The 57671-nt window shown below is 38.6% G+C and carries 47 protein-coding genes, 1 tRNA gene and 2 pseudogenes (1 of these 50 running past the window's edge); 34 read left to right on the top strand and 16 right to left on the bottom strand.

The window, feature by feature from the left end; translation table 11 throughout:
• Both ACFIJS_RS06455 and ACFIJS_RS06460 read right to left on the bottom strand, forming a co-directional pair.
• Nucleotides 1–224 (bottom strand): hypothetical protein (locus tag ACFIJS_RS06455; RefSeq protein WP_375650734.1); only part of this gene is annotated, 224 nt, incomplete at its 3' end.
• A tRNA-Gly gene (locus tag ACFIJS_RS06460) sits at nt 197–271 on the bottom strand. The genes ACFIJS_RS06455 and ACFIJS_RS06460, both read right to left, overlap by 28 nt.
• 185 nt (nt 272–456) lie before the next feature.
• On the opposite strand from ACFIJS_RS06460, the gene ACFIJS_RS06465 reads away from it, so the two are divergent.
• The 7 genes from ACFIJS_RS06465 to ACFIJS_RS06495 all read left to right on the top strand — a co-directional run bounded on the left by ACFIJS_RS06465 (nt 457) and on the right by ACFIJS_RS06495 (nt 8834).
• Complete coding sequence (locus ACFIJS_RS06465) at nt 457–1434, top strand: ABC transporter substrate-binding protein (RefSeq protein WP_375650736.1); 978 nt, start codon at nt 457–459, stop codon at nt 1432–1434.
• A gap of 62 nt (nt 1435–1496) precedes the next feature.
• Nucleotides 1497–2393, top strand: a complete 897-nt coding sequence (locus ACFIJS_RS06470; RefSeq protein ID WP_375650737.1) for an ABC transporter permease — start codon at nt 1497–1499, stop codon at nt 2391–2393.
• Entirely contained in the window at nt 2386–3180 is a 795-nt protein-coding gene (locus ACFIJS_RS06475) for an ABC transporter ATP-binding protein (protein ID WP_375650739.1), read from the top strand. Before ACFIJS_RS06470 ends, ACFIJS_RS06475 begins: the two co-directional genes overlap by 8 nt.
• A gap of 4 nt (nt 3181–3184) precedes the next feature.
• A complete protein-coding gene (gene holA, locus ACFIJS_RS06480) occupies nt 3185–4225 on the top strand; it encodes a DNA polymerase III subunit delta (RefSeq protein WP_375650740.1) in 1041 nt (346 codons plus the stop codon).
• Between the two features lie 1908 nt (nt 4226–6133).
• Nucleotides 6134–7063, top strand: a complete 930-nt coding sequence (locus ACFIJS_RS06485; protein WP_375650742.1) for a prephenate/arogenate dehydrogenase family protein — start codon at nt 6134–6136, stop codon at nt 7061–7063.
• Between the two features lie 409 nt (nt 7064–7472).
• Nucleotides 7473–8327, top strand: coding sequence for a YihY/virulence factor BrkB family protein (locus ACFIJS_RS06490; RefSeq protein WP_375650743.1), 855 nt, complete (start codon nt 7473–7475; stop codon nt 8325–8327).
• Between the two features lie 30 nt (nt 8328–8357).
• Nucleotides 8358–8834, top strand: a complete 477-nt coding sequence (locus ACFIJS_RS06495) for a YaiI/YqxD family protein (protein WP_375650792.1) — start codon at nt 8358–8360, stop codon at nt 8832–8834.
• 2 nt (nt 8835–8836) lie between these two features.
• Here the strand turns inward: ACFIJS_RS06495 and ACFIJS_RS06500 are convergent, their stop codons facing one another.
• A complete protein-coding gene (locus tag ACFIJS_RS06500; protein ID WP_375650744.1) occupies nt 8837–9532 on the bottom strand; it encodes a TlpA disulfide reductase family protein in 696 nt (231 codons plus the stop codon).
• A gap of 32 nt (nt 9533–9564) precedes the next feature.
• On the opposite strand from ACFIJS_RS06500, the pseudogene argH reads away from it, so the two are divergent.
• The 5 genes and pseudogenes from argH to ACFIJS_RS06525 all read left to right on the top strand — a co-directional run bounded on the left by argH (nt 9565) and on the right by ACFIJS_RS06525 (nt 16020).
• Nucleotides 9565–10965: pseudogene (gene argH, locus ACFIJS_RS06505) on the top strand (argininosuccinate lyase).
• A gap of 51 nt (nt 10966–11016) precedes the next feature.
• Complete coding sequence (locus tag ACFIJS_RS06510) at nt 11017–11196, top strand: lipoprotein (RefSeq protein WP_375650746.1); 180 nt, start codon at nt 11017–11019, stop codon at nt 11194–11196.
• Nucleotides 11197–11205: 9 nt separating this feature from the next.
• Nucleotides 11206–12480 (top strand): diaminopimelate decarboxylase, encoded by a 1275-nt coding sequence (gene lysA, locus ACFIJS_RS06515; RefSeq protein WP_375650747.1) that lies wholly within the window; start codon nt 11206–11208, stop codon nt 12478–12480.
• A 116-nt stretch (nt 12481–12596) separates the two neighbouring features.
• A complete protein-coding gene (locus ACFIJS_RS06520) occupies nt 12597–15026 on the top strand; it encodes a TIGR02302 family protein (protein WP_375650748.1) in 2430 nt (809 codons plus the stop codon).
• Between the two features lie 223 nt (nt 15027–15249).
• Complete coding sequence (locus tag ACFIJS_RS06525; protein ID WP_375650750.1) at nt 15250–16020, top strand: class I SAM-dependent methyltransferase; 771 nt, start codon at nt 15250–15252, stop codon at nt 16018–16020.
• Nucleotides 16021–16900: 880 nt separating this feature from the next.
• Here the strand turns inward: ACFIJS_RS06525 and ACFIJS_RS06530 are convergent.
• The 3 genes from ACFIJS_RS06530 to tsaD all read right to left on the bottom strand — a co-directional run bounded on the left by ACFIJS_RS06530 (nt 16901) and on the right by tsaD (nt 20630).
• A complete protein-coding gene (locus ACFIJS_RS06530; protein ID WP_375650751.1) occupies nt 16901–17581 on the bottom strand; it encodes a response regulator transcription factor in 681 nt (226 codons plus the stop codon).
• A gap of 908 nt (nt 17582–18489) precedes the next feature.
• Nucleotides 18490–18924: an EVE domain-containing protein gene (locus tag ACFIJS_RS06535; protein WP_375650752.1), complete on the bottom strand. Its 435-nt coding sequence runs from the start codon at nt 18922–18924 to the stop codon at nt 18490–18492.
• 611 nt (nt 18925–19535) lie between these two features.
• On the bottom strand, nt 19536–20630 hold the full coding sequence (gene tsaD, locus ACFIJS_RS06540) for a tRNA (adenosine(37)-N6)-threonylcarbamoyltransferase complex transferase subunit TsaD (protein WP_375650753.1): 1095 nt from the start codon (nt 20628–20630) through the stop codon (nt 19536–19538).
• 386 nt (nt 20631–21016) lie between these two features.
• On the opposite strand from tsaD, the gene ACFIJS_RS06545 reads away from it, so the two are divergent.
• From ACFIJS_RS06545 to ACFIJS_RS06565, 5 genes are all read left to right on the top strand, one after another.
• Nucleotides 21017–22201, top strand: a complete 1185-nt coding sequence (locus ACFIJS_RS06545; RefSeq protein ID WP_375650755.1) for a COG4223 family protein — start codon at nt 21017–21019, stop codon at nt 22199–22201.
• A gap of 11 nt (nt 22202–22212) precedes the next feature.
• On the top strand, nt 22213–23772 hold the full coding sequence (locus ACFIJS_RS06550; RefSeq protein ID WP_375650756.1) for a heme biosynthesis protein HemY: 1560 nt from the start codon (nt 22213–22215) through the stop codon (nt 23770–23772).
• Between the two features lie 146 nt (nt 23773–23918).
• The gene (locus tag ACFIJS_RS06555) at nt 23919–24665 is read left to right on the top strand and encodes a glutamine amidotransferase (protein ID WP_375650757.1); all 747 of its coding nucleotides are present in this window, start codon (nt 23919–23921) and stop codon (nt 24663–24665) included.
• Nucleotides 24666–25087: 422 nt separating this feature from the next.
• Nucleotides 25088–26143: a DUF2125 domain-containing protein gene (locus tag ACFIJS_RS06560; RefSeq protein WP_375650793.1), complete on the top strand. Its 1056-nt coding sequence runs from the start codon at nt 25088–25090 to the stop codon at nt 26141–26143.
• A gap of 876 nt (nt 26144–27019) precedes the next feature.
• The gene (locus ACFIJS_RS06565; protein ID WP_375650759.1) at nt 27020–27307 is read left to right on the top strand and encodes a hypothetical protein; all 288 of its coding nucleotides are present in this window, start codon (nt 27020–27022) and stop codon (nt 27305–27307) included.
• Here ACFIJS_RS06565 and ACFIJS_RS06570 read toward each other — a convergent pair.
• Nucleotides 27304–32013 carry an NAD-glutamate dehydrogenase gene (locus ACFIJS_RS06570; RefSeq protein WP_375650760.1) on the bottom strand — a complete coding sequence of 1570 codons (4710 nt, stop codon included), beginning with the start codon at nt 32011–32013 and terminating at the stop codon, nt 27304–27306. The genes ACFIJS_RS06565 and ACFIJS_RS06570 overlap by 4 nt on opposite strands.
• 276 nt (nt 32014–32289) lie before the next feature.
• Here ACFIJS_RS06570 and ACFIJS_RS06575 point away from each other — a divergent pair, with 276 nt between their 5' ends.
• The 4 genes from ACFIJS_RS06575 to rpsP all read left to right on the top strand — a co-directional run bounded on the left by ACFIJS_RS06575 (nt 32290) and on the right by rpsP (nt 35490).
• Nucleotides 32290–32946, top strand: a complete 657-nt coding sequence (locus ACFIJS_RS06575) for a carbonic anhydrase (protein ID WP_375650794.1) — start codon at nt 32290–32292, stop codon at nt 32944–32946.
• Nucleotides 32947–33176: 230 nt separating this feature from the next.
• Nucleotides 33177–34745, top strand: coding sequence for a signal recognition particle protein (ffh, locus tag ACFIJS_RS06580; RefSeq protein ID WP_375650796.1), 1569 nt, complete (start codon nt 33177–33179; stop codon nt 34743–34745).
• Nucleotides 34746–34769: 24 nt separating this feature from the next.
• Nucleotides 34770–35099 carry a chorismate mutase gene (locus ACFIJS_RS06585; RefSeq protein ID WP_375650797.1) on the top strand — a complete coding sequence of 110 codons (330 nt, stop codon included), beginning with the start codon at nt 34770–34772 and terminating at the stop codon, nt 35097–35099.
• Nucleotides 35100–35115: 16 nt separating this feature from the next.
• Complete coding sequence (rpsP, locus tag ACFIJS_RS06590; RefSeq protein WP_375650762.1) at nt 35116–35490, top strand: 30S ribosomal protein S16; 375 nt, start codon at nt 35116–35118, stop codon at nt 35488–35490.
• A 135-nt stretch (nt 35491–35625) separates the two neighbouring features.
• Here rpsP and ACFIJS_RS06595 read toward each other — a convergent pair whose 3' ends face one another.
• Nucleotides 35626–35841, bottom strand: coding sequence for a DUF1674 domain-containing protein (locus ACFIJS_RS06595; RefSeq protein WP_375650763.1), 216 nt, complete (start codon nt 35839–35841; stop codon nt 35626–35628).
• 83 nt (nt 35842–35924) lie between these two features.
• Between ACFIJS_RS06595 and htpX the strand changes: the two genes are divergently transcribed.
• From htpX to ACFIJS_RS06610, 3 genes are all read left to right on the top strand, one after another.
• Nucleotides 35925–36971 carry a zinc metalloprotease HtpX gene (htpX, locus tag ACFIJS_RS06600; protein WP_375650764.1) on the top strand — a complete coding sequence of 349 codons (1047 nt, stop codon included), beginning with the start codon at nt 35925–35927 and terminating at the stop codon, nt 36969–36971.
• 47 nt (nt 36972–37018) lie between these two features.
• Nucleotides 37019–38383 carry an RsmB/NOP family class I SAM-dependent RNA methyltransferase gene (locus tag ACFIJS_RS06605; RefSeq protein WP_375650765.1) on the top strand — a complete coding sequence of 455 codons (1365 nt, stop codon included), beginning with the start codon at nt 37019–37021 and terminating at the stop codon, nt 38381–38383.
• A 64-nt stretch (nt 38384–38447) separates the two neighbouring features.
• Nucleotides 38448–40193, top strand: coding sequence for a heparinase II/III family protein (locus ACFIJS_RS06610; RefSeq protein WP_375650767.1), 1746 nt, complete (start codon nt 38448–38450; stop codon nt 40191–40193).
• An 844-nt stretch (nt 40194–41037) separates the two neighbouring features.
• Here the strand turns inward: ACFIJS_RS06610 and ACFIJS_RS06615 are convergent.
• The 3 genes and pseudogenes from ACFIJS_RS06615 to ACFIJS_RS06625 all read right to left on the bottom strand — a co-directional run bounded on the left by ACFIJS_RS06615 (nt 41038) and on the right by ACFIJS_RS06625 (nt 44658).
• Nucleotides 41038–41190 (bottom strand): DUF1127 domain-containing protein, encoded by a 153-nt coding sequence (locus ACFIJS_RS06615; protein WP_375650768.1) that lies wholly within the window; start codon nt 41188–41190, stop codon nt 41038–41040.
• A gap of 348 nt (nt 41191–41538) precedes the next feature.
• The gene (gene purH / locus ACFIJS_RS06620) at nt 41539–43158 is read right to left on the bottom strand and encodes a bifunctional phosphoribosylaminoimidazolecarboxamide formyltransferase/IMP cyclohydrolase (protein WP_375650770.1); all 1620 of its coding nucleotides are present in this window, start codon (nt 43156–43158) and stop codon (nt 41539–41541) included.
• 715 nt (nt 43159–43873) lie between these two features.
• Nucleotides 43874–44658: pseudogene (locus tag ACFIJS_RS06625) on the bottom strand (SURF1 family protein).
• 297 nt (nt 44659–44955) lie between these two features.
• On the opposite strand from ACFIJS_RS06625, the gene rpmB reads away from it, so the two are divergent.
• Together rpmB and ACFIJS_RS06635 are read left to right on the top strand one after the other, a co-directional pair.
• Nucleotides 44956–45273: a 50S ribosomal protein L28 gene (rpmB, locus tag ACFIJS_RS06630; RefSeq protein ID WP_375650771.1), complete on the top strand. Its 318-nt coding sequence runs from the start codon at nt 44956–44958 to the stop codon at nt 45271–45273.
• Nucleotides 45274–45392: 119 nt separating this feature from the next.
• Nucleotides 45393–46076 carry a VUT family protein gene (locus tag ACFIJS_RS06635; RefSeq protein WP_375650772.1) on the top strand — a complete coding sequence of 228 codons (684 nt, stop codon included), beginning with the start codon at nt 45393–45395 and terminating at the stop codon, nt 46074–46076.
• Between the two features lie 187 nt (nt 46077–46263).
• Here the strand turns inward: ACFIJS_RS06635 and cobT are convergent, their stop codons facing one another.
• The 3 genes from cobT to ACFIJS_RS06650 all read right to left on the bottom strand — a co-directional run bounded on the left by cobT (nt 46264) and on the right by ACFIJS_RS06650 (nt 49976).
• On the bottom strand, nt 46264–48159 hold the full coding sequence (gene cobT / locus ACFIJS_RS06640) for a cobaltochelatase subunit CobT (RefSeq protein ID WP_375650774.1): 1896 nt from the start codon (nt 48157–48159) through the stop codon (nt 46264–46266).
• 14 nt (nt 48160–48173) lie between these two features.
• On the bottom strand, nt 48174–49154 hold the full coding sequence (cobS, locus tag ACFIJS_RS06645) for a cobaltochelatase subunit CobS (protein ID WP_375650775.1): 981 nt from the start codon (nt 49152–49154) through the stop codon (nt 48174–48176).
• 201 nt (nt 49155–49355) lie between these two features.
• Nucleotides 49356–49976 (bottom strand): J domain-containing protein, encoded by a 621-nt coding sequence (locus ACFIJS_RS06650; protein ID WP_375650776.1) that lies wholly within the window; start codon nt 49974–49976, stop codon nt 49356–49358.
• Between the two features lie 124 nt (nt 49977–50100).
• Here ACFIJS_RS06650 and ACFIJS_RS06655 point away from each other — a divergent pair, with 124 nt between their 5' ends.
• On the top strand, nt 50101–50373 hold the full coding sequence (locus ACFIJS_RS06655; RefSeq protein ID WP_375650778.1) for a BolA family protein: 273 nt from the start codon (nt 50101–50103) through the stop codon (nt 50371–50373).
• A 19-nt stretch (nt 50374–50392) separates the two neighbouring features.
• Here the strand turns inward: ACFIJS_RS06655 and ACFIJS_RS06660 are convergent, their stop codons facing one another.
• Together ACFIJS_RS06660 and ACFIJS_RS06665 are read right to left on the bottom strand one after the other, a co-directional pair.
• Nucleotides 50393–51361 (bottom strand): tyrosine recombinase XerC, encoded by a 969-nt coding sequence (locus ACFIJS_RS06660; RefSeq protein WP_375650779.1) that lies wholly within the window; start codon nt 51359–51361, stop codon nt 50393–50395.
• A gap of 3 nt (nt 51362–51364) precedes the next feature.
• Nucleotides 51365–52186 carry a SapC family protein gene (locus ACFIJS_RS06665; protein WP_375650781.1) on the bottom strand — a complete coding sequence of 274 codons (822 nt, stop codon included), beginning with the start codon at nt 52184–52186 and terminating at the stop codon, nt 51365–51367.
• A gap of 131 nt (nt 52187–52317) precedes the next feature.
• Between ACFIJS_RS06665 and rimM the strand changes: the two genes are divergently transcribed.
• The 7 genes from rimM to ACFIJS_RS06700 all read left to right on the top strand — a co-directional run.
• The gene (rimM, locus tag ACFIJS_RS06670; RefSeq protein ID WP_375650782.1) at nt 52318–52875 is read left to right on the top strand and encodes a ribosome maturation factor RimM; all 558 of its coding nucleotides are present in this window, start codon (nt 52318–52320) and stop codon (nt 52873–52875) included.
• Nucleotides 52876–53163: 288 nt separating this feature from the next.
• Complete coding sequence (gene trmD / locus ACFIJS_RS06675; RefSeq protein WP_375650783.1) at nt 53164–53862, top strand: tRNA (guanosine(37)-N1)-methyltransferase TrmD; 699 nt, start codon at nt 53164–53166, stop codon at nt 53860–53862.
• A gap of 209 nt (nt 53863–54071) precedes the next feature.
• On the top strand, nt 54072–54512 hold the full coding sequence (gene rplS / locus ACFIJS_RS06680; protein WP_375635295.1) for a 50S ribosomal protein L19: 441 nt from the start codon (nt 54072–54074) through the stop codon (nt 54510–54512).
• A 472-nt stretch (nt 54513–54984) separates the two neighbouring features.
• Nucleotides 54985–55386, top strand: coding sequence for a succinate dehydrogenase, cytochrome b556 subunit (gene sdhC, locus ACFIJS_RS06685; protein ID WP_375650785.1), 402 nt, complete (start codon nt 54985–54987; stop codon nt 55384–55386).
• 17 nt (nt 55387–55403) lie between these two features.
• Nucleotides 55404–55790 carry a succinate dehydrogenase, hydrophobic membrane anchor protein gene (gene sdhD / locus ACFIJS_RS06690; RefSeq protein WP_375624899.1) on the top strand — a complete coding sequence of 129 codons (387 nt, stop codon included), beginning with the start codon at nt 55404–55406 and terminating at the stop codon, nt 55788–55790.
• A gap of 6 nt (nt 55791–55796) precedes the next feature.
• On the top strand, nt 55797–57641 hold the full coding sequence (gene sdhA / locus ACFIJS_RS06695; RefSeq protein WP_375650787.1) for a succinate dehydrogenase flavoprotein subunit: 1845 nt from the start codon (nt 55797–55799) through the stop codon (nt 57639–57641).
• 15 nt (nt 57642–57656) lie between these two features.
• On the top strand, nt 57657–57671 hold the 5' end (the start) of the coding sequence (locus ACFIJS_RS06700) for a succinate dehydrogenase iron-sulfur subunit (protein ID WP_375650788.1). It continues 765 nt past the right edge of the window; the window shows 15 of its 780 coding nt (coding positions 1–15); the start codon lies at nt 57657–57659; the stop codon falls past the right edge of the window.

Genomic DNA, 57671 nt, shown 5'->3' on the forward strand with positions numbered 1-57671 from the left:
CGCGTTAAAGGGAGCTTTAAATACCCTTTAGATAAGGTCTTTAAAGACCCTTTGAGAACACCTTTAAAACTCTTTGAAAAAAAATGAATTGGTACAAAACCTAGTGGCAAAATATACAAAACCTGCTGGCAAGCTACAACAAAACCCGCTGGCAAGCTACAAGCTCCACGCAAGAACGAATAAATACAAAATCCAATGGAGCGGGCGATGGGATTCGAACCCACGACCCCAACCTTGGCAAGGTTGTGCTCTACCCCTGAGCTACACCCGCTTACCGATTCGATATATATCTTGCCTGTATGGCGTAGGCTTTTACGAATTGCAACAAAAAAATATCATTTTAGTTTGATTTATTTTATCCATGTTTTAATAAAATGAAATAAAGATTGATTTTATAAAATTCTTCAGTAATAGATTATTCCTTTTTTAATTTTGCATAGAGAGGGGTGGAGTATAATGTTGAAGAGAATAAATATATTAGGGATTATCATTGCAACTGTTTTTATGATGAACAGTGTTGCAAAAGCGGATGACCAAGTTAAACACGTTAAAGTTGCGCTAACACAAATTATGGTCCATCCTGCTGCGGATGCCGTTCGTAAAGGTGTGGAAGATGTTCTTGCAGAAAATGGTTATAAGAAAGGTAAAAATTTTCAACTCACCTTTTTATCAGCGCAAGGCAATATTTCAACAGCAACGCAAATTGCACGTAAATTTGTTGGTGATAAACCTGATGTTATTGTAGCGATTACCACGCCTTCAGCACAAACAATGCTTGCGGTAACAAAAACAATTCCTATCGTCTTTGCGGCGATTTCTGATCCTATCGGAGCTAAAATTGTTTCTTCGCTTACCAGACCTGGCGGTAATATGACGGGGAGTTCTGATCGTATAGATGTTGCAGAAAGTGTTAAACTTTTACAAGAAGTAAAACCAGATTTGAAAAAAATTGGTTATCTTTATAATGCTTCTGAAGCAAATTCTGTTTCAACACTTAAGGTGTTAAAGGATGTGGCAAAAAAAGTTGGAATTGAAATCATTCCTTCATCAGCACCAAAACCTTCAGATGTTCAGGCAGCAACACGGGCTTTAATCGGTAAGGTAGATATCATTTTTATTCCTGCTGATAATACGGTTCTTTCTGTTTTAGAGGGTGCAGTAAAGGTCACACAGGAAGCAAATGTTCCTGTATTTACTGTTGATGCTAATTCTATTGGACGCGGTCCTTTTATGACACAAGGTGTGAATTTCTATGATGTAGGGGTTGATGCTGGGAAGTTGGTTGTGCGTATTCTAAAGGGTGAAAAGCCTGGTGATATTGATGTTGTGCAGGCGGCTAGTAATGACATTCGAATTGATATGAAAGCAGCAGAAAAAGCGGGGATTGTTATTCCGCAGGCAGTTATTGATCGTGCGACAAAAGTGATTCAATGACTTTTATTGATAGGATGTTGATACAATAAAATACGTTAAGTTTTCATGGGGATTGTCTTTACATGAATATATTTGCGTTTTCTGGCGCTGTGGAATTAGGTCTTATTTATGCGTTTGTGGCTATAGGGGTTTATCTCTCTTTTCGCGTTTTGGACTTTCCTGATTTAACAGTTGATGGTTCATTTCTTCTTGGGTCTTGTGTCTGTGGAGTCTTGATTCTTTTAGGTTTTAATGCGTGGACAGCTATGGTGTGTGCTTTTTGTGCAGGTATGGTAGCTGGTTTATTAACAGCTATGTTGAATTTGCGTTTTGGTATTTTGAATCTTTTGGCTTCCATTTTAACAATGTCAGCGCTCTATACGGTTAATCTTCGTATTATGGGAATTATGGGAGGATCTAATGTTAATTTAGCGCTTGCTGATACAGCGTTAACGCCCTTTTATAATTTGTTTGGTTTGTCTGATATTTTTGTGCGTCCTCTTTTCATTGGTATTGTATTGCTAGTTGTGGCGTTTTTGATTTGGCGTTTTTTGGAAAGTGAAATAGGTCTTGCTATGCGTGCAATGGGAGCTAATCCACGGATGGCTACAGCTCAAGGGGTTCATACGTCAGCGTTAATTTATTTTGGTATGGGGCTTTCAAATGCGTGTGTTGCACTTGGTGGTTCTCTTTATATTCAAACTGCGATCGCAACGGATATTACCGGTGGAATTGGAACAATTATTTTTGGGTTGGCAGCTGTGATTATCGGTGAAACTTTATTTCCTACGCGTAAGATTTTTTGGATTATAATCAGCTGTATTATGGGGTCTGTACTTTATCGTGTGGCGGTGCAATTTGCATTTGAGGCAAATGGAATTGGTATTGATACGTCGACAGATCTTCAGTTGATTACTTCACTGTTGGTTATTTTAACCCTTATTGTGCCACGCTATTGGAGGAGGCGTAAACGTGATTGAGTTTTTTCATGTTGGGGTTACATTTAAACCGCAAACACCTTTGGAAAAACAGGCTTTAATTGATATTAACCTTAAAATTAATCAGGGTAGTTTTGTTACGGTTATCGGTTCAAATGGTGCTGGTAAATCAACTTTGCTTAGTGTTTTAGCAGGTGCAACGCTTCCCTCAACAGGAAAAGTGGTTATCAATGGGCAAAATGTTTCTAGGCAATCAATCAGTGAACGCGCTGGAAAGGTTGCTTGTGTTTTTCAAGATTCTTTAATAGGCAGTTGTGGTTCTTTAACAATTGAAGAAAATTTGGCTCTTGCTGCTCTTCGAGGAAATCGTCGTGGTTTGCGTTCGGCTTTAAATCATGAGAAACGGCAATTTTTTCGAGAGAAAATTGCTCAATTAGGCATTGGTCTTGAAGCATATATTCATAATCCTATGGACAGTTTATCAGGTGGGCAACGCCAAGCTGTTTGCCTTGTGATGGCAACATTAGCCCATGCGGATGTTTTATTGCTTGATGAACATACCTCAGCGCTTGATCCTGGAATGGCTGATTTTGTGATGCAGTTGACTGAAAAAATCGTTGAAGAGAAAAAGTTAACGACTATTATGGTGACTCATTCTATGCGTCAGGCTCTTGATTATGGCGATCGCACCTTGATGTTGCATGGTGGAAAAGTGATTTTGGATGTCTGTCATGAAGAGCGTAAGGGATTGAATGTCAATGATTTAATTGGCATGTTTCAGAAAGTTCGCGGGGAAGTTCTTGATGATGATGAACTGTTAATGGATTAATAATGTGGCTCAGAAAAAAGCACATGAAGTTGATCAGTTTTTAACGCGTTTTTCACGTGATTTTCCTATTGTTCTCATTTATGGGCCAGATCGTGGTCTTATTTGTGAGCGTGCACAATGTTTTGCAAAACTTACACAGGTAGCAATAGAAGATCCATTTTCGACAATTCGTTTGGATGCTGCTGAAATTGATAAAGATCCTGCACGTTTGGAAAATGAAGCGCGTACGTTATCGCTTTTTGGGGGAGATCGTTTGATATGGATCTCTAATGCTGCTAACCAAAAAGGTTTTCTGGCTGCCTTGAAACTTTTAATTGAAAAGCCACCAGAAGCCTGTTTTATTCTCATTGAATCAGGGGATTTGAAAAAAGGAACAGGGTTGCGCAATGCTGTTGAAACGGCATCAAAAGCAATTGCTTTGCCCTGTTTTGCGGATGATATGCGTTCTCTTGACGGTTTGATTGATGAGGTTTTAGGACAGTTTAAGAAGACTCTTTCTTTGGATGCACGTAGATGGTTGCATGAAAGTTTAGGGGTGGATCGCCTTGTATCACGAGGTGAATTAGAAAAGCTTTGTCTTTATGCTGCAAATGTTCATATTACTCTTGAAGATGTGAAAGCTGTTGTAAGCGATGTCAGTGCTCTTTCTCATGATGAAGTCATTGATGCTCTTTTATTGGGCGATATATCAGGGTTTGAAGTACATTTTAACCGACATGCAGCATTGCATGGAGCACTTTTTTTTATTTTGAGTACAGCACAAAGGCATTTTCAGCAATTACAGTTATTGCGTTATCAGGTAGAGGTTGAAGGAAAATCGCCTTTTACGGTAGTTTCTCAAGCACGGCCTCCCATTTTTTTTCAACGGAAAAAGACAGTTGAACAAGCTTTAAAATATTGGAAGTTAGAACAGATTTCCTATGCAATGGAAAGAATTCAGAGTGCTGTTCTAGACAGTCGTAAAAATCCACTTTTGGGTGAAGCTATCATTCGTCAAGTTTTGTTAGGGCTTACAATTATTGCACGACGCCAGATAGTAGCTTAACAGTTTAGAATTATGATGATTTTTTATTTTTACTACGGCAAAGAGGAATTTTCAGCAATTAAAACTGCTGTGTTATCGAGTAGAGGTTAGTTGTAGTTTTGAGGATGCGTTTGAAGAGCTTGAAAGTGTTATAGAAACTTTTCTTCAGAAAAATTATTTATCTTCGAAAAGCAGTTTTTACAGGGTTTTTATTATCTTGTTGTACCGTAAAACACTGTTGGTTCGTGATCTAGGGCTCAGGTAAGATTCTACGCATTCTGTATTTTTTGTGTGAGTATGTGTGAATATTGGGCTGACTCATAGAGTCTTAATGGGGTAACATCCCTTATGCTAAACAGAGCATTTCAAACAACAGAAGACACTTGTATGGTAAATTCATACGCTTTCTTAGAAAGATTTTTCAATGCGTGTCATATCTATTTCACGACGGAGTTTGTGAATGGTATAACGGTAAAGTTCTTCGTGAAGAATATAAAATCCATAGAGCATCTCTATCTTTATGCTTAACAAAAGTGCAAGCCAGAGCACCATCATATATTTGTTTAGTCTCTAATTTGCTACAGTTTTCATTATTTTTTGCTCACATGTCTTTTTGTGACGTGCAGACAAGAGATTTCAATTGATAAGAGGGTTTGTAATAGAAGAATTTTACAGTATTCGAAGTTATGATTCAAATTGAAAAACAATTATTATATATTAATTGAATCACCTAAAATAGTGAGCCAATGGAATCTTTTAGATAAAAAAATGAATTGTTTGCAGATCTGTATGAATTAAAAATCTTCGTGGGATGAGGAGAAAGTCAAAATAGATTATGATGAAAACGACAGCACCTATGAGGAAACTTTTATGTTTGATACAGAGATGATTATCTTAGCAATGAATGTATCTCATAAACAGAGCAAGCCATTGTTTATTATTAATAATTCATTATTTTTCATATTAAATCAATCAAAACGATGTCTATGGCACGTCATAAGGGGGGGTATGTGGATAAAAACTGTACAGGAAAGCACTAAAAATGCCTCTTATAAATGCTCTCAAATTCCACAGGTTTTCGCAACATTGTGGCGGTAGGCAAATATAATGATAGTGTTTTATTAAGTGTAAAGAGGGTCGTGCTTAATAGATTTATAGTTATAACATTTATGAACACTGTTGTGAGATAGGCTGGGGAGCGAGATGTCTTTTAAAAACAAACGCATGAATTTGTAATCCAAATCTATTTTGTTTAGGGCGTTCTATTTTACGTGAGGGTTATGACTCCATTAAAGGGATGTTTGGCGTTTTTGTTATCAAACTTTTTCTTTATTGAGAGGGCGTGTTTTTCTCATATTTGTTTGATTTATAGTATTAGGAATCGGGAGAGAAAAATGTTTTTAATAGTATCTTTTTGGATGGGTTGTTTTGCGTTGTTTTCAATATTCGCAAAACGTGTGCTGATGTTGTAGGTGGAGGCGAAATACGTTTTTATATAGGTCTAATGTACAAATTAATAAACATATCGGGATAATTGGGAAGAGTTGGTGTCTACTTACGCTTTTGAGGTGTTTTTTGTGAGTGAATTAGTGAGATAAAGTAAACTGATGAGATTTTATGTAGAGTCGTTATTATCTTAATTGAAAGTGCATTTATTATTTTGTTTTAGTGATGCGCTTTGATCAGTAATTAAGTAGGAGTTTTAGAGCATGATGTTAGATTTCTCGTCATTTATTTTTTATGTGTTTTCTAGGTAAAATGATCTGTTTTCAGCTTGCGCAGGTGATGATTGGTAAACTGCGTTATTCTTTATTCCCTAGTTGTCGTTTTTTAATGTTTTACGCATAACTCTTGAACAAAATGGACAGGAAAATTATGATTTTACAATTATCTTTATTGCCATTTGTAAAGAATCTTTGAAGGTGAAAGATGCCCCATATTCAGTTTGAAAAAATAGCACTCATTGGAATTGGTCTGATTGGGTCTTCTTTAGCGAGAGTGATTAAAAAGAAAAATCTTGCGGCTCAGATTTCTATTGCAACACGTCGTTCAGAAACCCTGAAAAGAGCGCGTGAATTGGAGCTTGGGGACTTTTATACGACAGATAATGCAAAAGCTGTTGAAGGCGCAGATTTGGTTATTCTTTCTGTTCCTGTTGGGGCTAGTGCAAAAGTAGCAAAAACCATTCGTGATCATTTAAAACCTGGAGCGATTGTGAGTGATGTTGGTTCTACGAAAGCGTTGGTTATTGCGGAAATGACACCTTTATTGCCAAAAACGGTTCATTTTATTCCAGGGCATCCAATTGCCGGAACGGAATATTCAGGACCGGATGCTGGTTTTGCTAATTTATTTATGAATCGTTGGTGTATTTTAACGCCTTTTGCTGAGAGTGATGCTGCTGCTGTCGCACAATTAACAGCGTTTTGGAAAGCTTGTGGTGCGCGTGTCGAAAAGATGGATCCTAAACATCATGATCTTGTTTTGGCTATTGTTTCTCATTTGCCGCATTTGATTGCGTATAATACTGTTGGGACAGCGAGTGATTTAGAAAAAGTAACAAATTCGGAAGTGATCGCTTATTCTGCTTCAGGTTTTCGTGATTTTACTCGTTTGGCATCTTCTGATCCCGTTATGTGGCGCGATATTTGTTTGCATAATAAGGATGCTATTTTAGAAATGTTGAGCTATTTTAGTGAGGGGCTTGCTTTTTTAGAACGGGCAATTCATTTAGGAGATGGTGAGACATTGTTTAACTTTTTTACACGTACGCGTGCTGTACGTCGCAATATTATTGATGCTGGACAGGAAATTGATGCTCCTGATTTTGGACGTCAGAGTGTTTCTAAAAAAGAGTGAGTGAAAGCAAGGGGGGTGTGTTGAATTTCGTTGATTCTTTCTAGAAATCGATAAGAAGTTTTTTCTCTATTCAGTCATAGATTGCAATAAAAAAGAGGGGCGATTGCTTCGATACAGATAACAATGACTTCAAAAGGTTTTATGTGTGCAAGATTATCGTGCTTAGCTCTCTATCGGGCATATGATGTACAGAAGAGGTTACTGATCTGTAGAAGAGACAAAAAATGAAGCCGTTGTAGAACTTCATATAGTGGGTTGTTGTTTTTGGTTTAGTATAAAGTCAGGCTTGACCGTATTGATTATTGCCCTTTATATTGCAACATTGGAAAATGTTTGTTTGTAGAGTTTTGATGATTTTTATAAAGCTTGAAATAGACTGAGGAAGAGTTTTACCAGAAAGTATTGAGATTTGATAAGAAATATCTTTTGGTATAGCTATCGTATCCTTGTTGATGCAGTAAGCCATTATTGGCGTGATAACGGGAGTGCTTTTGCAAGCCATGTCGCGCTCTCTGGGCTTTTAGCATTTTTCCCTTTTTTTATTTTTGGAACTTCTCTTGCCAGTTTTCTTGGTGCTTTTACATATACACCGCAAAAAATCAAAGCACTTGTGCAGTTATTACCAGATGTTATTGCAGAGCCTTTATCTCAGGAAATTATCAATGTTTTAACCATACAGCGGGGAGGAGTGTTAACAGTTTCTGTCATCGGAGCGGCTTATTTTGCCTCTAATGGGATAGAGGCGTTACGTACAGCTTTAAATAGAGCTTATCGTGTTGTTGATCGGCGTAGCTTGTTGTTTTGTCGTTTTCAAAGTTTGTTTTTTGTGATTCTTGGAGCTGTTGGTCTTGTTGTAATCAGCGTTTTGTTGATTTTAACACCTCTGCTGATCAAAATTATGCAAAATCATTCTTTTTTCATTACAGAATATATCGGTATCATTCGTCTATGGCGTTACATAATTGCAGCGGTTGTTCTTTTTGTAAGCCTTTTGATTGTTCATAAATGGCTACCAGCAGAGCGTCGGAAGTTTATAGATATTTTACCAGGAATTGTACTGACAATGTTTGTATGGTTTATGGCTTCAATTGCTTTTGCTCAATATTTAACAATGTTTGATTATATTTCTACCTATGCAGGGTTAGCATCTATTATGGTTGCTATTATTTTTCTTTACATATTGAGTGCAATTTTTATTTTGGGAGGAGAAATAAACGCGGCGATAATGTTTTATCGCAAGCATTTGCAACATTCAGATGAATGAAAGAACTTATTATTGCGTGAAAGCCAAGGTATGAATATCCCAATAAAGCCTGCTATCACTTTGTTGATTGATGCGGATGCTTGTCCTGTAAAAGATGAAGTTTATCGTGTGATGAATCGTTATCAGCTTAAGACATTTGTTGTGGCAAATCGTTTTTTGTCCCTTCCAGATGAAGCACTCATTGAAAGAGTGGTCGTTGCTGGTGAATTCAATTGTGCTGATGATTGGATCGTAGAACATGTGCATGAGGCAAGTATCGTTATTACCAGTGATATTCCTTTAGCAGCACGAGTTGTGCAAGCTGGGGGTTTTTGTCTTTCGCCAACGGGGCGAATTTTTGATGTAAATTCAATTGGTCAGGCTTTGGCGATACGCAATTTGATGGAAGATTTGCGTGGACAGGGCAGTATAACAGGTGGTCCCCGTCCTTTTTGTCGTAAAGACCGTTCTGCTTTTTTGTCAGCATTAGATCTCGTTATACAACGTTTAAAAAGACGCGGTTATTAAAGTTATAGCGCTTCTTTAATGACTGCTTTTATAAGTGCTTTGGCATCGTCATTGGCCCATGGAGCTGCACCATTGAAGGAAGCAATGAGATAACCCTCTTTATCGATAAGCAATGTAATGGGGAGTCCTAAAGCGAGCCCCTGTTTTCTGACATTGTTGAAAATATCCATTGTTTCATCGCGATAGTAAAGCAAATTATCCGCATGAATATTCTGTAAAAATTGCTGAATTTTTTCAGGAGAAGCAGTTTTATCGATATTAATAGCTATGACATCAAAGTTTTCTCCACCTAATTCACGTTTTAATTGCGCAAGTTCTGGCATTTCTGTGCGGCAAGGTGCACACCAAATAGCCCATAGATTGATCAGCATCGGTTTTCCAATAAATTCGTGGAGTGTGTGCTCTTTTCCTTGAATATTCTTGAAAGAGAGTTTATTCATATCTGAGGGCGTATCAGCAAATCGTATGTGACTAAAAAAGCCTTTTGCTGCTTTTCGGATCGCCATCATTTTTTCTGCTCGTGTTTTATCAGTGTTTATTTTTTGTGCTTTTGCTGCTGAAATGAAATTGAAGAGGAAAGACTCTCTTTTGTTATCGTAGTTTATGGTTGCGTATAAACTCAATGCAATGATAAAGAATGCAAGGGAGAATTGCCTTTTTTTATTGTTTTTTTCGCTGATGAAAATTTGAGAAATCATAATTTTGTCCTTTGTATGGGTGTTTTCAGAATATGACAGATGAGAAGTTAAAGAACCAAATGTGGGATGGTCGGTTTGCGGCAGGTCCTTCTGCAATTATAGAAGAAATTAATGCCTCAATTGATTTTGATCAAAAACTTTATCGACAAGATATTGAAGGTTCTCTTTCTCATGCAGCTATGTTAGCGCAAACGAAAATCATTTCACAATCAGATTATGAAAAAATTGTTCATGATTTGAAACTTATTCGCCAAGAAATTGAAGACGGTAAATTTGTTTTTTCACGAAAGTTTAAAGATATTCATATGAATATTGAAGCGCGGCTGAGCGAATTGATTGGTCCTGTAGCAGGGTGTTTGCATACGGTGCGCTCACGCAATGATCAAGTTGCTGTTGATTTTCGCTTGTGGGTACGTGAAGCAACGCACAAGATAGCACAAGCTTTAAAAGGATTGATAGAGCAATTGCTTATTCGAGCAAAACAACATGTTGATACCTTTATGCTAGGCTTTACGCATTTACAATTGGCTCAACCCGTAACATTGGGTCATTATATGATGGCTTATGTTGAAATGTTTGGTCGAGATTTATCGCTGATGCGTGATGCTCTTGAGCGCATGAATGAATCACCTTTAGGGGCGACTGCTTTGGCAGGGACAGGCTTTCCAATTGATCGCTTTATGACAGCAAAAGCGTTAGGTTTTCGAGAACTAATACACAATTCAATTAGTCGTGTTTCGGATCGTGATTTTGCCTCAGAATTTTTAAGCGCTGGCGCTTTTTGTGCAACGCATCTTTCACGTTTAGCAGAAGAAATCGTCCTTTGGTCAAGTGCGCAATTTTATTTTATTCGTTTATCTGATGCCTTTTCAACAGGGTTCTCTATTATGCCACAAAAGAGAAATCCTGACGCTGCTGAACTTGTGCGGGCTAAAGTGGGACGGTTGAATGGCGCATTGATAGGGATGTTAACGGTGATGAAAGGGGGTTACCCTTGCTTATTCGAAGGATATGCAAGAAGATAAAGAATATGTGTTTGATGGGGCTTTGAGTTTGGAATTATCACTAGCAGCAATGACAGGGATGATTGCTGATTTGAAAGTTAATAAAGAAGTTATGAAACAAGCAGCGGATTTAGGGTATGCAACAGCTACAGATTTTGCTAATTGGCTGGTACGGGAATCAGGGATTCCTTTTCGCGAAGCACATCACATTACAGGGTGTGCTGTGGTATTGGCAGAAAAAAACAGTGTCGCCTTCAGGATTTATCATTAGATGAACTTCAAGCAATTTGTTCTGATATCAATGCGACACTTTTTGATGTTTTGTCTGTTGAAAAATCTGTTGAAAGTCGCAAAAGCTTTGGGGGAATGGCACCTGCAGAGGTTTTTCGGCAAATTGCGTATTGGAAAAAGCGTCTCGTGAGCGCTTGAGTGATTGTATTTTAAAGGTAAAAAAGAGATCGAGATGAAGAAAGAGGACAGATGAAAATTATATTAAAGGGGTTGATGATTGTCCTTTTAGGAGGCGTTTGTGTTGTTGGGTGTGGGCGTAAAGGGTCATTGGAAATGCCTCTTACAAGTGTGGAAAAGTCTGTGCAAGGAGCATCTGTTGCTCAAAGTGAAGATGATAAACCTTTTATTTTTGATCGTCTGATAAAGTAGGAGGAAAGTGTGGATTTTTTCCTCTACCAACAAGGTATGCTTCATGCTGAGGGTTGTTCACTTGCTGCTCTTGCGCAGGAGGTGGGGACTCCTTTTTATTGTTATTCTGCCAATGCATTGGTTACACATTTTAAAGACTATAAAAAGGCATTTCAAGGGATGCCTAGTCTGCTTGCTTATGCGGTTAAAGCCAATTCTAATCAAGCAGTTTTACGGCTTTTATCGATAAATGGGGCGGGAGCTGATGTGGTTTCAGAAGGTGAATTACGGCGCGCCCTTGCTGTTGGTATTCCGGCGCATCGTATTGTTTATTCTGGTGTTGGTAAAACCATGAGAGAGATAGATTTTGCTCTTGCACAGGATATTTATTGTTTTAACGTTGAATCAGAGCCAGAACTTGAACAGTTATCGGCACGGGCTGTTGCGCTTTCAAAGATAGCGCGTGTTTCATTGCGCATTAATCCAGATGTTGATGCAAAGACCCATAAGAAAATTACAACAGGAAAATCTGAAAATAAATTTGGTATTCCCTTGTTGTTGGCAAGAGAGGCTTATAAAAAAGCGGACTCTTTACCTGGATTGCAGGTTTGCGGTATCGATATGCATATTGGCAGTCAGATTTGTGATTTAAAGCCATTTGAAGAGGCATTCCTTCTTATTGCAGATTGTGTGCGTCAATTGTGGAGCGATGGCTATGCAATAACGCATATAGATATTGGTGGCGGGCTTGGTATTGCCTATGGTTGTGAACAACATACTGTACCTTCTCCTTTTGATTATGCTGCGCTGGTAAAGAAATATATTGCTCCTTTAGGGATTAATATTGTTGTGGAGCCGGGGCGGAGCATTGTGGGTCAAGCTGGTGTACTGATGACATCTGTTCTCTATTTAAAAAAGGGACAAGGGCGGAATTTTGTTATTGTAGATGCGGCGATGAATGATCTGATGCGTCCAACGCTTTATGATGCTTGGCAGAATGTCGTCCTTGTGAAACAAGCAGCAAAAGACGCTCCCCTTATTTGTGCAGATATTGTTGGTTCTGTTTGTGAGACTGGCGATTATTTAGCATTAGATCGTTACTTGCCGATTTTGGCACCCGGTGATCTTTTAGCAATTACGCAAGCTGGAGCTTATGGTGCTGTGATGGCGAGTACTTATAATAGCCGACTTTTGGTTCCAGAAGTTCTCGTTCAAGATACGTGTTATGCGGTTATTCGTCCACGTCTTGATTATGCTCAATTGATGGGATGTGATCATATTCCTGATTGGGTTGAGCATTCTTAAGTGTTTTTGGTCTTATTTTTACTAAACTTTGATGAAACAATTTATTTTCTAGAAATTGTCTTGTATGGGGTTTATGATCTTAATGCACCACGATAAAAGGGGATAAATGCTTGTTTATGAAAAATAAAAACATCAAAGGCTTTGCAATAAAGCTTTTGTGTGTGCGCATTTTGATGTGGGGAATCCTTTCATTTGAACGGATGTGGGTACGGTTGTTGCCATTTTTCCTCGTTCTTAGTCTCTTGTGTTCGTTTAGCTGGTTGGGACTTTTTGGTATTTTGGGCTATTGGTCACATTTGCTCTTACTTGGGGTTATACTTGTTTGTGCTGGGGCCAGTTTATTTTTTCTTATTCGTTTTCGGTTTCCCACAATACGGGAAGTGAATTGCTGTCTTGAACGCGTCAATGATCTTAGACACCAGCCTTTGAATATTCAGACAGATCGTTTATGTTCTGAAAATGATGAAGATTTTAGTTCTGTTATTTGGCGTGAACATCAACGCCGAATGGCAAAACAATTATACCATTTAAAAACAGGATTTATCTCTCTTAATAGTGCGGATTATGATCCTTTGGCTTTGAGGGCTTTGTGTGTTCTTCTTTTTGTGTGCGCTTTTAGTTTTTCTTTTGGTTCACAAGGGGGACGTTTGGCTGATGCCTTTGATTTTCGTCCTGTTGTTGATGAAAAATTCATGCGGATTGATGCTTGGGTAACACCCCCTGCTTATACCGGTATGGCACCGATTTATTTGACAAAAGATGAGAAAACACAACTAGAAATCCCTGAAGGGAGTAATGTTGTTGTGCGTGTTGTCAATGGGGCTGGCGTTACAGTAAAAGCAAAGTCTGTAGAAGATGGGAGGGAAGTTTCGTTTTCAGAGAAAACGGAACAAACAGCTTTGAATGATCCAATCGCTCATTTTGAAACACATTTGAAGCATTCAATGAATTTATTTGTATCATCACGTCGTAAAAAACAGCAATGGCATTTGCAGATGGTTAAGGACACTCTTCCGACAATTCATTGGCTGGAAAAACCAGGGAGGATTTTAACGGGATCGTTAGAGTTACGATATGTGGTGGATGATGATTATGGTGTGACAAAGGCTTTTGTTGAAATAGAGCCTTTTCTTCCTCAGAATAAAAGTGCTTCTTCTCTTTATAATGCTCCGGAAATAGAGCTTCTTCTTCCACGTGGTGGAAAGGGAAAAATGCGGATGGTGCAAGATATATCAGCGCATCCATGGGCGGGTTCGCAAGTCAAAATTACTTTGGTGGCAGAAGATGGTGCGGGGCAGAAAGGGCGTAGCAAAACTTTTGTTATGACATTACCGCAACACGTTTTTTCAAATCCTGTTGCGCGTGCGGTGAGTGAATTGCGTCGTTTATTAGCGCTTGATGCTTCTGCGAGAGAGCGTGTATTGGATATGCTTTCTTCTTTGCTTGTGCGTCCAGAAAAGGGTTTGCAAAATGCAATGCATTTTCTTGTTCTACAAAGTGCTTGGACAAGACTTTCTTTAGCACAAACAGAAGAGGATTTGTGTGGTGTGGTGGATTATTTATGGCAAATTGCTTTGGGTATTGAAGATAATCAGCTTGAATCCGTGCAAAAAAATTTAAAACAAGCACAAGCTGCTTTACGTGATGCACTGCGTTACGGTGCTTCAGCGGCAGAAATTGAACGGCTTATGGTAGATTTACGTCAAGCTATGGATGAATATATTCGTGCTTTGGCTAAAAAAGCACCAGATGGTCAAGTTTCTAAAAATTCTAAAAGCTCAAAAAGTCCTAATCTTTCTGAAGCTACATTACAAGAAAAGCTAAATTTAATTGAGGAAATGGCTAAAACAGGCTCTTCTTTAGCAGCTGAACAACTCTTGGCAGAAGTTGAACAGACGCTTGATCATTTGCATGTGCAAAAAGGCAATAAAAATGAGGGAGAAAAAAACCAATCTGTACAAATGAAAGAAAAGATGGACCAGCTTGGAGATTTAATGCGTCGTCAGCAAGAAATTCTCAATGAAACACATCAGTTAGAGATGGAACAAAAACGCGGAGAAAATGTGCCGGAAACACAAAAAAAGTCTTTAAAAAAACGACAAGCTGAATTGCAGTCTGAATTATCAACATTAGAAAAAGAATTATCAGAACAAGGATTTGAAACAGGGGGCGCATTGAAGAGGGCAGAAGAAAAAATGAATTCTGCGGAAAATGCTCTTGATAATGGAAATCATCAGGTATCTATACAAAATCAGTCTGACGCTTTGGAATCTTTGAGGCTAGGTGCACAAAATGTTTTAAAAAAAATGCGCGAAAGACTCAAAGAAACGGGAAATGATCAGAATGCTGATTCTGTTCCTAAAGATCCGTTAGGACGTCCACTTTCTTCAAAAACAGATGAAGAACAAGAAGGTAAGGCACTCCCACAAGAAAGTGATCAAATGCGTATGCGGCAGATTTTGGATGAAATTCGCAAACGTCTTGGTAAAGAGCATATTCCCGAAGAAGAAAAAAACTATCTTGAAAGATTGCTTCATTTTAATTAACCAATGTTGGCTTTTTTCTTAATTGATGTCAGAAACAGTGTATGAAGAACCTCTATGGGGTTCATCTCCAAGAAAATGCTTAAAGCGCTTGTAACGCAGTAATCATATTTCTGTACTGATTTTTTTGATCATTTAAGTTTAAAATATGAAATATTGAAATGTTCGCTATTGCGGAAAAAGAGCAGAAATCCATATAATCTGGATATATGAAAATCTGTAATGTTTGAAATTTGTTTCTACATGGTATGTTGAGTTGGATATCGTTACGCTGAAAGATTTTTATGCTTCTGCACTTGGGCTGCGTGTGCAAAAGACGCTGTGTGACCAATTGAATTTATGGTGGCCTGATCTTACAGATAAACGGATTATGGGGTTGGGTTATGCACTTCCTTATCTTTCTATATTGCGTGAACGTACCCAACAATGTTTTGCTTTTATGCCAGCTGCTCAGGGTGCTTCGCCTTGGCCCTGTGCTGAGCAAGTTGCTACAGCACTTGTTTTTGAAGAAGATTTGCCGCTTCCTGATGCGTCAGTTGATTGTATTTTATTGGTACATGCATTAGAGTATACAGAAAATTCATTTGAAACGTTGAATGAAATATGGCGTGTTTTAGCACCCAATGGCCACTTGATCGTTATTGTACCTAATCGCTCTGGCTTTTGGGCGCGCAATATTACTACGCCTTTTGGTTATGGCGAACCCTATAGTCGGCAACAAATTACTCGTTTGTTTGAAAAAACAAATTTTGTTTCTGGGCCAATACAAGAAATTGTGTATTATATGCCCTCTACGAGTTACGTTTCGCGGTTGTTTTCATTTTTTTATGAGCCATTTGCACGCTATCTTTTGCCTTATTTTGGTGGACTCTTAATGTGTCAGGCACAAAAACGTGTTTATCAAGGTTTGCTGGTACAGCGTCGTCAATCGCGACGCGTTTTTATTCCTGCTTTATCACCACAAATGCGAAATATTTTAATTTATAAAAATAATTAATTATTTTGCCATTGGCATAAGAACCGCAAATATAGAAGGATTCTCTTATTTCAATTTTTTTGCACATTATATGGGGAATTGGCTTGTGCATAAAAAATCTCAAGTATCTATATACCGAACCATATTTCATGAATAGTGGAAATATGTTAAGAGAGAAAAAATGCTGGTATTTTCGTAAGTGTAAAAATAGCGGAGTCCAAGGGATCTTGTATAATATGGTTCATGGTGGTTAAAAACTGTAAAAGGAAGGATTAAAATGCTTCTTATGAACCATCTCAAGTGTCAAGGATTTGTCTGAAGCATCGGGATCTAACAAAGTGTCTGGCTTGTTGTTTTATAAGCGTAAAGATGGTGGTGTTCAGTGAGCTTTACCGTTAGGATAAACATTTAGCATTATATCATTAATTATACAACCTCTTAAGAGGAGATAAAATCATAAAGGATGAAGGAAAACTATAAAGATAAAAAACATCTCTCAATTTAGGCTAGTGAATGTGAGATAAAGCAGTGCGTGGAGCGGTATTTTTGAAAAAAATAATCATAAATATCACTTATCATAAAGATGATAGTTATGATCAAGAATGTTGCTAAAAGATATCACGATTATTTATATGCGGAACATATTAAAAATTTTAGAGAGAACAAAAGCATGTGAAGCAGAAGTTACCAACTATATCGTGAGGTTTGAAAGCACTTCTGTTTCTGGTTCTCATGTTGGAATATTTCGTTTTTTATTCATAATGTTATATCTCTTGTCATAAGAGTAAAGATAAGGGTAAGTTCTATGTAATAGCATTCGAATTATATGTGAAGGTTTTTTCATCTCGTTTTTGTTTTCATTTAGGATATTAAAATTATTTTTGAAACAGTAAATCTCGAATTAAAGATTTAAACGATAACCATTTTGATCTGTTATGAGAATTTGTGTATTGGAGGGATCTTTTTCGATTTTTTGTCGCAAACGATAGATATGGGTTTCTAAAGTATGGGTAACAATATTTTCATTATAACCCCAAACTTGTTCTAACAATGTTTCACGGCTGACAATTTTATCATTGGCATAATAGAGACATTTAAGAATCGCTGCTTCTTTTTCTGTGAGACAGATTTTATTGTTGCATTGATCAAGAAGAAGTTTTTGTCTTAGTTTAAAAATATAGGGGCCAATATGAAAGGTTGCGTCTTCATTTTGTTCATATTGGCGCAACTGTGCTCGAATTCTTGCTAATAACACCGCAAAGCGAAAGGGTTTTGTCACATAATCATTGGCGCCTGTTTCAAGATCTAAAATATTGTCGCAGTCTGTATCATAATTCGTTATCATGATAATGGGGGCACGAAATCTTTGGGTGCGTAATTGTTTTACGGCTTTGCAACCATCAAGATCAGGAAGTTTGAATCCCAAAATAGCGAGATCAATATTTTCTTCTTGGATTATTTTCATTCCCGCTTCTGCTGTTTTTGCTTGGAAAATTTCAAACTCTTGATGCATTTGCAATTGTTCTACTAAAATGGGGCGTAGATCATCGTCTTCAACAATTAAAAGAGTATAGTGGTTCATGTTTTTCCTTATAGGCATGTTGATGCACTGATTGGTAAAGAGTAGTTTCATGAAAAATGAGCTTTCATGCAAGAAAAATTAAAAGAGGAAAATTAAAAAAGAGCGTTTCTAAAAAATAAACTTTTATAATTTCTATGGTTGCTTGCCGAAAAGAAGGTATTTCCGTTTGCAGAGTATTTTACGTATTGGTTGGAAGCGTTTTTTATGCTCTAGAACGTGTTTTAGCCATTGAGTGTCATCATCTTTACGCTTATGGAGAAACAAGCCGGCACTATCATACACTTTGCCAGCTCGTGGGTGTTGCGGACAGTCCTTGGCACTTGAGACGATTCATAAGAGGAATTTTAAGTCCTTTCTTTCACGTTTTTATCCATACGGGATTTTTCCTGCTTGTAATGTCCAAGCAAATAGCTTTGATTGATTCAATATAAACAGGTTGGGAATGAGAGAATCCTGCGGTATGAGAGGCTCTCATCCAACATGCAAAACAATGAACACCCAATATGATGTGTTTTTTAAGCGTGAAGAGACCCATGAAACACCTAACACATATGTACTGTTTAGGAGAATTTCACGGTCATTTTTCTTGTTTTTTATCCACGCTCAGCTTTGTTTTTTCGTTGCATTTGTGTGGAAGGAGGCTGTGTGTGATATTCGTGGTGTTGCTTATTACAATCGTTGAGTAAGCCTTGCCTTTAGCAATGCCGAAAAGATGCATCATAAAGAGGTTTTTTGTGCAATTTTGGAGGAAACTGTATTGTGAAAGAGTGCAGGATAAAAAATGACAAAGAAAAATATCATATTTATGTATTTAGCATGAGAATACCTCAACAGCAGGATGTGTTGTGCTTGTTCTTTTGCGCTGTGAAGCATCTTTTTATATGAGTTAATGTATAAAAATTATTGTTTTAAGATAAAAGCATTTCCCTTTTAAGGTTGCCCATCAAACAGACTTCTTTCCATTCATCTTCTGTCACGGGTTGCACTGATAAGCGGCTGGCATTGACCAGCACCATATTTGCTAGTTTGGGATTGGCTTTAATTTGTTTTAATGAAACAGGTGTTGGCATGTCACAAAGTGCACGGATATCCACACATTCCCAGCGTGGATCAGAGCTTGTAGAATCAGGGTGTGCTTCAGCACATATTTCTACAATGCCTACAATTTCTAAACCTTTATTTGAGTGATAAAAAAAACCTTTATCGCCATATTTCATGACGCGCATATTATTACGGGCTTGATAATTGCGTACACCATCCCATTGTTCGCCATCAGCTCCTTTTTTCTTTTGCATCTCCCATGACCATTTATAGGGTTCAGATTTAAAAAGCCAATAAGCCATGAGTGCTCCTTTTTCATAGACTGTTATGCATTCATCATATGTATTTTTATAAGCATCTTTGTAACACCATCAATGATGATTTTTAAAATGGGGTAAAGAACGGGCATTATCTTTTTTTTCTTGTTTCAAAATAACGTGTGGTAGAGAAACGCAATCTATTGATATTTCATGTTGTATAAAGGTATTTTGTTCTTTTCTTATTTTTTCAGCTATGGTTTGAAATGCGGTCACTATAAGAGTTTGTTGGAGAAAATTAAGAAAATTGATTCTAAAAAGCTTTAAGATTACAATGGCAATGAAACGAATAGATGATCAAAGATGATGAGGTCAAAGAATGGCATTCATATCTATGAATCGTGGGAGAGAGTAGATCTTATTATGCCGTAAAATACCATCATTTGAAGTGTAGTGATATAAAGTAGTTTTTTGAAACATGAAGTTTTTTAGAATGTGTAGTGACGGTTTAGGTTTGTGTATCGAACTTTGGGTTAAGTGAATTGTGTGAGTGGGAAGCAGGTGGAATCCGCTTGATAGAAAATTCAGACTATCTACAGACCGGATTGAGTAGAAATATTCGTTCTTTAAGATGTGTGTGTGGGACGTTAATTTTATTATGCTTTTGTTCCACGGCGTCCCATCCCGATCAAGGGCGTGGCTTTTTCATCTAATGGCCAGCGTGAGCGGGGTGCAATGTCAAAAGAGCTTGTTTCTCCTCGTGCGAGTTTTTGTGCACCGGCAAAAGCAATCATTGCAGCATTATCGGTACACAAGGAAAGAGGAGGGGCTATAAATTCAAAACCATGTTGATGGGCAAGTTCTTGCAACGTAGAGCGAATGGCTTGGTTTGCGGCAACACCGCCTGCGACAACCAAAGCAGGAGAACGCTTTTCTTGATCATGAGAGAGAGGATATTGGTGGGTAAAGTGTTGTAGGGCTAGGTGAATACGATCATATACTGTATCAGTCACGGCGGCTTGAAAACTTGCGGCAATGTCAGCAATATCATTTTCTGTAAGAGGAGCTATGGCTGTTGCGGCTTGTCGAACAGCAGTTTTGAGTCCTGAAAAAGAAAAATCTAACCGTTTTTCACCTTTTAAAGGTCGTGGAAGGGGGATGCGATTTTTATCACCAAATAAAGCTGCTTTTTCAAGTGCTGGTCCACCAGGATAAGGAAGACCTAAAAGTTTTGCAGTTTTATCAAAGGCTTCTCCTAATGCATCATCAATGGTGGTTCCTAAACGTTGGTAGTTGCCTACTCCATGAACAATGATTGTTTGTGTATGCCCCCCTGAAACTAAAAGTAATAAATAAGGAAAGCTGACGTTGTGCGTTAACACAGCTGTTAAAGCATGTCCCTCTAAGTGATTTACTGCAATAAATGGTTTACCAGTGGCAAGAGAAAGTGCTTTTGCGCTCATAACGCCTACCAACAATCCTCCTATCAAACCAGGTCCACTGGTGGCTGCAATGCCATCAATATCTTTTAATTTTGTGTTTGCTTCTGTTAGTGCTTGTAGAATTAAATGATCAAGAACTTCAACATGGGCACGAGCAGCAATTTCAGGAACAACACCGCCGTAAGGTGCATGGTGATCAATTTGGCTCCAAACAACATTGGAAAGAATTCGGCTGTTTGATTCATTGTTATATTCAATGACAGCCGCTGCCGTTTCATCACAACTTGTTTCTATTCCCAGTAGATTCATTTTAAACAAAACCTTATATTGAAGCTTCTTTCCTGCGTGCGTACCATGAACAGAAAAAGATGCAAAGTATTTCTCTTAGAATTGATTTTTCTATGAAAAAATATGTGTTTTGGCATTTTCTTTGAATTTCATGATATTGTTGATTAAAAAATAAAGCTGTATTTTTGAGTATAAAATGCAAATGTGTTTTCAAAAACTTGTCTATTAAATTCTATAGTTGTAAATATTATTGGGAAAAATGAGATTTGGAAAATTTTTATAAAGTTATACTCTTTATAAAAAGAATGTAAAGCAAACGAAGATATTTGAGAAAAGCTTCATTTTTTAAAACTTTTTTCATTTTATTATTTTATTATTAAAAAAAGTGTGCACAAAAAGTGACAGAGATGGTCGATTCTTCAAAACCAAAAGTTAAACCACATTATGCTGGTACGCGCCGTAAGAAACCAGTTATTGAACATGAAGCTGTTCCTCATGATTCAGAGGAAAAAATCCACAATTCTGTAGAATCTCATGCGCGAGAAAAAGAGAATATGCAAGGTCAGGATAAAAGTAATTCTAATACAACTTGGCTTTTTTTGTCCCTTTCTGGGATTTTGGGGGGATTCATTGCTTTGGGAATTTTTATGGGGCTTCAATGGGCTGGTTTTTTTCCTTCTCCTTTTGTAGAAAATTCTGCTGGAGAGGAAAGAGCTTTGCAGATTGCTGAAGCCGCAAAAAGTCAAGGTGAAGACACAAAAGAACAATTGAGGCGGGTCCTTCAAGAAATCGATGCGTTAAAAACAGAGTTTTCTTCTTTTTCATCACAGCAGTTTAAAGCAATGAAAAACGATCAACTATCAAAAGAAGAAAGAAAAAAAGATTTTGCGATTTTAGAGGACAAAATAAAAGCCCTTGAAGAAACTGTACAAACTTTTTTTAGAGAGTCGAAAGAGATAGAGACGGCTTTGTCTGTCGGGCAGAGCAATGCAAATGATCTTGCTGCGTTAAAACAACAGTTAGAAGCTATACAGGAAGAAACTGCTGTTAAAAATAGTAAGAAAAGAGAAATAGATACCGCGCTCTTTACTGCGATTAGTTCATTAAAAAATGCTGTAGAGCGTGGTGGGTCTTATAATAATGAATTAAAGCTGTTACAGCAATTATCGCCTTCGATTGATGGACTTGATGTGTTGCAAAAAACAGCTACTGTGGGTCTTCCAAGTCCAGCACAACTTTCAGTTGATTTTGCTCATGTTGCCGATGCAATTGTTGGTACGCAAAATACTGTTGCGTCAGATGCTGGTTTTTTTGAGCGAATTTTAGCATGGATAAAAGGGCTCATTGTTTCACGACCGATTGGAAATGTTAAAGGGACAACGCTGGGGGCTATTGCGGCACGTATGGAAGTTGCCATTCAATCTGGTGATTACGAAAAGGCTTTGAGCGAATGGCAATCATTGCCCCAAAGTGCAAAAGATATTTCAATGGATTTTGTTAAGCAGCTTGAAAGACATATTGCTATTCAACAGTTGTTGCAGCAATTGTTATTGTCTGTGCAACAAGGATCTTTTAAGTCAACAAAGATGTAAATAGGACCAAGATGATACGTGTTTTTATTTATATTTTTGTTGTTTGTATCCTCGGTTTAGCTTTCGCGTGGGTTGCTAATCACAATGGTATTTTTGTTCTCACATTTTTGCATTTCAGACTTTCTGCTTCATTGCTTACAGTGTTAAGTGTGCTTATTTTGCTTTTTGTAATGCTGGTGTTTTTATGGTGGTTATTGTCTTTCTTTTTTTCTATACCGAGTGCTCTTTCCAATTATTTTTATAAACGGCATCAAAAGCGCGGTTATGAAGCTCTTTCAAAGGGGATCCTTGCAACTTTTGCTGGTGATGGTATGGTAGCGCAAAAAATGGAAGCACAGGTTGCTAAATATCTTGCAAGAACACAAGAGCCATTGGTAAAATTCTTACAAGCGCAAACCTTGTCTTTACAAAATAACTCTGTTCGCGCTATCGGTCTTTATGAGGAGATGAGAAAGGAAGATCCGACAAAACTGGTTGGACTTTATGGTTTGTTTCGTGAAGCGATGAAGAGTGAAGCTTATGAGGCAGCGCAACAATATGCCGAAGAGGCGCTAACTTTATCGCCAGCACTTTTATGGGCGCATCAGGCGGTGCTTGATCGGTTAAGTACTGAGGGTAAATGGGATAAGGCACTTACTATTTTTGAAAGAGCGCAAAAAGCTCTCCCGCGTTCTGTTCGCACGACTCCAGAGCGGCAGCATATACAGGTTTTACTGTTAAGTGGGCAGGCACTTTCTTTGTTTGATACACATCCTGTACAAGCACGTGAAGCCATTTTGAAAGCCCATAAATTGGCGCCTGATTTTGTTCCAATAATAGTTATTGCTGCTAATATTCTTTATAAGTTAAATGAAATCCGTAAAGCGGATAAAATGATTATAGCGGCTTGGCAAAAGAATCCTCATCCTGATTTGGGGACGCTTTATCTTGAAAGAGAAGAAGGAGCCATTGGGCGATTAAAAAGGGCTAAGACACTTGCTTCTTATAATAAAGATGCATTTGAATCGGCTTTCCTTATTGCTAAAGCAGCTTTGGATGCTGGTGAAACAGCATTAGCAAGAGAGCAGGCACAAAAAGCATTACAGTATCATCCACGTGAAAGTGTTTATTTATTGTTGGCAGATATTGAAGAGGCACAGGGAAACAATCAAGGTGCTGTGCGTCAATGGCTTTCTTTAGCACTTCGTGCTGAACGTGATCCAGTATGGATGTGTGATGGGTCCGTTTTTTCTTCTTGGTCAGCGGTTTCTCCAATCAGTGGACGTTTGGGCTGTTTTGAATGGAAGGCGCCTCCCTGTATGCCTTCTCTCACATTAGAGGCGGACAATATTGTGCCGAAAAAGCAAGACAAAGAGTGTGTTATGGGAAAAAGTGATGGTGTTGAAGATAAGAAGCTCGAAAAATTAACACCTATAGACGATTCTCTTTTGCATAATGTGCAGGTGGGGAAACAAGATATAAAAGAACAAGATGTAAAAATGTTCAGTCAAACTCACTTAAATGTTGATGATCCAGGGGTCAAAACAGAAGAAGAAATATCTTTATCGAAGAAAAAATTTCGTTTATTTTAAATTGCATCAATGTGATAATATGGGTGTTTTCTCAGAAGAAACAATTAACCTAGAAGAAAAAACATTGTTAGTCTTGTCCAATAAAATTATTCTCTTATGCTTTAAAAATGAAGTTTTGCTTGGTTGCAGAGGTGATTGGTTAAAAAATGTTTTTAAATCAGAGATGTCTTGATAAAAAACAAAAAAATAACAAACCAAGGATTGCTGTTGTTATTCATCGGCGGTCTACCTATACTGGTCGTTTAGGAAAACTTTTACAACAAAAAGGTTTTGTTCTTGATATTTATCGTCCTATTTTTGGACAAAAACTTCCTGATACATTAGAGTATTATGCCGGTGTTGTTATTTTAGGGGGACCGATGAGTGTGAATGACAGGGAAGCCTATATTGGTGAGGAAATTGATTGGATTTCGTTATCACTAAAGGAAAATAAGCCTTTTTTGGGTATTTGTCTTGGAGCACAAATGTTAGCGCGAAATCTAGGGGCGCGCGTTGGTAAAAGAAGTGATGGGACTGTTGAAGCCGGCTGGTATCCGCTAGAAGCAACCCCTCAAGGGAAGGAATTGATGAATTGGCCAGAAATGGTCTATCATTTCCATGATGAAGGTATTTATGATTTACCGAAAGAGGCAATGCTTTTGGCAACAGGACATACATATCCTACACAAGCTTTTCGTTATGGAAACAATGCATGGGGTTTGCAATTTCATGCTGAGTTTACACGTGCTATGATGCGGCGGTTGGTCGTGCGTTCGGCACATAAATTGGCTGAAAAAGGTGCTCAACCTGCTTGTGCACATTTGAAAGGTCGTTTAATTTATGATCAAGCTTTAAGCCAATGGTTTGAAGGTGCATTACGACAAATTTTTTGTATACCGGCCGCACTTGTGTGAGTGTTAGAAACGCTATTCATTATCATTCTTGTTGTTCGGTAAAACAGCATCGTTTAAGGTGGAGGTAGAAAACTCATGTAAAACTTTACACATGAGGCATTTTTTGTTAGAGAGTGTTAGTAGGTTTTCTTGAAAAAATCTTGCTTTGTAGGCTTATGAGATACTGTACTTTAGAGCGATGTATAGGGCTCCTTGAAGGGATCAGTCGATAAAATTCGGTCGATTAAAAAGTTGGATTGTTTATAAACTGACCGTTGTTAAGAATCTTTATCCTTTTTAGGGTGGGGAGGAAGTTAAGAGATAAAGAAAGTTTTAATGTTGTCTAAATCCTCTCAAAAACCGTCATCACAAAAAATTTTTTCTTTGAGCTATTTAATTTGCGGGCTCTTTTGTCTTGCTTTAATATTTATTTATAGCGCACTCTGGTTTTTTTTTCACGTAAAATAGAAGACCAGGTTTCTGATATATTCGCAAAAGCGTCTTCCTATAATATGGCGGCGGTATGTGAGAATGTGCACAAGGATGGTTATCCTTTGCGTATCGGTGTTGTTTGCGACAATTTTCAATTTTCTTGGCCTTTACATGGGGTTTCCTTATCGACGGGGCGTTTGATAGCTGGTGCACCAATTTATGCACCTCATTTGGTCGAGTTTAATGTTCATTCTCCTGCATCAATTGTTTTTTCCGGACAAACTCCCATAGTATCGCATTGGCGTAATTTGGTGATTGAAACAGAACCTTATTGGAAAACGGGTAAGACATTGAAGTTTATAGCTGAAGGGCTTGAAATTTCATCTCTTTCCTCTTCCCTTGAAGATCAAAAGTCTCAAGAAGCATTAGGAGCACAAACAACAGATAAAAAAACGACACGAGAAAATGTAGAAGATCAGGCATCTTTACAAAATACGCATGACGTGATTATTCAGCCGTTAGAGCCAAAAGATACGTCTCAAAAAATAACGGCAGAATTTTTGCGCTTTGATCTGAAACATGAAAAGAATGATTTATCGGGAAATATAACTTTTGATGGTTTTGATGTTTCTCTAATTTTTACATCTTCTTTTGTTGATGTCCCAAAAATTGATGGCAACTTGAAAGTGATTTTAAATGACATCTCTCTTCTGTCTGAAGATGAGGGAAAAAATTGGCAACAGAGGTTATATGGGAAAAGGGGACTTTTAAAGCAAGGTGAATTGACTTTTCATACAGGTGGTGGGTTACGTATTAGTGGACCTTTTTCTTTTGATTATGAAGGATATTTGACAGCAAAATTTGAACTTGTCCATATTCAGCCCATGAAGCTTCTTAACACTTTGCAGCGCTTATTTCCCGCGCAGGCCAATAATCTTCAAGCGTTATTTTTTATTTTGGGTGCACTACCTAAAAATGCCGATGGCGCTCCTGTTCTTCCCTTACTCATTAACAATGGGTGGGTAAAATTAGGTTTTTTAAAACTTGGTCGTCTTGCGCCGCTTTAGGTTTTGTACCAAAGTCTTTTTTCATTTTTACCATAAAATTTCGATTTTTTCTGATTTTCACACTTTTTTGCAGTTTTAGAGTGTCAAAATCTATTTTAACAAAATGCGTATTTAATGGTGAAAAATAGCTATAAAAATAAAAAATTACCACTTACTCCTAACTAATCCCCCCTTTTTTCACTTAGTAAAAAATCTTATGTCAAACTACATATAAACAGTGTTTGTATGGAAAAGTGGTATTTTAAAGTATGCTGAATTGGCTTTTTATAGAGGTGATGTGGTGCCGTGTTAGGAACCTTTTTTCTTTATGTATGGAATGAGCATGTTGCCTATATCTGTTTAGGGTAATCTTTGAAAGAGGTAAACAGCCTAGTTAGGTGAGAATATGAAGTTGTAAAGGGGAAAATAAATGTTCAGCTTTACTGTTATTTTTTATTCGATTTTACGCATTTGTTAAAAAAATATTTCTCAGTGCTTCCTATTTCACGATGTCGCCTTGAATGATAAAGCCATTAAGCACCATCATCTTTTCGCTTATGGAGTAAGAAGCCAGGGCACTATCATATTTATATTTACTCACACCCAATGTTTCTACAGTTCTTGGCACTTGAGGCGGTTTATGAGAGGTATTTTTTAGTTCTTTCTTTAATGTTTTTTATCTATACGGCTTTCCCATTTGCAACATGCAAGGAGAAATGCATTTAATTGATTGAATATAAATAGATTTGAAATGAGGCAAACTTAGAATATCGGTTTCTCCTTCAACATAAAAGTGATAAAATTATGCTTTTAAATCAATATATTATATTTTTTTGTTGAAGGATATTTGACAGTAAAATTTGAATTTATTTTTTATTTTAAGTGCTTTGTCTAAAAATGCGGGATAGCGCTTCCGTTCTTCCCTTACTGATTAGTCATGGATGGATAGAACGGGGGCAAAAGCTTAGCTGTTTTGTACTGCTTTTAAGTCTGAAAGTTGATGTTTTTACGTTGAAAAATCAATCCTGTTGTCGTTTTGAAATTATTGCAAACAATTCTATTGTGATAAATAGCAAGATTCTCATTTTGGGTGCTATGTCTAAAATGCAAACTTCTGCATCTCGGTTGGTTTACTGTGGTTGGATAGAACAGGAGATTGAGTGGGTCGTTTTGTATTTGCTTTAGGTTTGAAAGCCAGTATTTTGAAGTTGAGAAATCAATCCTGCTGCAAAAGTAAAACGAGAAATATTGAGATCATTTTCAATAAGGGCACTAATATGGTTTGTAATGTTGTGAATATGATCTTCTCCTGTTTTTTTCCAAGTGTCAAAAGGATCTTTTTTCTTTCCATAATTTTTAAGGATTTTCATAACGATTTGCCGTAAGCTTTCAGAAACATTTTCTTTGGCTTGGCTTAAAGCCATACTATCATAATAATCTACTACAGGAATTATACGACTTGCTTCGTTAATGCGGTTTATACGAATGATTTGCGCAAGTGAAAAATAGATCTCTGCGGTTTTAATAAGATCACTGTTGCTTTTTTTTGCAATTAAAGAAATATCACAGATTGTTGAAGCAGCTTCCAAGAGAGCTAATTGTTTCGCTAATGCTTTTGGTGCTCCCTCTTCGCTGTAGTGTAATGCTTTTTCTTCAATCTTTTGCGTAATATCGTTGTCGTGAGAATGCATAAGCTCTTTTTCAATAACGCTACGGGCTTGCTTTATTGTTGTTACAATTTCTTCTAATGGACGTGAGAGATCTATGTTGTGTAAACCCCAATTGGTTGTTTCAAAGAGCATTGGGGTCATTGCTGCGTAGAATTTGTTTTGGACAAGACCGGGTATTTTATTATCAAGCTTATCAATTTGTTCAGACAATTGAGGAATTTCAAAACTATCGCGAATAGCAATGAAAACGCGAATAATATTTTCAGTCTTTTGTTCTGTTGCATCGTGTAGTCTATTAACAAAAGTGGGGCCTCCACGATTTACAATATCGTTGGCAATCAGCGTTGCTATAATATTACGACGCAATTGATGATTAATGACTTCCTTCTTAAAATTTTCTTGAATTTGGGTTGGAAAATAGTTCAGCAAGGTTGTATTGAAATAGTGATCATCAACAATGGGGTTATTAGCAATTTCTTCTTTTAAGGTTAATTTAGCATATGCAAAAATAACGGCGAGTTCTGGACGGAGAAGACCTTTGCCTTGGGTTGCTCTTTGTCGTAAAATTTGCTCATCAGGGAGTATTTCAACTCTACGATCTAGAAGCTTTTTTTGTTCCAAATCGTGCATAAAGCGTATTTGATAGGGCAAATCAGTAGTGCTTTGGTTTTCCGCCAAAGAAAGAGCAAGGGGTTGTAGATAATTGTTGCGCAAGACGAGTTGCTCGACTTGAGGTGTCATTTTTTTCAAGAGGTTATTGCGTTCTTCGCGGGTTAACGTTTTGTCACGTAGAGCTGATGCAAGAACAATTTTGAGATTGACCTCAATATCAGAACAATTCACACCAGCAGAATTGTCAATGGCATCCGTATTGCATCGACCACCATTTAAGACATATTCAATCCGTCCACGTTGTGTAACACCAAGATTAGCCCCTTCGCCAATAATTTTTGCACGCACTTGCTCTCCGGTAATGCGTATTGCATCATTTGCACGATCACCTACTTGGGCATCATTTTCTGTTGCAGCACGGATATAAGTACCAATGCCGCCGAACCATAAAAGATCGACAGGGGCTTTGAGAAGAGCAGAGATAATTTCAAATGGTGTTCCTGTTTGTTTTTCGAAACCAATGGCTTGTGCTGCTTCAGGCGAGAGAGTAATGGTTTTTTCTTTTCGTGAGAAAATACCACCGCCCTTTGATAATTTGCTTTGATCGTAATTTTGCCAGCTGGAGCGAGGAAGTTTAAAAAGGCGCATACGCTCTGCATAGCTTTCGTCTATGTTTGGATCTGGATCAATAAAGATATCGCGGTGATCAAAAGCGGCAATCAATTTTGTTTGTTTGGAAAGCAGCATCCCGTTGCCAAAGACATCGCCAGACATGTCTCCAACACCGACACAGGTGAAAGGCGTTGTTTGAATATTGTGATCAAATGTTTCTCTAAAATGTCTTTTGACGGCTTCCCATGCACCTTTAGCTGTAATACCAATGGCTTTGTGGTCGTAACCTGCTGAGCCTCCAGAGGCAAAAGCATCATCGAGCCAAAAGTGATTTGCTTGGCTGATGGCGTTGGCTGTATCAGAAAAAGTTGCTGTTCCTTTGTCTGCTGCGACAACAAAATAGGGGTCAGGGTCATCATGACAGATAACATTGGGGGGAGAACTTATTTTGCCGTTAATCAGATTGTCTGTGATGGAGAGCAAAGCTGTGATAAAGTCTGTATAAGCTTGTCTTGCTGCTTCTATGATGAGAGCACGATCATTTGTGTGGGGAAGCCGATGGGGATAGAAGCCACCTTTTGCACCTGCAGGAACGATAACCGCATTTTTAACTTGTTGGGCTTTGACTAAGCTGAGGACTTCAGTGCGATAATCTAATGCACGGTCAGACCAACGAATTCCGCCACGAGCGATAGGTCCAAAACGCAAATGCACTCCTTCAACTTCCGGTCCATAAACAAAAATTTCTCGGTAAGGGCGTGGTTCAGGTAAACCCTCAATTTGGCGCGGATTTAATTTGGTGGCTAAAATACGCCGTGGACTTCCATCGTCAAGAGGCGTAAAGGCATTCGTTCGTAAACTCGCATCGATAAGGTTACAATAACGGCGTAAGATGAGATCATCATCTAAACCAGATACTTTCTGTAATTTTTCTCCAAGACGCTTTTGAATAACCTGTTGGCTTTTTTCCCGCTCTTTTTCTTTATGGCTTTGGTGAAATTTTAAATGAAATAAAGCATAAAGATCTTGGGTAATGTCAGGATAAGCATTTAAAGTTTGGGCAACGCGATCTTGCGAATAAGGAATACCGGCTTGCTGGAGATAGCGCCCATAATGGCGCAAAATAACAATTTCGTACCAATCAAGTTCAGCTGTTTGGGTGAGAGCATTAAAGGCGTCATTATCAGCATTTTGTGCCCAAATGGCCTCAAAGGTTTCGGCGTGTTTTTGACCGTTTTTTTCAAAATCGATACAGAGCTGAAAAGTGCTTTCCAGCTGCATATCATGAAGATACACAGAGTGTCCATAGCCATCTGGTAGTTCAAGGGTTTGTTCAGTAATAACGCGAAACCCCATATTTTCAAGGAGTGGTACACGTTTGGAAAGGGCAAGAGCCTCATGGCGGTGAAAAAGTCGAAGAGAAATGGTACCTTTTTCTTTGTTTTGTGCGTGGTAAAAGTTCACGAAAAGGGGCTTCTCATCATGAAGATTTAAAATATGTCCGGCATCGTTAATAGCGTCTTCAGTTGAAAATAAATCACGATAGCTGTTGGGGAATTCGCTGGCTAGACGTGTTTGTTGCTCTGTTGTTTTTTGGGTAAGAGCGATGGCTTGAACGCTGTCTTCCCAACTTCGTGCAATCGAACGTACATGTTGTTCAAGTGTGGAGCGCTTGATAAGAGGAACAGTTTCGTTTCCTTTGCGATGGATGATATAATAGACACGTATAAGGGTGCTTTCCAAAAATAGCGGATAAGATTCAAAAAAGTCGCCTTTATAGAGCTCAACAAAATGTTCGCCAACTTTTTCACGCAGGTCGCTACTATATTGGTCACGCGGTACGTAGACAAGGATAGAAACAAAGCGCCCAAAAGAATCAGTGTGGGCAAGAACCCGTAAACGTGGTCGCTCATCTAATTGTAGAATAAGTTTAGTGTTTTCTGTCAATGTATCAACATCAGAGCGAAACATTTCATCTCTTGGATAGGTTTCTAACGCACTGATGAGTGCTTTCCCTGAATAATCGGCGTGATTATGCCCAAGACGTTGAATAATAGTTTGGGCTTTTTCTTTTAAGAAAGGAATTTGCAAAATAGAACGTGTATAAGCTGAGGAGGTAAAAAGCCCTACAATACGTAATTCTCCACAGAGTTGGTTTTCTTTATCAAAGATTTTAAGACCAATATAATCGAGCCAAACAGAACGGTGAATTTTGGAGCGGCTGTTGGCTTTTGTCACGATAAACAGATTATCGCTTTCCATGAAGGATAAAACTTCTTGAGGAGGTTCTTTCATACTTTCATCGTTAACAATATGAATAGAAGCATCCGTGAGTATACCAAGTTCAATATTACTTGCTGTAAAGGATTTTAGGGGTTTTTGGTTTTTGATGAAGTTGTAAGTGCGCATACCAAGGAAAATGAAATTATCGTCCATTAGCCAGTGAAGAAATTCAATAGCTTTTTCGCCTTCTTGTTTGTAGTGCGGGGGAAGACTTATTTGGTAGGCATGAATATGTTTTTCAACTTCTTCAAGCATAGGTTTCCAGTCTTGTACAGCAGCATTAACTTGTTCAAGAACTAAGGTGAGTTCATTTTCAAGTTTTTGTATTTTCTGTTTGTTTAATGACTCAATGTGAATTTGCATCAGACTGATGCGTTTTCCAGAAGCACAATCAAGAATAGGGTGTGCAATCAAATAGATATGGTTTTTGTGTTGATTGAAAACATTTAAAATAGAATCGAGAAGGAAGGGTTTGTTATCATTAACAAGCGTGATAGCGGTTATAGGCTTGTTATTACGGGTCAAATTTTGTTCAAAGTAGATAGTATTTTTTCCTGTCTGATGGAGATTAAAAGCTTTTACTGCGATGGCTGCGGCTTTTTGAAGTTCTTTGTTTTCGTAATAAACAATATCTTCTTCATCGGTTTGGGCAAAAAGGATTTGTTCTATTTTATCTTGGGTGTTTTTTGTTTCTGTTTTTTTTTGTTGCAACACACTCACTCTCCCTTTTTACTCTTAGGGGTCTTTATCTTCTCTTTGATTAAAAGCAGACCATTATATTTTTTATACTGTAACACCTTCTTCCTGAAGAAAATAGCTCTTTATTTATAAAGGATGAGTTTGTTTTTGCTATTTTTTAGTAATAGTTTGTACTTTAAAGAAATATTTTTCGTCAAGGAAAGGGTATTTTTAGTATTTTTGTATGTTAATAGTTTGTTTTTTTAAATATACAAAATGAAAGTAAAAAAAGAAGCAGAAGTTAAAGAGAGAATGGCGCGTTTACCAGAAAGACTTTTAAGTGGTTACCAAAACTTTATAAACAATCATTTTTCATATAAAATAGCACATTATCAGCAATTGGTGATTGAAGGGCAGAAACCTGAAGTTTTGGTCATTGCTTGTTGTGATTCGCGTGCAGTGCCAGAAATGATTTTTGATGCTAAACCAGGGGAAATTTTTACCTTGCGCAACGTGGCAAATGTGGTTCCTCCTTTTTCTCCTGATGACCAATACCATGCAACATCAGCAGCTCTTGAATATGCTGTGCAATTGCTTGAGGTAAAACATATTATCGTTTTTGGTCATGCCCATTGTGGAGGCATTCGTACTGCTCTTAAGGAGACATGTAAATCTTTATCATCAAATGATTTTATTGGTCAATGGATAAGTCTCTTAGCACCAGCAGCAGAAATCGTTTTGAATAATAAGTCGCTGTCTTGGCCAGAAAAACAGACGGCATTAGAGCAGCTTTCTATTCGCCATTCGTTGAGAAATTTAGAGACGTTTCCATGGATAAAACTTCGCAAAGATCAAGGTTTTTTGACATTGCATGGGGTTTGGTTTGATATCTCTAGCGGAAAATTATGGAGTATGGAACAAGAAACAGGTTGTTTTATGCGTGTTGAAGTTGAAAGTTTTGAAGTATAGTATTTGCTGTTTTTATTTCTTCGTATAAAAAGACATTTTATGATAAAACTTGACAAAGCTAGGGTTTTATTGTTTGAAGGAGCAAGCTTTCAGTGACAAAATTAACTTGGAGCCACCGGCTGAGACCCCAGTTTAAGGGTATAAAGAGATCTCAGAGGTCAACATCCGACGGCGCGATGCGTTCTCGGATGCTATTTTGGTTTGTTTGTTATGCAACAATGAGGTAAATGATGTTTGAATCCTTGCAAGAGCGACTTGGTTCTATCCTGTCTCATTTGACGGGACGTGGCGCTTTATCGGATCAGGATGTTGTAGAGGCGCTACGTGAAATTCGTCGCGCTTTATTGGAAGCTGATGTTGCTCTTGATGTTGTACGCTCTTTTACCGATAGGGTTCGGGAAAAAGCTGTTGGGGCCGAAATTGTTAAATCAATTAAACCAGGCCAGATGGTAGTTAAAATTGTTCATGATGAATTGATTCATATTCTTGGAAATGAAAGCGTTCTGAGTGATTTAAATGCACCAGCTCCAGTTGTTATCATGATGATTGGTTTGCAAGGTTCCGGAAAAACAACCACAACAGCAAAGCTTGCGAAACGTTTCACTGATAAGCACAATAAAAAAGTTCTCATGGCGTCATTAGATACACGCCGTCCCGCTGCACAGGAGCAATTGCGCCAATTGGGAGAACAGGCGAAACTTGCAAGCTTGCCTATTATTGCCGGACAGCTGCCTGTTGATATTGTATCACGTGCCGTTCAGGCTGCTAAATTGGGTGGTTATGACGTGTTGCTTCTTGATACAGCAGGACGTAATCATATTGATGAAGCTTTGATGCTCGAATTGGCTGAAATTAAAGCATGTTGCCTTCCTCATGAGATTATGTTGGTGGCTGATAGTTTGACGGGGCAAGATGCCGTTCATCTTGCTTGTTCTTTTGATGAGCGTGTAGGGATTACAGGGATTATTTTAACACGGATGGATAGTGATGGGCGTGGTGGCGCTGCTCTTTCTATGCGTGCTGTTACAGGTAAACCAATTAAAGCAATTGGAACTGGTGAAAAAATAGATGCTTTAGAAGATTTTTATCCCCGTCGTATCGCTGATCGTATTCTCGGAATGGGGGATATTGTTTCTTTGGTTGAAAAAGCTGCTGAAACAATGGATCATGAGAAAGCTGCTGCTTTTGCAAAAAAAATGCAAGCTGGAAAATTTGATCTGAATGATCTTGCAGAACAGTTGCAGAAAATGAAAAAACTGGGTGGAATGGGCGGTATTATGGGCATGTTGCCAGGAATGGGGAAAGTCAAAGAGCAGATTGCGGCTGCGGGGCTTGATGATCGTTTGTTTGATCGTCAATTGGCCATTATTTCATCTATGACACCGCAAGAGCGGGCGAATCCAGAGCTTTTAAAACATAGCCGCAAACAACGAATTGCTAAGGGATCTGGTACAACGGCAGCTGATATTAATAAACTTTTAAAGATGTATCGCCAAATGGCTGATATGATGAAAGCTATGGGTGGTAAAGGAAAAAGTGGTTTGATGGGAAAAATGTTGGGAGGATTTGGTTCCAAAATGGGTTTTGGTGGTATGGGAAATTTTGGGGGGGATTCTCCAGCTATGCCTGATTTGTCGGGATTGGATCCAAAGCAATTCTCAACGCTTCAAAAGCAAATTGAAAATGGTAATGGAGGGAAGTCCTTGCCCGGACTACCGGGACGTGGACCTACATTTCCTGGTCTTTCCAATGGCATTGCCAATAGGGGAAAATTTCCTCAGCATTCTAAGAAAAAATAAGATGTAAAGAGGGAAAGGAATATGATGCAGGAAACAGTATTAAACGAATTGGCACATTTACGAGCATCTATTGATAATTTTGATGCCACCTTGATTCATATCTTAGCAGAGCGTTTTCGTTGTACGAAAGCTGTTGGGCGCTTAAAAGCGCGTTATGATTTGCCTAAAGTAGATCCTCTGCGTGAGCAATATCAGGTAGCGCGTTTGCGGCAATTGGCTATGGATAGTCATCTTGATCCTGATTTTGCTGAAAGATTTTTAAAATTTATTATTAAAGAAGTTGTGCGTCATCATGAAATTATTGCTGAAGAGCAAAAGACAAAAAAAGTCAATTTAAACGAAAGCCAGAGCTGACAATAGGAGATAAAATATGGCATTGAAAATTCGTTTGTCCCGTGGAGGTTCAAAAAAACGTCCTTATTATCATATCGTCGTTGCAGATGTTCGTAGTCCGCGCGATGGGCGGTTTCTTGAACGTGTTGGTGCATGGGATCCAATGTTGCCTAAAGATGGACCGAGGGTAAAACTTAATGAAGAACGTATCCAATATTGGCTTGGGCAAGGGGCTCAACCAACAGATCGCGTTTTACGGTTTTTAGATGCAGCTGGCTTGAAAAAGCGTCCAACCCGTAATAATCCACATAAAGGTGAACCGGGTAAAAAAGCACAAGAACGTATAGCAGCAGCAAAGCAAGCGGCAGAAGAAGCCGCGGCAGCGGCTGAAGCAGAATCTGTTTCAGCATAAGAAGCATGATTGTTTAATCAATGTGTTTTTAAAAGCTTTAGAAAAATAAATATCATCCGTTTTTGTTTATCAAAAACGGATTTTTTTAAAAAGCTGCTTATTTAAACAGCGTTGGTTTTTTAAAAATCAATGGTTTTAAAAGTCAATAGCGCGGCCCTTAATTTCCCAGTCTCCATAGCGGGAAGGGTCTTTACCGCCGCGTCCACCATTTTCTAAAGGTTGTTCTTTTTCTGCTGCGCTTTTTCGCCTTTCTTCAGCTTCTTTAAGGGCGCGTTGTGCTTCGGGAGAAAGAGATTGCTGTTTAACGACAATTGCATTTTTTTTGCTTGTTTTCTCATCTTTTTTATTCATTTTATACCTATTCCATTGAAGAAGCAGAAAGAAAACACCATCATATAGCATTAATTGACTTTTATCATGGAGTTTTTTGAGTAATGAATATAATGCGTATAGCTATGCTTTTGGCTTTTTTAACTGCTCTCTTTATGGGAGTTGGTTATCTTGTTGGAGGGGGCGGTGGTATGGTCATAGCTCTTTTGATGGCCAGTGGTTTAAACTTTTTTTCTTATTGGAATTCAGATAAAATCGTTTTACGCATGTACGGGGCGCGTGAAGTTGATCAGCATTCAGCACCAGTTTATTATAAGATTGTAAGCGATTTAGCAAAAAGGGCTTCTCTTCCTCAACCAAAGGTTTATGTTATTGAGAATGCACAGCCAAATGCTTTTGCGACGGGACGTAATCCGCAAAATGCAGCTGTTGCTGCAAGTGCTGGGTTGTTAGAGCGGTTAAGTGCTGAGGAAATTGCCGGCGTTATGGCGCATGAGCTCGCACATATTGAGCATCGGGATACGTTAACAATGACTCTAACCGCAACGATTGCAGGGGCAATTTCAATGCTTGGTAATTTTGCTTTCTTTATGGGAGGGCAGCGCAACTCTTCAGAAGATTCTCATGGCGCTGGGGCAATTGGAGGATTTATTGCATTGCTCGTGGCACCTTTTGCGGCGATGTTGGTGCAAATGGCGATTAGTCGTACGCGGGAATATGCTGCGGATCGGAGAGGGGCTGAAATATGTGGTAATCCTTTATGGTTGGCTTCGGCATTGCGTAAGATTGCTGACGGGGGACGTGGGGTATATAATGAAGAAGCAGAGCATAATCCAGCAACTGCGCATCTGTTTATTATTAATCCTTTGAGCGGTGAGGGAGCGGATAGTCTTTTTTCTACACATCCAGCAACTGCAAATCGTATTGCTGCTCTTTATCAGCAAGCAGAAGAAATGAAAGGAACTCTTGCCAAAAGTGTGGGATGGAATAAAGAAGAAAGTATACATGAAAAAAGCAGCGGGATAAACTATGGAGATTTTTATAGTGGTCAAGCTCATGCATTAGGTGAGCAAGAAAACAGTCCTTTTCAGCGTGTTACAAAACGTCCTTCTTGGCTTCGTTATGAAAATTCAAAAAGATCTCGTTCATAGAGTTATTGAGGGAGTTTTTAAGGAAACAGTGATATAAAGGTGGTGTTTTGAAACACAAAAAAGCGGGGCATGTGTCTGAAAAAAATGTTCCAGGATTAGTTGTTCGGCAGGTGTGTGTGCGTCTTTTGGGGGCGGTAGTTGATAAGCGCACGCCTCTGTCTGGTTTGACGGATAATGAACACGGACATCCACAATATTTAAAGCTTTCACAACGGGATCGTTTATTATGTCGGGCTATTTTAACAGCTTCATTGCGTCATCGAGGGCAGATTACGGCAGCTCTTTCACGCTTTTTGGTGCGTCCTTTGCCTCCACAAGCACTTTCACTCCAGCATCTTTTGCATATCAGTGTTGCACAAATTCTTTATCTTGATATTCCCGATCATGCGGCTATTGATTTAGCTGTGCGTGTGGGGAAACTTGACCCTCGAATGCGCCGTTTTTCAGGGGTGGTAAATGCTCTTTTGCGCAATATTGCACGTGAGGCGATGCCTTTACGCCAACAAGTTCCTACTATTGAAGGTGTGCCAGCGTGGTTTGGACAGCTTTTAATGTCAGCTTATGGAACAGAAAAGGCGCATCAGATTATAGCAATTCAAAGTGTGGAACCCCCTTTCGATTTGACAGTGAAATCTGACAGTGTTGGATGGGCTAAAAGGCTTGGCGGTGTAGTATTGCCCAATGGTTCTGTTCGATTGAATCGCCTGGAGTGTTCTGTTTCTGATTTACTAGGTTATAGTGAAGGAACTTGGTGGGTTCAAGATTTCGCTGCAGCGTTGCCTGCTTGTTTACTAGGAAAACTTCGGGGTAAACGAGTTGCTGACCTTTGTGCGAGCCCTGGGGGGAAAACAGCACAATTGGCTTTGCAAGGGGCACAGGTGACAGCAATTGAGCTTTCTGCTAACCGCGTAAAGCGTTTAAAAGAAAATATGGAACGGCTTCATTTTTCAGTTCACATTTGGCAGGGCGATGTGAGAAATTTCCATCCCGCACAATTTTTTGATGCGGTTCTTCTTGATGCTCCTTGTTCTTCTACTGGAACTATCCGTCGTCATCCAGATATTTTATGGACGAAATCGAGGGGTGATATCGTCAAGTTAGCGGCGTTGCAATATGATTTGCTTGTCGCAGCAATTTCTTTGGTAAAGGTGGGGGGGCGGATTGTTTTTTCCAATTGTTCATTGGCAAGAGAAGAAGGTGAAGATCTTATTGAGAAAATTTTATCAATACGCAATGACATTGTTTTAGAACCTATTTATCCAGAGGAAATGGGAGCACTGGCACATTTGCTTTGTGGGGGGATGTTACGGACAACGCCTGCGGATTTTTGTCATAAAAATTGTGATGTTGGGAAAACCGCATTTTTAGGAATGGATGGTTTTTTCGCTGCGCGCTTACGAAAAATTGCTTAATTAACGCTTCATTTACAAAAATGGTCGAAATTGTATTTGATTCAGCATAAATGGAGATGAAATTTTGGCGGTTGCGGTAAAAGCTTCTCAGGTAAAAGTGGCAGCCTGTATCGATACGATACAGAATGTTATACGGCGTTTATGGATTGGACCATTGTTTCGTTGGCGGTTTTCAGGGTTTCGTCCTCATAAAATTTTAGCGCATCCTATGGATTTTCATGTAGCTGATCCTATAATGGCGCATGAATTTTATCATGGTCGTTTTGCTTTTGCTGGTCACATTGTTCATTCTGGTGCTGTTTCGCCGTTTTCATTGATTCCACCAACGTTAGAATGGGAAGCGGCTCTACATGATTTTCATTGGTTGCGTCATATGGAGGCAGCAGGAAGTGATTTAGCTTCTGCACACGCACGCTCTCTTTTAGAAGATTGGTTTGACCATGCTGGCAAGAAGGTAAAAGGGCTTGCTTGGAGTGGTCCTGTTGTGGCGCGGCGCTTGATTTCATGGATTTGTCATTCGAAAATGTTGTTAGAAGGGGCAAGTGAGCGGTTTGAAAAACGCTTTTTACGTGCGCTTGGTTTGCAATTTCGTTATTTGCGCGTAACAATTTGCAGTATGGAGCATGATGATCAACGTTTACAAGCAGCAGCGGCTTTGACGTTCGCATCTCTTGCTTTGCCTGTTTCTGCGGCAGTGAAAAAAAAGGTACAAACCGCACTTATAAAAGAGCTTTCCCGTCAAATCTTAGTTGATGGTGGGCATATTTCCCGTAGTCCTATTATTTTGCTGAATTTGTTATCGGATTTATTGTCGTTACGGCATCTTTTTATGCGTAGCAATGAAACAGCACCACGTATTTTGATTGATTCTGTTGAGCGTATGTTACCAGCTTTACGATTCTTTATCCATGAGGATCAAACGTTGGCACATTTTAATGGGGTTGGTCCCCTTATGTCGGAACGGTTATCGTCACTTTTAGAACTTGATGAAACAGGAGGGCATCCTTTTAGTTATGCCCGTTATTCAGGATTTCAGCGCTTCAAAGCCAATCAAACAACAGTGCTTGCAGATACAGGAAAGTTTCCACCCCGCTCTGTAGCACAGCAGGCTTGTTCGGGGTGTTTGTCTTTTGAAATGTCTTCACAAGGGCACCGTTTTATTATCAATACCGGCGTTAATCCTGATGGGCGGGAAGATTATCGACAGCTAGGGCGTGTTACTGCAGCGCATTCAACAGCTACGCTTAATGATTGTTCAGTGGGCGTTTTTTATCAGAAAAAGAAAAATGGCGTGCCATTTTTGTTTGATGGACCAACGGATGTTCAAGTGCGCCGTATAGAGGATTCAGAGAAGATGGGTTTTATTGCGAGTCATAATGGTTATGTGCGACCCTTTAATCTTATTCATGAGCGTGGTCTTATTTTGGCGACAAATGGAGATATGATCGAGGGTTTTGATCGCTTTTTTATGCCAAATAAAGGGGGAAAGAGACACAAGAGTGTGCAAAATGAACAAGATCATGTTGCTGTTCGGTTTCATCTTCATCCACAAGTTGAAGTTAACTATGATGGCAAACGTGTGTGTTTAGCCATAAAGAACGAGAACGTGAAGAGCCAACAAGTATGGTATTTTATATCGCCTGACGCAGATATTTGTCTTGAAGATTCAATTGATTTTGCAGAATTAACAGGTCCACAACGGACACAACAGATTGTTTTATATTTTCGCCCTGCATTTCAGGAAAAAGTTCGTTGGCGTTTTATCCGTAAAGCGTTTGATAAAAAATTAGAACATTGTTCCAACTCATAGTATATTGCGTTTTATCTTCGTGTCGCAAAACATCATCGTTTATTGTGGTAATATTCTCAAAATTTGAAGAATATATAAATTTTATACATGAAGCATTTTGTTAGAGTATAGGTTGGATGTTTTTAGGCAAGGTTTGCTCATAGAATCTCATAAGGTGATGCTGAGAAGGATTGGCTCTAGAAAAAAAGGGTTTTTGACAGACCATTGTTGACAGATGAATACTTGTTAAGGATCTTCATCTTTTAAAGATGTGAAGAGAAATTAAGTTATTACTTATCTTCGAAAGTTCTTACGAGTTCTATTGGGATCAATATTTCTCTCTGAGAGAGTTGCATTAATAGGGTTACGCTCTTTACGAAAAACAGAGCGCTATTGTATTGCATATTCACGGACTTATTTTAAAGAAAAGTCTCCTAGCATTTCCAAGCCTATTTAGCGATGGTGCCCGTGATGGGTATAACGGTAAATCCATTAAGCACTCCCATCTTTATGCTTATGAAGGAGTAATTCAGCACTATCACACTATTTATCAGTGCCTAATGTTTGTAACAGCTTTTGGCACTAGAGATGGTTCATAAGAGGCATTTTTAGCCTTGATTTGAAATGGGAGAATCTTACGGTATTCGGGGTTCTAATTCAATATGAATAACGCTAAATTATCATTATAAATCAAATGTTGTACACCATAGAAGCACTGAAAATTCGAGAAACAATACATAGCACTGGCCGAGAAAAACGACTCTTATACTCTTTGTTACTATACTAAAAATGAAGTTATAATAACAACCCATAAAATGCGTGTTTTTTCATAGCAAAGCATTCTCTCAAATATCCCAAACAACTTTTATAAAGATTTACGCGAATAACGTCGTGCAATCGAATCAATATTACCTCGACAAATTCCAAGATCACTGAGTTCATATGTTGAAAGACAACTTAACGCATTAACGGTTCGACGATAACGGCGCCAATTACTATAAAAACGTAGAATATTCATATCCTCTACTCAAACTCTTTATTACACTCTTTGGTTTAAAAATAGAGCATATTACTAAAAAGAGTTGTGCTATAATAGCATAACAGGTATGCACCTATATACAAGATAATACCCCTCTAACCTTTTTCTCATATGAAAGCGCAACCATTAAAATGTTAATAAAAACAGTATTTATCTATAAACAATGGCTAAATTATGTGCATTTTCTGCGGTGATAAACTTCTTCACGTGTAGATTCTCTGGATTGAATAACTGCTTCCATTTCAACGGTTATCAATAGTCATACGATGATTATAAAAAATTTCTTGAAACATTTGTCTCATATAATAGAGGGAATCAGCAAAATTATTAATGGCGGAAGTGTCGTGTTCTTGTAAAAACCATTGCTAAACCCTGCGCATCAGCAGCAGTGATAACTTCTTCATCACGCATGGAGCCTCCTGGTTGAATAACTGCTGTTGCCCCTGCTTCAGCTGCTGCTAATAAACCATCTGCAAAAGGAAAAAATGCATCTGATGCAACAACCGATCCTTTTGTGGGAGTTTCTGTTAAGCCTGCTCTTTGCGCACTTTCTGCTGCTTTACTTGCAGCAATTTTTGCTGAATCGATGCGGCTCATTTGTCCGGCTCCAATTCCGACTGTTGCGCTATTTTTTGCATACACAATAGCATTTGATTTAACGTGTTTTGCTACACGAAAAGCAAATTGAAGATCACGCATTTCATCTTGAGTTGGTGCCCGCTTTGTCACTACTTGCAATTTAAGATCATCAACCACCACGTTATCACGTGATTGCACTAAAATACCTCCTGCAAGTGTTTTCGCAAGAAATCCTCCACAGCGTGGATCAGGAACTCCACCTGTAATGAGCAAACGAAGATTTTTTTTCTTGGCAATAATTTCACGTGCCGCCATTGTGGCATCAGGAGCAATAATCACTTCTGTGAAAATTTTAACAATCTCTTCAGCACATTCCTCATCAAGGGTTTGATTTAAAGCAACAACTCCACCAAATGCCGATACATTATCACATATAAGAGCCTTCAAATAAGCTTCTTTCAAATTTTCTCCTTCCGCAACACCACAAGGATTGGCATGTTTAATAAGAGCGACAGCAGCGGTTTTTTGCGGATCAAATTCTGCCACAAGCTCAAAAGCTGCATCTGTATCATTCAGATTGTTATAAGAAAGCGCTTTGCCTTGTAAAAGTTTTGCTGTTGCAATACCAAAACGTTTTTCATTATTACGATAAAATGCTGCTTGTTGATGTGGATTTTCCCCATAGCGCATAACACTCTCAAGATGACCAGAAAAACTCTGCCATGATGGAATTTCAATTTTTAGATCCTGTGCAAACCACGATGCTATTGCCGTATCATAAGCAGCGGTGTGTGCGTAAGCATGCATTGCTAGCTGACGACGCATAGATAAGCTTAAACATCCATTATGCTGCTTTAATTCAGCTAGAATCGAATCATAATCTTTTATTGCTGTTACAACACCAGTATAAACATAATTTTTCGCTGCGGCGCGAATCATCGCCGGTCCACCGATATCAATATTTTCAAGAATCGTTTGCCTATCGGCTCCCGATAGGATCGTCTCTTCAAAAGGATAAAGATTCACCACCAAAAGATCAATTCCATGAATGCTGTTCTTTTCCATAGCTTCCCTATGGCTAGGATCTTCTCTTACCCCTAACAAAGCACCATGAATTAAAGGATGGAGTGTTTTTACACGTCCATCCATTATCTCAGGAAATCCGGTAACTTCAGCAACATCTTTTACCGGTAAACCAGCCGCTATGAGGGTTTTGGCTGTTCCTCCTGTTGAAATTAATTCAACATTGTAAGTAGCGTGAAGGGCTTGTGCAAAAGCAACCACACCCGTTTTATCAGACACAGAAAAGAGAACACGACGAACCCGATGAAGATCAGGTATGGGAAAATTTTTGGCTACAACACTCATAACAGAAGCCTTAAAAATGAAAGAGTTAAAATTCTAGTAAAACAAGCTTATACATTTATAGCATAAGCCTTTAGCAAAATACACTGAAAGGATAAACTGTCTTTTTAGAATATAGGATGACTCACCTTTTTCTATTATTTTGTAAAAACACTCTCATTTGAGGTGTGGAGATAGGTATAAAAGTCTCATTGAGACATTAAATGTTTTTTTGTTGCTTATAACTCAACATCTCATTTTCATAGCAGTTTTGAAACAAAAAACGCCTCCGTATGTTCTTTGCTATATTAGCTTTTATACTAGATTAAGGCGAAAGTATTGCGTATGGAGTAATTTCTGAAATGGGAAAAAACCTAATAAAGCAAGAAAGAATATAAAATTATAAAGGCAAAAATGAGTGCCTATCTTTCCGATCATTTTTAAATTTGGCTTTATGTTTTTCAAAAGCGTTTATGACAATGTTTTTTTAGAGTGAATTTTTTAAGAGTGGAGATAATACATTGCTTCACATTTTTGTGCATTACATTTTTAATGAATTAACCCTCGTTTTATAATGATTTTTTTGAAGAGTATCGCGTAAACCTTTTGTGGATAGTATAAAGTTCATTGTATGCCTATGATCTTTATTTAACAAAAGCGCAAGTCGGTAGCTTTTATTCTCTTTATCAGTTTTCAAGATTCTAAAAATTTTTGTTACTTGAGATCGAAGAGGTATTTTTTAGTTTTTTTGCCGTAGCAGAAAAAGAAAAAAGCCCCTAACACACCAGCAGCTAAAATAAACCACGTTATTGCATAAATGAGATGATTATTTCGAAAATGTACAATCGTAAGACCAACGACGGGAAGGTTTGCTTGTGGAGATGTTTTTCTGGCATCAATGAAATAAGGGGCAACAGTGGACAAACCAAGTTTTTGTGCCATAGCGGGGAGATCGCGCGTATACCATAAATTTTTGTCAGGATTATTTTTACGCGGGAAAAATCCATTTTTTTCACTCATGCGTAATAAACCGATAATCGTTGTTTGTTCTGTGTCTGTGGTAGAATTTCGCTGAGATGAGGCGTTTGTATGCGATTGCTCTGAGTTTTGAAAATTGTTACGTTCATCCATGGGGATAAAGCCACGGTTGATAAAGATCAGTGTATTATCAGCAGTCTGTAAAGGAGTCAAAACCCAATAGCCTGTAGTATTTTGAGCGGCAGCAGTGACTAAAATATTTTTATCTGTTAAAAATTTTCCTGTGATAACAACAGGTTGATATTCATATTTTTCAAAAGTAACATCTGACCATTGATTTTTTGAGGGAGCTTTTATGGGGGGCAAATGAATGCGTTGATTGGCACTGGTGATAAGATTTGTTTTCCAGTTTAACCGTTGTACTTGCCATATACTTAATGCGCTGAAGAGAAGAAAAAAACAAATACATAAAGTTCCAAATAAAAAAGAAGAAAAACAGCAAGAATTTCCTTGAAGCTTTGTCATGGGGGGCTCTTTTTTGCTCATGATTTATGCTTCCTTTCGGGACAATAAGCTTTTATTCTAACATGGTATGTATTAAAAAAAAACATTTTGTACGCTTTTTAGCAGAATTTGCACGCCTTATTGAAGAAAAAGATGAAAAATGGGTCAGCGAGAGATGAAAAAGGTTTTATAAAAGACTTGACCTTTTGTTGTCGACCCCCTATTAGAAAGAAACTTCCCAATGATGCCTGTTCAAGGTTGCATTGTGCGTGTTTTGCGTTCATTGTGTCCTTTGGGTATGGGGATTTGAAAGTTTCTTAGAGTTTAAGGGTGGAGTTTATGTCTCGTGCATGTGAATTGACAGGGAAAACGGTTCTGTATGGTAATAATGTTAGCCATGCAAATAATAAGACTCGGCGTCGTTTTTTACCAAATCTTTGCAATGTGACATTGATTTCAGAAGTGTTACAGCAAAGTTATCGCTTGCGCATTTCAGCAAGTGCTTTGCGTTCTGTTGAGCATCGTGGTGGCCTTGATGGTTTTTTGGTCAAAGCAGTCGATAAAGAGTTGTCGCAACGTGCGCGTTTGCTAAAACGTCAAATCATTAAGAAAAAAGCTGAGCAAGAAGGTGAGCAAAAGGCTGAACAAGCAGCGTAATTGTTAGCGCCATTCTTTTTGGTTTATTGACGCTTTGATTTCGGTTTTCTGTTCTAGAAGTTAAGTTTTTTGCAGATTGATCATTTTATTTTATTGTTTCCGTATCCTAGGTTAAAAAAATGCTCTCAAGCAGTCCTTTACGAGAACAGCAAAAGAAAAGATATATTGTTTTTTCTATTTTAGCAATGTGCCTTGCTGTTACTGCTTCTAATATTTTTGTTCAATATCCTGTCTACTGGTTTGATTTGAATGATCTGTTGACTTATGGGGCTTTTACCTATCCATTTGCTTTTCTGATCAATGATTTGACCAATCGTTTTTATGGTCCATCTGCTGCGCGGCGTGTGGTTTATGCTGGTTTTTTTGCGGGGGTCTTTGTTTCTTGGATATTAGCGACACCACGGCTTGCACTTGCTTCTAGTTTTGCATTTTTATTTGGGCAACTCCTTGATATTGTTGTTTTTACTCCTTTGCGACATAAAACATGGTGGAAAGCACCTTTAGCAGCAGCGTTTGTTGGTTCGGCTTTGGATACAGTGCTGTTTTTTGCTCTTGCTTTTTCTAGCTCTTTTGCTGTTCTTGATAAGATAACAGGCTATGCTGATAGTTCACTGGTGGAGAGTACTGTTTTGGGAGGGGTAGACATACCAGTTTGGCTTTCACTTGCTTTTGGCGATTTTTCGGTAAAAATTGTTATGAGCCTGTTTATGTTGATTCCTTATGGAACAATTCTTAATATTGTGAAGCTTCCTCTTTATCAAAGTCATGCAAAGGATGCTTCTTCTTTTATTTGTCACAAATAATGATCTTTGTCTTTTTGTTTTACTAAAGAAGAGAAGGTTGTGCGTTATGTCTTCTAAGGGCAGAATTTGAGTGGATTCAAAATTCAATTTGTGGGATTATCTTCTCAGATTGTTAGTCATCAAATTCCGATGGTTTAATGATAGAGATAATTTTTTAAAATGTAACTGTTGCTGATTCAAGGCAGGTTTATTTCTTATGAATATGAGGCGTTTTATCACTAAAAAGTATTTCTAATTGTTTTGTTATGGCGTCAGCGAGTTCTTCAGCATTCATAATTGTTACAGCACGCTGATAATAACGTGTGACGTCATGACCAATTCCAATGGCAATGAGTTCGATAGGGGAATGTGTTTGAATTTCTTGAATCACTGCGCGTAAATGTTTTTCTAGATAATTGCTGGAGTTGACCGATAGTGTCGAATCATCAACAGGAGCACCATCAGAAATGACCATGAGGATGCGACGTTGTTCACGCCGCGATAAAAGGCGTTGATGAGCCCAAATTAAAGCTTCTCCGTCAATATTTTCTTTTAATAATCCTTCTTGCATCATTAAACCTAAATTGCGTCGTGCGCGACGCCATGGGGTATCAGCACTTTTATAGATGATATGACACAAATCATTAAGGCGTCCAGGATTATGGGGTTTGTTTTGGGTAAGCCATTGTTCGCGTGATTTTCCTCCTTTCCAAGTTTTAGTGGTAAAACCTAAAATTTCAACTTTGACACCACAACGTTCAAGAGTTTGTGCCAAAATATCAGCACAACTTGCGGCAATGCTAATGGGGCGTCCGCGCATTGAGCCAGAATTATCAATGAGAAGTGAAACAACTGTGTCCCGAAATTGGGTGTTACTTTCCATTTTAAAAGAAAGGGGTTGCATGGGGTCAATAATTAGACGTGGAAGCCGTGCTGTATCAAGATATCCTTCTTCAAGGTCAAAGTTCCAGTTGCGATTTTGTTGTGCCATCAAGCGGCGCTGGAGACGGTTTGCTAAACGTCCAACGATGTTTTGAAGATGATTGATTTGTTTATCAAGATAACGGCGTAGGTGATCTAACTCGTTTTCAGAACAAAAATCTGTTGCTTCCAAAATTTCATCAAATTGACGGGTGAAGATTTTATAATTGCCAAGTCTTTCCATTTGTTCCGAATCGGAAAAAAGGCGTTTAGGTCTGCTCGGCTTTTCTTGCCAAGGTCCATTTTTTTGCTCGCCATCAGCTTGATCATTGTTGTTTGATTGTGACGCTTGTGTTTTTCCGTCGTCTTGCACATTACTTTCTTGTTCAGTGTTGGTTTGTTCTTCACTTTGAGTGTGTTTTTTGTTTTTACTCTCTTCTTCTGCTTGGTCTTGAGGTTCACATTCGTTTTTTAATTTTTTATTGTTTTCACTGTTAGAAGCTTTAGCTTGTTGCACTGTCATTTTGAGTGTAGCAAGCATTTTGCGAACAATATGTGCAAAAGCTTGTTGGTTGTAAATATGATGTGTGAGCTCATTGAGTTCTGCTGCTGCTTTTTGTTCGAGTTCTTGACGCCACAATTCTAAGACAGGACCTGCTTCTCTCGGAGCTTTGCGCTTTGTTATTTTTTCACGCAATAAAAGTGCAATCGCTTCTTGGATGGGGGCTTCACTTTGGTTGCTAATTTTATGATAATGGGCTCTTTTGTATTTATCGGCGAGCATGATATCAAGATTTTTTGCAAGCCCCTCCATGGCTAAAGTGCCAATTGCTTCAACACGTGTTTGTTCGAGGGCATCAAAGACAGCACGTGCTTCTGATTCTAATGGAGAAAATTGCATGTGAATGCGGTTATCATGCCATGCTTTGCGCAGAGCCATGGAATCACCTAATCCGCGGGTAATGGTGATGTCTTTATTCGTTGCGTATTGAGGTAATTCTGGTAAACGCGCACAACTTTCGCTTAAAGATGGTCGGTTATGACTAAAGGAAACTTCAAGGTTGTTTGCGCCTGCAATTGCACGCATACAGGTGGAAAGTGCTTTTTTAAAAGCTTCAGCATTAAGAGTGTTATTGGAAGAGTTCTTTGCCGGATTGTTGTTGTCGCCAATATAGGTAGCCATGAGTGACAGATTCCTTAAGGCGAAACACCATGAATGAGTGATTCGGGAAGCTCTTGTCCAAAGGCGCGTTGATAAAATTCTGCAACAGTGGCTCGTTCGAGTTCATCACATTTATTGAGAAAGGTTAATCGAAAGGCAAAGCCGACATCTTGAAAAATTGTTGTATTTTCTGCCCAAGTAATGACGGTACGTGGACTCATTACAGTTGAAAGATCTCCATTGATAAAAGATTGGCGTACCATATCAGCAACATGAACCATTTGTGAAATTGTCTTTTTTCCTTCAGCCGTTTGAAAAGATTTGACCTTCGAACAAATAATATTAACCTCTTTATCATGGGGTAAATAATTGAGTATCGTAACAATAGACCAGCGGTCCATTTGAGCTTGATTGATCTGTTGGGTACCATGATAGAGACCGGTTGTATCACCAAGACCAATGGTGTTTGCTGTTGCAAAAAGACGAAAGGCTGGATGTGGAGAGATGACACGGCTTTGATCAAGTAAGCTTAGTTTTCCAGAGGTTTCAAGAACGCGTTGGATGACAAACATAACATCGGGACGTCCCGCGTCATATTCGTCAAAAACAAGAGCAATATTATTTTGATAAGCCCATGGCAAAATGCCTTCTTTAAATTCAGTGATTTGTAAGCCATCTTTTAAAACGATAGCGTCTTTTCCTACAAGATCGATACGACTTACATGACTATCAAGATTAATGCGAAGACAAGGCCAGTTGAGACGTGCAGCAACTTGTTCAATATGCGTTGATTTCCCTGTACCGTGATAGCCAGAAACCATTACACGACGGTTAAAGGTAAAACCTGCGAGAATCGCTAAAGTTGTTTGTTGATCAAAAAGGTAATCAGGATCGATATCAGGAACATGGGAACTTTTTGTGCTAAAAGCAGGGATTTCCATATCTGTTTTAATATGAAATAGATCGCGAGCACAAAGTGTAATATCGGGCAAATTTTCAACGGTAAGATTTGTCATTGTGTTTTTGGAAGGGAGAGGACACTATTTATTCATTAGAAAACGATACAAGAGTTAGAGCATTTATGCAATGCTCTATAACGAGAGCCTTAGATACGAAGGAAGATTTTTTACGTATTCTATAATGTTTTGCAAAAAAAATAATATCTTACGCAAATAATGATGGTTTAAATGAAAATAGACTCATATAAGCCCGTGCTTTTAGCACAAACCAGACTTTTTTAGCAAATTATAAGCATTTAAAACATCACGAAAGCGCTCTTCTGAAGCACGATTACCACCATTGGAATCAGGATGGTGCTTTTTTACCAACTCTTTATATTTCATTTTGATGTCTTCTGCTGAAGCGTTTGCATGTAGTTCCAGTGTATCAAAAGCTTTTGCTTCTAAGGGCTTTAATTTTCTTGAGAAATTATTGCTTGAATGCCGCTCAGTAAAAAGCGTGAAGGGATCGCGCATGCGATTTTGATAGGCAGCTGTTCCAGAGCGAATCTTTGCATAATTAGCAGCTGTTTTTTTCGATGTACCATTGCTCAGATCTGTAGGCCATGTCGGACGATGTCCTGTGAGAGCATCCTTTTGAAATTTTGCGATATCTTTATTGCTAAGACCAGAGAAGTAATTAAAATTTTTATTATATGCGCGTACGTGTTCAATACAAAAATATAAATATTGTCCTTCGTGATTTCGACCTGCTGGTGCTTTATGGGAGCCTGTTTTTTCACAACCTTCCCACTGACACTGTTGCGCTTCTGGCTCAGCTTTTTGTTTTTTATTTGAGCTTATGCGAATTGAATCGAATAATTTAGATGTTATTGTCATGTTCTTGGTTTATGCAAAATTGATTAATTTTACAAGAATTGACTTTTGAAAAATTTGTTTTCACACTTATTTTATTATGAAAAAGGTGTATTTTTGCACGTTCATTTTGTTTGAGGAATGAAAAATGTTTATAGAAACAATAATCAAGAGAAAGCTTCAGGATGCTTTTCATCCGCAAAAGCTTGAAGTGATTAACGAAAGTCATCTTCATGAGGGGCATCCTCATAATGAACATGCTTTTGATGGTAAAGGAGAAACACATTTTCGAGTGAAAATTTTATCTTCTTCTTTTTCCAATATGACACGCCTAGAAATACATCGAGCGATTTATAAAGCTTTACAAGAAGAGTTAGCTACTTGTGTCCATGCTTTGGCACTTGAGGTTGAAACACTCTAATTTTTTTGATGAGACGTTTTTAGGAACGGGGATGGGCCTTTTGATAAATTTTTAACAAATGGTCTGTATCGACATGGGTATAGATTTGTGTGGTCGAAAGGCTAGCGTGCCCAAGAAGTTCTTGAATCGTGCGTAAATCTCCTCCCCGTGATAAAAGATGGGTGGCAAAAGAATGGCGCAGTGTGTGAGGCGTTGCAGTTTCTGGTAAACCAAGGCTTGCTCGTAAGTTGCGTACAGTTTTCTGAATAATGGCGGGCTGCAGGGGACCGCCTCGTGCTCCGCGAAATATGGGTTGGTTATCCACTAAAGGATATGGGCAACATTTGAGATAATTTTGTACAGCTTCGTAAACAATTTTGATGATAGGAACAAGGCGTGTTTTGCCGCCTTTCCCTGTTATAAATAAACTTGTTTTTTCAGAATCCGAAAATTGTTCTGGTGTGAGGCTTAAGGCTTCTGATATTCGCATTCCACAGCCATAGAGAAGCATGAGAACAGCCGCATTACGAGCGCTAATCCAAGGTTCATTTTCTAGCTGGTTTTCTTGTTTGACTATGTGAAGTGCTGATTTGATCGCTAAAGGTTTTGGAAGCGATTTTGGGTGTTTGGGGCTTCGGATAAGTTGAGCCGCGGGAACATTGACGGTTCCTTCGCGTGATAGGTACTTGAAAAAAGAACGTATACCTGCCACTCCGCGGCTTAAAGAGCGAGCACTTATATTGTTTGTACGCCGATAAGCAAGATAAGCACGCAAGTCACTAATGCGTAAATGAGCGAGATCTGTAAGGGTTGGTGTATGGCTTAAGTGTTGACAGAGAAAAGACAAAAATTGCCGCGTATCACGTTCATAGGCTTGCACTGTTTGTGCCGACATACGACGTGTTTGGATGAGACACTCTAACCAATTTTTCCTTGCGTTTAAAATTGCATGGTCTGCTGGAATGAGAGGAATATTTTTATCTTTTCTCTTGTCGTTTTTAATAGGCATTATCTAGTTGAGGATTTCTTTCTTTTTAGATTTTTCATCATTAGAATAACCATTCTTGTTTTGGGGTTGCTCTTCACGATTGATAAGTTGCTTTTCACCTTTGAGAGAGAGTATTTTTAAGAGATTGTGCGTTGACATCAAATGCGCAAAAATTAATCCTAAAAAGCCATTTTTATGAAGTTTGGCAAGTTGGCTTGCTGATAATTTATTCAATTTTTCTTCATCAACAACCCAAAAATGTTCCAACTGCGCTGAGAGACCTTTATCGTTTTTCACATTGATGGATTTTTGACTTAGAAGATCCATTTCTACAAGAGCATCAATAAACTCAGAGGTTTTCTCCATAGCGATTTTAAAACTTTCAAGAAAACGAATACGTTCTTCCATAAAAGGAGAAATAGAGCCGTCGGAATTAAAAAGTTCTGTTCCTGCAACTTCATTAAACATACCTGACTGTTGATCAAAGCAAACAGAAAGTTCTTTTTCATTGCTAATTTGTGCCAGAACAAAAGGATAGCGACGGACAAAAGCAGGGACATAAGTATTGGTTTTCCAACTTTTATCAGAAGCGATATAGTCATTTTCGTCATTAGAAAGACCGACAAGAGCCGCGGATGTATAGTGCCGTTTTTTTTGTTCATCTTCGGCGCACATAAATAAAATAGGATAGTCTAGTGCTGCTTGAAAATACTCAGTACTTGCTAAAGGAATCCAGTGAGTATCCTTGGCAAAAGACATATCACTTGGAGGAGCAAATTTTAGATTTTTATGGGAAACTTTATTGATTGGCGTGATATCTTTGTAAAATAGCATAATATTTGCCATAAGACTTTCTCCTTTATTAATTTGTTTTTGTTACCAAGAAAGGTCTTTTAGAAGATTGTCTCATATGGCAACAAGATTGAATAGAAAACTATAAGATTGAAGGATTCATTTTTGAGAGATAATATTTTTTCATGAAGTATAATAAAGAAAAGCTTAAAAATAAAGTCTATCTTGCCATTATTGGTATACCTCATGGTATAAAAGGAGATGTTTTTGTTAAAATTTTAAGTGCTGAGCCGCAGCGTTTCAAGTCTTACAGCACTCTTTATGATGATATGGGGCGTTCTTATGAAATTGTAACTCTTCGCATACAAAAAAATAAGGCGATTGTACGTTTTAAAGGGGTAGAAAATCGTAATGTTGCTGAGTCTTTAAAAGGTATTCGCCTCTATGTGATGCGTGATCAATTAATTGATGATTTGAGAGAGGATGAATTTTATCAAGTTGATTTAATAGGCTTGCGTGTTCAAGATCGTGGGGGAAAAGTTTTGGGTGGAGTGTGTGGTTTCTTTAATTTCGGAGCTGGTGATTTGCTTGAAATACGTTTGAATACGGGTAAAAGAGTTCTTATTCCCTTTAGTAAGGCGGCGGTACCAGAAATTTGTATGGATTCTTGTTTTCTTGTTGTTGATCCCATGGCAGCAGGTTTAAGTGATGGGGGAGACAATGATAAAAAGGAAATAGCTTGAATCTAAAATAAAGATGAGGGTAAAAAATAACCGATGAATTTCGTCAATAAAAAGTGGGAAGTGTGGAAATATTAAAAATGCATTTTTGAGCAGATATTGTAAGCACTTTATCTCGAAATAGTCCTGAATTTTTAGAGTCTTTTTTTAGCACAAGTATTTAGAAGGATCGTATTGAATATGGCGCAGATCAAGGAGATTTAGATTAACGCCATAGCGTTAAAAGGTCTTGTTTGTGATATTTTAGCTATTATTTAGAGTCTGTTTAAGAAAATAAGGATGAGAAATAAAATGAAGTTTCAGGCGCGCGTTTTAACCCTTTATCCTGAAATGTTTCCTGGTTTTTTAGGGTATTCTTTAGCAGGGCAAGCTTTAGAGCGCGGAATTTGGTCACTGGAGACGGTACAGATTAGGGATTTTGCTTTGGATAAACACCATAGCGTTGATGATACACCTGCTGGTGGAGGGGCTGGTATGGTAATGCGGGCGGATGTATTGGCGGCTGCTCTTGATTGCTGTCCACAGGATTCGCCAAGATTGTTGATGAGTCCACGTGGGCGCCCTTTTGACCAAGCTTACGCGCATAGCTTGGCTCGTGATACGGGTGTAACGTTAGTTTGTGGACGTTTTGAAGGGGTTGATGAGCGAGTCATAGAAGCACGAAAATTAGAAGAAGTCTCTATTGGTGATTATATTCTTTCAGGGGGTGAAACAGCCGCATTGGTTATTTTAGATGCTATTATACGTCTTCTACCTGGAGTGATGGGGAATGCAGCTTCTGCAAAGTGTGAAAGTTTTGAAAATGGCTTGCTAGAACATCCGCAATATACACGCCCTTCTTTTTTCGAAGGGCGGGGTATCCCGCCTGTATTGCTCTCAGGTCATCACAAAGCGATCGCAGATTGGCGTCAAAGGCAAGCCGAATTGTTAACACGTCAACGTCGCCCTGATCTTTATGCGCGTTATGATAAAAATCATCAGAAAACTTGATTCATATGATAAGGTGGTGTATTGCATGGCTCTCTTTTTAGAGAGTTTTTTATAAAAGGTTTTCTGTAGTTCCAAAATTAAAATGAAGGAATGGTGTATTCGCTCCTGTGTAAGGCATAGCCTAAAGAGCTTCTTATTCTTAATAAAGGCTTTTTTGGTAAGAGTTGAGCGCTCTGACTGTTCGATAAAGAACATGAAGGATAAAAGAAATGAATATTATCGCACAACTTGAAGCTGAACAATGTGCAAAAATTGAAGAAAAACGCCAATTTCCAGCCTTTCAGCCAGGAGATACAGTCCGTGTCATGGTGCGTGTGACGGAAGGTACCCGGACGCGTGTTCAGGCTTATGAAGGTGTTTGTATTGCGCGTTCAGGCGGTGGGTTGAATGAGACTTTTACAGTACGCAAAATTTCTTATGGTGAAGGGGTGGAACGGGTGTTTCCTGTTTATTCCCCGTTGATTGAAGGCGTTGAGCTGGTGCGCCGTGGTAAAGTGCGCCGTGCAAAACTCTATTATCTTCGTGGTTTGAGAGGTAAAGCTGCGCGTATCGCTGAAAAGAGAGATTATCGGAAAAAAGCTGAAAAGGTTGTTGAGAAAGTAGAAGCAGCAGCTGTAAGCACAGATGTTGAAAAGCAAGTTGCTGAGTAAAGATTATATCAGCTAAACTTTATGCAAAAGCGGCTTTTATGCCGTTTATTTGTGTTTTTCGTGATTCGTTTTGTCTTTTAAAAGGCTTGGAGGGGACATAAAAATGTTTAATCTATCAATTTTTGCTTCTTTTTATTCTTAATAATGGGTGATTAGATATCATTGCATATCTCGTGGAGACTCAAAAGGGTAAGTTTAATTTGAAAAAATGCCTATTTATATTTGAGAAAAGATGTTAGACCTTTGACGTGAAGATAAAATTGTATTAGATTAAAGCGAGTATTGCGGATTATATCCGTGGAAAAATCGGTTTTTTTTATGCGTGACCTTTAATCCGTTATTTGAGACAACCGACCTGTGATATTGGTATCTTAAGATGCCAAACAAGTAAAAACGAGATAATATATTTAGTCGTTTTATGCGGACTTTCTCGTTCATTGCGGTTGCAGTAAAAACCAGGTCAGGATATTTTATGACAGAGACAACTAGGATAAAAGAGCGCCCTCGTTCCCCTCATATAGGTATTTATCGTTGGACAATTACTATGGCTATGTCTATTGCGCATCGCGTTACGGGTATGGCACTTTATGTTGGAATGGTCTTTCTTGCTGTTTGGTTAATTGCTATTGCATGTGGGGAGGAGGCATTCAGAACGGTTCATGAGATTTATAGTTCTTGGTTTGGATTGTGTATCTTGTTTCTTTATACTTTGGCAGGGATTCATCACATGGTTGGTGGTATTCGCCACATCGTTTGGGATATGATGCCTTGCCTTTTGGCAAAAGAAAAGGCAACAGTCACTGCTTGGGCGACAGTGTTTATTTCCCTTATTGTTACTTTTGTAATTTGGATTATTGGATATAGCGTTGTTTAGCTGGGGTGAAAAGAGATATGAAAAAAGACTTTCGAACGGAACTTGGAAAAGTACGGGGGCATGGGAGTGCTCATGAAGGAACAGAGCATTTTTGGCTACAGCGTTTGACTGGGCTTGTCAATCTGCCGCTTTTGATATTTTTTATTGTTCTTATTCTTTCGCTTGTGGGCAAAGATTATAGTATTGTGCGTGCACGGCTTGCACATCCTGTTGTGGCTATTTTGATGGGATTGATGACTTTTTCAGTCCTTTATCATATGAAACTTGGTATGCAAGTGGTGATTGAAGATTATATTCCACGTGAAGGTTTCCGGATATTCTTTTTGACGTTAAATATTTCATTTTGTTTTCTCATAGGTGGTGTCATTATTTTTTCTCTTTTGAAAATTGCATTAGGGGGTTAAACAAGTATGGCGGATACAGGATCATCTCTGGGCGCTAAAGCAGGTAACGCCCCTTATCGCACTGTAGATCATAAATTTGATGTTGTTGTTGTTGGGGCAGGTGGTGCAGGATTACGTGCAACACTTGGTATGGCGGAACAAGGATTAAAGACAGCTTGTATCACGAAGGTTTTTCCGACTCGTTCACACACGGTTGCAGCACAAGGGGGGATTGCTGCATCGCTTTCAAATATGGGACCTGACAATTGGCAGTGGCATTTATATGATACCGTGAAAGGTTCTGATTGGTTGGGTGATACCGATGCAATGGAGTATTTGGTGCGTAATGCACCTGCTGCTGTTTACGAATTAGAACATTATGGCGTTCCTTTTTCGCGGACGCAAGAAGGCAAAATTTATCAACGTCCTTTTGGTGGACATACGACACAATTTGGTGAAGGTCCCCCTGTTCAACGTACTTGCGCAGCAGCTGATCGTACAGGTCATGCCATTTTGCATACGCTTTATGGACAAAGCTTAAGGCATAATGCGCAATTTTTTATTGAATATTTTGCACTCGATCTCATCATGACAGATGGGGTTTGTACGGGGGTTGTGGCATGGAATCTTGATGATGGTACAATACATCGTTTTTCGTCCAAAATGGTTGTTCTTGCAACCGGTGGTTATGGACGAGCTTATTTTTCCGCGACATCGGCGCATACCTGTACGGGTGATGGTGGTGGAATGATCGCACGTGCTGGATTGCCACTTCAGGATATGGAGTTTGTGCAATTCCATCCTACAGGGATTTACGGTTCTGGCTGCTTAATTACAGAAGGAGCTCGTGGTGAAGGAGGCTATTTAATCAATTCTGAAGGTGAGCGCTTTATGGAGCGCTATGCACCTTCCTTTAAAGATTTGGCTTCACGTGACTTGGTTTCGCGTTGTATCACACTTGAAATTCGTGAAGGACGTGGCGTTGGACCTAAGAAGGACCATGTTTATTTGGTTCTCAACCATATTGATCCTGCAATCTTGCACGAGCGTTTACCGGGAATTTCAGAATCAGCACGGATTTTTGCAGGTGTGGATGTAACAAAAGAGCCTATCCCCATCTTGCCAACGGTTCATTATAATATGGGTGGGATTCCTACCAATTACTACGGGGAAGTTCTCAATCCAACGGCTGATTCGCCTGATCGTATTCAACCAGGGCTGATGGCGGTAGGAGAAGCAGGGTGTGCTTCTGTTCATGGGGCTAATCGTTTGGGGTCCAATTCATTAATTGATCTTGTGGTGTTTGGTCGTGCTGCTGCCATTCGCGCGGGTGAAGTTATTGATCGGAATGCAGAAATTCCACCCCTCAATGAAGAAGCTGTTGACGAAATTATAGCGCGTTTTGATCGTATACGTTTTGCACAAGGGGCGATACCGGCAGCTCTATTGCGTGAAAAAATGCAACGCACGATGCAAGAAGATGCGGCAGTATTCCGTACAGAAGATTCTTTGAAACAAGGATGTCAACGGATGAATAAAATCTGGGGGGAATTGTCTGACCTCAAAGTCACAGATCGTTCTCTGATATGGAATTCTGATTTGGTTGAAACATTAGAGCTTGAAAATCTCATGGCGAATGCAATCATGACTGTTCATTCTGCGGAAGCCCGTTTAGAAAGCCGTGGCGCTCATGCTCGTGAAGATTATCCAGAGCGTGATGATAAAAACTGGCGTAAACATACGCTTTCACATTTGTCAAAAGAGGGTAAGGTGACATTATCATATCGACCTGTCCATGTGGATCCGTTAACATCTGAAGCTGATGGTGGGATCGATTTAAAGCGCATTGCACCTAAAAAACGGATTTATTAAGGGGAGACACGAATTATGGTACAAATTAAG

This window comes from Bartonella sp. OT172YNZD, assembly GCF_042193725.1.
Taxonomy (GTDB): domain Bacteria; phylum Pseudomonadota; class Alphaproteobacteria; order Rhizobiales; family Rhizobiaceae; genus Bartonella; species Bartonella grahamii_A.

What these genes read in the sequence shown, in the direction of transcription:
- cobS (WP_375650775.1), bottom strand. Translation starts at nt 49,154, where the DNA reads ATGACAAATCTTACCGTTGAAAATTTGCCCGATATTACACTTTGTGCT.
- ACFIJS_RS06585 (WP_375650797.1), top strand. Translation starts at nt 34,770, where the DNA reads ATGCAGGAAACAGTATTAAACGAATTGGCACATTTACGAGCATCTATT.
- tsaD (WP_375650753.1), bottom strand. Translation starts at nt 20,630, where the DNA reads ATGAATCTACTGGGAATAGAAACAAGTTGTGATGAAACGGCAGCGGCT.
- sdhC (WP_375650785.1), top strand. Translation starts at nt 54,985, where the DNA reads ATGACAGAGACAACTAGGATAAAAGAGCGCCCTCGTTCCCCTCATATA.
- ACFIJS_RS06545 (WP_375650755.1), top strand. Translation starts at nt 21,017, where the DNA reads ATGGTCGATTCTTCAAAACCAAAAGTTAAACCACATTATGCTGGTACG.
- ACFIJS_RS06575 (WP_375650794.1), top strand. Translation starts at nt 32,290, where the DNA reads ATGGCGCGTTTACCAGAAAGACTTTTAAGTGGTTACCAAAACTTTATA.
- ACFIJS_RS06520 (WP_375650748.1), top strand. Translation starts at nt 12,597, where the DNA reads ATGAAAAATAAAAACATCAAAGGCTTTGCAATAAAGCTTTTGTGTGTG.
- ACFIJS_RS06485 (WP_375650742.1), top strand. Translation starts at nt 6,134, where the DNA reads ATGCCCCATATTCAGTTTGAAAAAATAGCACTCATTGGAATTGGTCTG.
- purH (WP_375650770.1), bottom strand. Translation starts at nt 43,158, where the DNA reads ATGAGTGTTGTAGCCAAAAATTTTCCCATACCTGATCTTCATCGGGTT.
- ACFIJS_RS06495 (WP_375650792.1), top strand. Translation starts at nt 8,358, where the DNA reads ATGAATATCCCAATAAAGCCTGCTATCACTTTGTTGATTGATGCGGAT.
- rimM (WP_375650782.1), top strand. Translation starts at nt 52,318, where the DNA reads ATGAAGTATAATAAAGAAAAGCTTAAAAATAAAGTCTATCTTGCCATT.
- trmD (WP_375650783.1), top strand. Translation starts at nt 53,164, where the DNA reads ATGAAGTTTCAGGCGCGCGTTTTAACCCTTTATCCTGAAATGTTTCCT.
- rplS (WP_375635295.1), top strand. Translation starts at nt 54,072, where the DNA reads ATGAATATTATCGCACAACTTGAAGCTGAACAATGTGCAAAAATTGAA.
- ACFIJS_RS06535 (WP_375650752.1), bottom strand. Translation starts at nt 18,924, where the DNA reads ATGGCTTATTGGCTTTTTAAATCTGAACCCTATAAATGGTCATGGGAG.
- rpmB (WP_375650771.1), top strand. Translation starts at nt 44,956, where the DNA reads ATGTCTCGTGCATGTGAATTGACAGGGAAAACGGTTCTGTATGGTAAT.
- ACFIJS_RS06500 (WP_375650744.1), bottom strand. Translation starts at nt 9,532, where the DNA reads ATGATTTCTCAAATTTTCATCAGCGAAAAAAACAATAAAAAAAGGCAA.
- htpX (WP_375650764.1), top strand. Translation starts at nt 35,925, where the DNA reads ATGAATATAATGCGTATAGCTATGCTTTTGGCTTTTTTAACTGCTCTC.
- ACFIJS_RS06615 (WP_375650768.1), bottom strand. Translation starts at nt 41,190, where the DNA reads ATGAATATTCTACGTTTTTATAGTAATTGGCGCCGTTATCGTCGAACC.
- ACFIJS_RS06530 (WP_375650751.1), bottom strand. Translation starts at nt 17,581, where the DNA reads ATGAACCACTATACTCTTTTAATTGTTGAAGACGATGATCTACGCCCC.
- ACFIJS_RS06635 (WP_375650772.1), top strand. Translation starts at nt 45,393, where the DNA reads ATGCTCTCAAGCAGTCCTTTACGAGAACAGCAAAAGAAAAGATATATT.
- ACFIJS_RS06660 (WP_375650779.1), bottom strand. Translation starts at nt 51,361, where the DNA reads ATGCCTATTAAAAACGACAAGAGAAAAGATAAAAATATTCCTCTCATT.
- ACFIJS_RS06550 (WP_375650756.1), top strand. Translation starts at nt 22,213, where the DNA reads ATGATACGTGTTTTTATTTATATTTTTGTTGTTTGTATCCTCGGTTTA.
- sdhD (WP_375624899.1), top strand. Translation starts at nt 55,404, where the DNA reads ATGAAAAAAGACTTTCGAACGGAACTTGGAAAAGTACGGGGGCATGGG.
- cobT (WP_375650774.1), bottom strand. Translation starts at nt 48,159, where the DNA reads ATGGCTACCTATATTGGCGACAACAACAATCCGGCAAAGAACTCTTCC.
- rpsP (WP_375650762.1), top strand. Translation starts at nt 35,116, where the DNA reads ATGGCATTGAAAATTCGTTTGTCCCGTGGAGGTTCAAAAAAACGTCCT.
- ACFIJS_RS06655 (WP_375650778.1), top strand. Translation starts at nt 50,101, where the DNA reads ATGTTTATAGAAACAATAATCAAGAGAAAGCTTCAGGATGCTTTTCAT.
- ACFIJS_RS06650 (WP_375650776.1), bottom strand. Translation starts at nt 49,976, where the DNA reads ATGACAATAACATCTAAATTATTCGATTCAATTCGCATAAGCTCAAAT.
- ACFIJS_RS06665 (WP_375650781.1), bottom strand. Translation starts at nt 52,186, where the DNA reads ATGGCAAATATTATGCTATTTTACAAAGATATCACGCCAATCAATAAA.
- ACFIJS_RS06470 (WP_375650737.1), top strand. Translation starts at nt 1,497, where the DNA reads ATGAATATATTTGCGTTTTCTGGCGCTGTGGAATTAGGTCTTATTTAT.
- ffh (WP_375650796.1), top strand. Translation starts at nt 33,177, where the DNA reads ATGTTTGAATCCTTGCAAGAGCGACTTGGTTCTATCCTGTCTCATTTG.
- sdhA (WP_375650787.1), top strand. Translation starts at nt 55,797, where the DNA reads ATGGCGGATACAGGATCATCTCTGGGCGCTAAAGCAGGTAACGCCCCT.
- ACFIJS_RS06555 (WP_375650757.1), top strand. Translation starts at nt 23,919, where the DNA reads ATGTTTTTAAATCAGAGATGTCTTGATAAAAAACAAAAAAATAACAAA.
- ACFIJS_RS06565 (WP_375650759.1), top strand. Translation starts at nt 27,020, where the DNA reads ATGCGGGATAGCGCTTCCGTTCTTCCCTTACTGATTAGTCATGGATGG.
- ACFIJS_RS06465 (WP_375650736.1), top strand. Translation starts at nt 457, where the DNA reads ATGTTGAAGAGAATAAATATATTAGGGATTATCATTGCAACTGTTTTT.
- ACFIJS_RS06510 (WP_375650746.1), top strand. Translation starts at nt 11,017, where the DNA reads ATGAAAATTATATTAAAGGGGTTGATGATTGTCCTTTTAGGAGGCGTT.
- ACFIJS_RS06595 (WP_375650763.1), bottom strand. Translation starts at nt 35,841, where the DNA reads ATGAATAAAAAAGATGAGAAAACAAGCAAAAAAAATGCAATTGTCGTT.